Here is a 50,780-nt window from a genome sequence, read left to right as displayed (position 1 = left end):
AGCGGCGCGCGCCTCGAAGGCCGCCGGGCTCGGCGTGCTGATGGGCGCGCCCAACGTCATGCGCGGCGCCTCGCATTCCGGCAATGTCTCGGCCCGTACGCTGGCCAGCGACGGCCTGCTCGATATCTTGTCCTCCGACTACATCCCGTTCAGCCTGATCCAGTCGGCCTTTTTCCTCGGTGACATGGTCGAAGGCATTTCGCTGCCGCAGGCGGTGGCGATGGTTTCGAAGAACCCGGCCCAGGCCGTCGGCCTTGACGATCGCGGCGTCATCGAACAGGGTCGTCGCGCCGATCTGGTGCGCGTGCGCGTCGACGACCATGTGCCTGTGGTGCGCACCGTCTGGCGGCAGGGACGCCGGGTCGCATGATGGTGTCGGCCTTGATCGAGCGCGAACTGTCGGCCGAGACGTTTCCGATCCGCCATGGCGTCTTTGTCGCCGTCGTCGGTCCGAGCGGCGCGGGCAAGGACACGGTGATCGGCTACGCCAAGGCTCTTTTCGCCGATGAGAGCCGGCTGGAGTTCGTGCGCCGCGTCATCACGCGGCCGAGCGACGCGGCGAGCGAGGACCACGACACGCTGGCCGACGCCGCCTTCGCCGAGGCCGAGGCCGACGGCGCCTTCGCCCTTTCCTGGGAAGCGCACGGCCTGCGCTACGGCCTGCCCGCCGATGTCGACTGGTCCGTCTCCAATGGCCATGTCGCCGTGGCCAACGTGTCGCGCGCGGTCATCCCCGCCTTGCGCGAGCGCTATGCCAACCTGGCCGTCGTCGAGATCACCGCGTCGCCCGAGGTGCTGGCCGAACGGCTGGCGATGCGCGGCCGCGAGTCGCGCGGCGAAGTGCTGGCCCGCCTGGCGCGCAGCGCCAATGTCACCTTGTCCGGCCCCGGCGTCACGTCGATCGACAATAGCGGCCCGCGCGAGGCCGCCGGCGAGCGTTTCGCCGACCTGCTGCGCAAGGCCATGGCCTTCTCCGACATGTCGGGTCTGATCTAGAGCAATTCCAGGAAAAGTGTGAAACGGTTTCCCCGGGAGAAACGCGTAGCGTTTCCCCTGGGGAATTGCGAAAAAATAAAGAGTTAGGGCCTATCGCCCGCAGTCGCGTCACTTGTTGAAGTTGGTGATGAACTGCTTGAACTGCTGCGTGGGCGGCCTGGCGAACATTTCCTTCGGCTCGCCCAGCGAATCCACCTCGCCCTTGTGAAGGAACATCACCTTGCTCGACACGTCGCGGGCAAAGCCCATTTCATGGGTCACGACCAGCATGGTGCGCCCTTCTTCCGCGAGCGAGCGCATGACCCGAAGCACCTCGCCGACCAGTTCGGGATCGAGCGCGGATGTCGGCTCGTCGAACAGCATCACCTTGGGATTCATCGCCAAGGCCCGCGCGATTGCCGCGCGCTGCTGCTGGCCGCCCGACATGTGGGGCGGATAATAGTTGCGGCGCTCCCATATGCCGACGCGCTTCAGCAGCGCTTCCGCCTGTTCCAGGCATTCGGCGCGCGGGCGCTTCTGCACATGCACCGGCGCGGCGACGAGGTTTTCCAGCACGGTCATGTGCGACCAGAGATTGAAGCTCTGGAAAACCATGGCGAGGTCGGCGCGAATCCGTTCCACCTGGCGGATATCGGCCGGCGTCTGATGACCGCCCTGGCCCTGCTTCATCCGGATGAGTTCGCCGCCTACCCGCACTTCGCCGGAATCAGGGGTCTCCAGCAGATTGATACAGCGCAGCAACGTGCTCTTTCCGGATCCCGAGGAGCCGAGGATCGAGATGACATCGCCCTTGTGGGCTTCGAGCGAAATGCCCTTGAGCACCTCGTGGTCGCCGAAGCACTTGCGCATATCCTTGACGCTGATGGCCGCCATCGCGTCGGGGGACGGTTCCGCATTGGCGGCAGCGGCGGGACTTGCCGACATCACAACACCTCCGGGACGGGCTTGATCTGCTGCGACCGGTCTGGGGCCGGTCGCAGATGCGGCGAAAGCGCGTATTCGACCCAGGCGAACAGCCGGGCGATCGACAGGTTGAGCAGCAGGTAGATTACGCCTGCGCAAGTGAGCACCTCGATCGGCCGGAACGTGTCGTGCTGGATTTTCTGCGCCGTTCCCATCATCTCCATGATCGTGACCACGGAAGCGAGCGCCGTCGCCTTCGTCATCAGGATGATCTCGGTCGAATAGGCCGGCAGCGCCAGCCGCAAGGCGATCGGCAGCGTAACAATGCGGAAGCGGGTGAAGGCCGACATGCCGAAAGCCTTGGCCGCCTCGATCTGGCCGACAGGCACCGCCCGCAGCGCGCCGCGGAAAATCTCGCTTTCATAGGCGGCCGTGTTCAAGGCCATCGCGACGATGGTGCAATACATCGGGTCGCGCAGGATCGGCCACAGGATCGGGCTGTGGCGCACAAAATCGAACTGGGAAAGCCCGAAATAGATCAGATAGAGCTGCACCAGGAGCGGCGAGCCGCGGAAGATGAAGACATAGGCGCGGGTGAAATATTCGCCCGATTTGTAGCCCGACGCCCGCAGCCAGGTCAGGCCGGTGGCGATGACGAGGCCGAAGGCAATGCCGAAGAACCAGATCTCGAGCGTGAGCGGCAGTGCTTTCAGCACGCTCCACATCGTTGAAAGATAGAAATCAAAATCCACCGCGACCTCTCATTTCGGCCGTGTGAAGCTGCGTGACGTATAGCGCTCGGCCCGGTCGAAGATCGGTGTCGAGATGGAGGTCATCACCAGGTAAAGGATGCCGGCAACGGTGTAGAAGAGCAGCGAATGATGCGTCGAACGGGCGGCCTTGTTCGCGGTCAGCATCAGCTCGGCGACGCCGGTGACCGAGATGAGGGCGGAATCCTTGATGGTCAGCTGCCACACATTGCCCAGCCCCGGCACTGCCAGACGCAGCACCTGCGGCATGATCACCAGGCGGAACCGCAGCCAGGCCGACATGCCGTAGGCACGGGCGGCCTCCAGTTCGCCGCGATGGATCGCCAGAAACGAGCCGCGGAAAACCTCGGCCTGATACGCGCCCGAAATGATGCCGACCGCCAGGACACCGCCCAGGAAGCTCGGCATGTTCACAATGTCGGTCGGCCCTATCGATCCCGTGGACCTCGCCACGCCTGTCAGCACCTGCGTGCCGCCATAGTAAAACAGGTAGATGATCAGAAGTTCTGGCTCGCCGCGGAACACGGTGGTGTAGCTTTCGCCGAGAAATCTCAGCCTGGCGCGATGTGAAAGCTTGGCCGCCGCCACCAGCGATCCCAGCACCGCGCCGATCACCATCGAGACCGAGGTCACCGCCAGGGTCCAGCCGATGCCCCAGAGCAACTGCACACCCCAGCCGGCGGCCAACAGATCGTAGGCCGTCGACATCTGTTCCAGCAGGCTATTGAGAAACTCCACGCACGTCTCCCTCCGGGCGCCGAGATATGCTCCGACTACACCTCAATGCAGGACGGGAGCAGCCTTGGCTGCTCCCGTTGCGACATCATTTGGTGATGTCGATCTTGAACCACTGCATGCTGTATTTCGACACCGAGCCGTCGTCGAGGGCGGCCTTCAGGGCCTTGTTGTAGATGTCCTGCAGATCCTTGTCGGTCTTGCGGAAGGCAGCGCCGATGCCCGGTCCCAGGATCGGGCCGCCCTTGAACTGCGGTCCGACGAACTCCAGGTCCTTGGCGTCGGGCTTCGCCAATGTGCCGAGGAAGTAGGTGGTGTCGGCGAAGGCCACGTCGATGCGGCCCGCCATCAGGTCGAGGTCATGCTCGTCCGTGGTCTTGTATTCATGGACGTTGGCGACGTCCTTGAGATACTTGTCGGCGAAAGTCGCTTCCGTGGTCGAAACCTGCAGGCCGACATTCTTGCCGGTGAGTTCCTTGCGCAACGTGTCGAGCGCCGCCTTGGATTCGGCGTCGTCCTTGGAAAGATCGATCATCTTGCCGCTGTTGGAGAGTTTCGCCAGCGGGCCGTTCTTGTCGGCGAGGAAGGCCACCGGGGAAGAGGCATAGGGGATCGAGAAGTCGATGGTCTTCAGGCGCTCCTCGGTGATCGACATGCCATCCATGACGATGTCGAACTTGCCCGCGGTCAGGCCGGGGATGACGCCGTCCCAGTCCTGCGCGACGATGTTGCATTCGAGCTTCGCGCGGCCGCAGACATCGTTCAGTATGTCGACTTCGAATCCGACGATCTTGCCGCTGGCATCCGTCTGGTTCCAGGGGGCATAGGAGCCCTCCATCGCCACGGTGACGGTCTTCCAGTCTTTGGCCATCGCCGGGGTCGAACAGGCCAGCGCCAGCGCGGCGAGCGCCATCCAACGTGATGATTTCACGGTATTCCCTCCCATTTTCTGCTCTTGAAGCATGTGATGCCAATTGCTTAGCCCAGCCCCTATTTTCCGACAAGGGCTGTTAGCCGCCGCCCGTGCGCTTCAACTTTTTGTGAAAAAGTCGCCGAGATGCCGGGCATGCCGGCGCCGATGGGGAATGTCGCTGCTCTCCTCCGGATAGTTGGAATGATCGCCTTCTCGCCAGAGCGCCGCTGTCACATCCTTGTAATAGACATTTCGAATGCTGGCTTCGGTTGTAATTGCTACAGGCGAATGGGCCGGCCTCATGACAGACGATACCTCGCAAGACGCCACGATGACGGTCGATGCCCGTGTCCAGGCGGCGCTTGAAAGCCTGCCTCCGGCCGAGCAACGCATGGCGCGTTTCTTCGTCGACCAGAAGCAATCCGTCCTCCTGGGCTCGGCCGCCGAGATCGCCCAGCTGGCCGGCACCAGCGACGCGACGGTGGTGCGGACGGCACGTTCGCTCGGTTTCGACAGTCTTTCGGCCTTGCGCCAGATGCTGCTCTCGGACCTGACCGGCGCGCCGTCTCCCGGCAGGCGGCTGGCGCGCACGCTGGAGGAGACAGGCGAGGGCAGCGCCGGCGCGCTGCGGCATGTGATCGACCTGCATGAGAGCGTGCTCGATGTGCTCAAGCGTCCGGAGATGGCAGCCGCGTTCGAGCGCAGCATCGACATTCTGGCGCGGGCCAATCGCCGCCATGTCTTCGGTATCGGTCCATCGGGCGCCATGGCCGACTACGCCAGTTTGCAATTCAACCGGATCGGGTTGCCAACCAGCGCGCTGTCGGTATCGGGAATTGCGCTCGCGGACCGCTTGCTGTGGCTCGGCAAGGGCGACGCGGTGTTGATGATGGCCTATGCACCACTCTACCGCGAGGTCGAGATCGTCCTCGAACAGGCCATGCAGCTCGACGTCCCGGTCGTGCTGATCAGCGACAATCTGGCGCCGCTTGTTTCAGGCAAGGTGGCCGAGACGCTGCCCATTCCGCGCGGCAAGGCCGATCACCTGGCAATGCATGGCGGCACGATCGTCCTCCTCGAGGCGATGATCATCGGGCTGGCGAAGCGAGCCAGCGAAGCCGCCTTGGACAGCCTCGAACGGTTGAGCTCGCTGCGCGGCTCGATCGACAAGGCGTGGATGAAGCGGGGCGTTAAAAAGAACAAATCAAAATACATCGGAAGATGACACAAAACATTCAAGAAATATAGGTATGATATAATGGGAATTACTTTGCCCATGGAAATCTACCGGAGAGAAACATGAGAACCCGCACGACATTCTGCTTCGCAATAAGCTTGAGCACGCTCGCCTTGACGATGCCTGCCTCGGCATCCGACCTGGTGCTTTACGACGCACTCGATTTCGCCGGCCCGGTGGCCAAGGCCTTCCAGGCCAAGACAGGCCTCACCGTCGACGTCGTCGAGCCCGGCAGCACCGGCGAGACGCTGGGCAAGATCGCCGCCGAAGGCAACAATCCGCAATTCGACATCGTCTGGCTCGACGGCTCGGCCGTGATGGAGCGCATGGCGGCGGACCACGTGCTGCAGGCCATTCCCGCCGCCGCCTACGACAAGGTGGCATTCACCGATCTCGGCAAGTCGCTGATCCCGCAAAGCCACGCTTTCCTGCCAACCGGCACCAGCACCACCGCGATCGAGGTCAACACCAAGAAAGTGCCTGCCGACAAGATGCCCAAGTCCTGGGCCGATCTTCAGTCCTTCGCCGGCAGTGTCGCCGCCAAGGATCCGAATCTGTCGGGGCCTGCCTATCAATGGCTCGCCGGCTTCTTCCAGACCAATGGCCTCGACACCGGCAAGACGTTGCTTTCCAAGACGCTGACCAACAAGTCCCTGTCGGGCCTGTCGAGCGGTGGCAAGGTGAACAAGGCGGTGTTGACCGGCGATGCCTCGGTCGGCATCAACCAGGACAGCGCCATCTTCTCGAAGATCGCGGCCGGCGAGCCCGTCGTCGCGGTCTATCCGAGCGAGGGTTCCGTGTCGCTGCCGCAAGGTCTCGGCATCAGCGCCAAGACGCAGCACATGGACGCGGCACAGAAATTCATCGACTTCGTTACCAGCGCCGAGGGCCAGGCCGCCATGCAGAATGGCGATGACACCGACTTCTTCTACATCCCGATCATCAAGGGCATCAACGCCAAGCCAGGCCGCGAAACCAACATCGCCTACACGCATCTCGACGATGCCGTGGCCTCCGCCCACGAGACCGAGTGGAAGCAGTGGTACAAGGACAATTTCGTCCAGTGACCGGGCTGTCCGAACTCAGGCTGTCCCGGCCATGACGATCTTCCCGCCCACCGGCGCCGCGGCTGTTGCCCGCGGCGCCAGCATCGCAACATCGCTGCAACGGGGGCTGCCGGCGCTCGTTCGCGGCAGCGGGCCGATTGCCATCTATGCGGTGTTTGCCCTGCTGATCGGATTGCCGCTTGCCCTGGTGCTGGTCCAGGCGGTTGTGCCCGACCTCTTCTCGGCGCGGGATGCCGGCAGCGCCTTGAGCCTCGAACCTCTGGCGCGCGTTTTCAATTCGCCCCGTGTCGCTGCCTCGGTCCTGCATTCGCTCGAACTCGGCATGCTCGTCGCCTGCACCACGACGGTGGTGGGCGGCGCCTTCGCCATCCTTGTCCAGCGTTGCGACATCCCGTTTCGGGCCGCCATTTCGACGGTACCGTGGCTCGTCTTCCTGACGCCGTCCTACCTGAAGGCGCTAGCCTGGGTGCTGCTGATGTCGTCCGGCGGCTACCTGGCGCAGTTCGGGCTGTTGCCTTCCTGGCTCGGGACATCGTTCTTCGGCCTGGGCGGGCTGGTGTTCGTACACACGCTCAGCCTTTTTCCACTGGCAAGCTTCATCATCGGCAGCGCTCTGGCCGGACTTGGCAGTGAACTGGAAGATGCCGCGCGGCTGTCAGGTGCGGCACCATTCAGGATCTGGCTGCGCATCAACGGCCCGCTGCTGGCGCCGGCCATCGCTCTCAGCTTCATCGCTACTTTCGCCGAGGTGCTGTCGGATTTCGGCCTGGCCTCGACCATCGCCAGAATGTCCGACTTCGGTGTCTTGACCTACGGCATCTATGCCGCGGCAAGCGACTATCCCGTCGACTTCCCCGCCGCAGGTGCCCAGGCGCTCGTGTTGCTCAGCCTCGTCCTGCTCGTCGTCGTGGCGGACCGGCTGTTGCGGCGCCGCGCCGACCCGCGACTGATCTCCGGCCGCGCCAGGCCGGCGCGGCTCTACAATCCCGGCAGCTGGCGCTGGCCGGCCATGGCGTCGGCGCTTGCCACCGCCTTCCTGGCGCTTGTCTTGCCGCTCGCCGCGATCGTCGCGCGCGCGCTGACGCAGACATTGGGCAACGGGCTGGTCTGGAGCAATTTCACCTCGGCCAATGTAACGGCGGTGCTCGGCGCCAACACCGCGGCCAATGAGGGCCTGCTGCGCAGCCTGTTCTATGCGGGACTGACGGCGCTGATCACCAGCGCGCTGGCGCTGCTCCTGTCGGCGCGGCTCGACCGCGCCAGCCCCGTGCTGCGAACCGCCGTCATCGGCCTGTCGCTGGGCGCGGTGGCGATACCGGGCATCGTGCTCGGCTTCGGCTATATCCTGGTCTGGAACCGGTTGCCGGGTTTCCGCGACTGGCCGTTCCCCCATTATGGCGACGGCTCGCTGCTGGTCATGGGCTATGTCGCGGCGGCCCTTCCCTACTGCCTGGTGGTAATCCTTTCGGCGATCGGCCAGCTGGCGCCCAGCCTGACGGACGCGGCGCGCCTGCACGGCGTGGGCACGCTGCGGCGATTGCTGGCGATCACCTTGCCGCTGGTGCTGCTCAGCGTGGTGACGGCTTTCCTGCTGACGTTCATCCGCACCGTGTTCGAACTGCCCATGTCGCAGATGCTCATCCCGCAGAGCGGCCCGCCGGCGCCGACGCTGATCCTGAAGCTTTTCAGCCATGACCGCGACGGGCTGGCGTCGGCGATAGCGCTGACCGCGATGGCCGCCGCTGCTATCGGCGCCGCCCTGGTCTGGTATCCGCTGCAACGGCTCGTCAGACCGCGTCGAAGCTCCGTGGCCGTCGATACGCATGGCAATCAGAGTGTCCGGACAGGAGCCCAGCCATGACCGCTTCACTACATTGCGCCGGCATCCGTAAATCGCTCGGCGGGCGCCCCGTCCTGACCGACCTCGATTTGAGGATCGAAGCCGGCGAAGTGGTGTCCCTGCTCGGCGCCAGCGGGTCGGGCAAGACCACGCTGCTGCGCATCATCGCCGGGCTGGTCGAGCCCGAGAAGGGATCGATCACCCTGGACGGGCGCGTGGTGTGGAGCGAGACGGCGGTTGTTCCTCCCGAAAAGCGGCGCATCGGTATGGTCTTCCAGGACTATGCGCTGTGGCCGCACATGACGGTCGCCAACAATCTGGCCTTCGGCCTGCGTTCACAGCGGCTTTCGGATCGCGACATAGCCCAGCGCCTCGACCATGCGCTCGATGTCACCCGCCTGTCCCCCTATCGCGATCGCTATCCCACGGAATTGTCCGGCGGCCAGCAGCAGCGTGTCGCCATCGCGCGTTGCCTCGCGGCGCGCCCGGCGCTGATGCTGTTCGACGAGCCGCTGAGCAATCTCGACGCGGCATTGCGCGAGGACATGCGCATCGAGATGATGGAGCTGGTGCGCCGCGAAGCCATCACCGTCGTCTATGTGACGCATGACCAGGCCGAGGCGATGGCGGTCTCCGACCGCATCGCCATCATGCGGGCGGGCGAGATCGTCCAGTTCGACACGCCGCGCGCCATCTATGAGGCGCCGGCCGATTCCTTCGTGGCCAGCTTCATCGGCGGCTTCTCGATCGTTCGCGGGCAGGTCCGCGACGAACGGTTCCGGATCGCCGAGGACGATGCCGAGAGCGTGCGCACGCCGGGCGCGCGGTCCGGCGCCGGCATGCTGGTCATCCGGCCGGAGGATGCGCGCCCCGCCGAGGCCTATCCCGACAGCCGCCTGCAGGGCCGGGTCCTGTCGAGCGCCTTTCAGGGCCGATGCTGGCGGCTCGCGGTCGATCTCGGGCCGCAGCGCGTGCGGCTCGACTGGCCGGAGGCGCCGCCGGTTGGCGCCTCGCTTGCCTTTTCGCTGCCGCCGGAACGCTGCGTGGTGCTCAACGCTTGATGAGTCCGAGCCCGGATCGCGGATGGAAATGATCGCTCAAAGAGATCATGGTCGAACGAGACAATACAGGAAGCCTTCATGCAGACACTGACACCCATTCTTTCGACGGTCACGGCGGCGTTTCTGGCCTCCTTCGTCGAGGTCGTCGAAGCCTTCACCATCGTGCTCGCGGTCGGCGTGACCCGCAGCTGGCGCCCGGCCCTGACGGGTGCGGCGCTCGCGCTGGCGGTGCTGGCGGCCCTGGTGCTGGCATTCGGGCCGCTGCTGGCGCTCATTCCGATCACGACGCTGCAGTTCGTCGTCGGCGTGCTGCTCATCCTGTTCGGCATGCGCTGGCTGCGCAAGGCCATCCTGCGCAGCGTCGGCGTCATCGCCCTGCATGACGAGGATGCCGCCTTCTCCAAGGAAACGGCCGCCCTGCATCAGCAAGCCAACGACCGCCGCGCCAATTATCTTGCCGGACTGGCCTCCTTCAAGGCGGTGCTGCTCGAGGGCGTCGAGGTGGTTTTCATCGTGATCGCGGTCGGCGCCGCGCACGAGCAGACGTTTTACGCCAGCATGGGCGCGCTGGCGGCCTTCGTCCTGGTGATGCTTGTCGGCTTCGCCGTCCACCGGCCGCTGGCGCGGGTGCCGGAGAACGCGCTCAAATTCGTGGTCGGACTGATGCTGACCAGCTTCGGCATCTTCTGGACCGGCGAAGGCATCGGCGCGGAGTGGCCCGGCGCCGATCTCGCTTTGCTCGCCATCTTCGCCATCGTCTCGCTCGCTGCCTTTGCCATGGTGCGCTGGCTGCGCGGCGCCTATCCAAGACCCGCCGGAGGGCTCGCCCGATGACCGTCATTCGTCTCATCGTCAAGGAATTCTTCGGCATGTTCGTCGATGACGGCAATCTGGCGCTGCTGGCGCTGGTGCTGGTGGCGGCCGTCGCGGCGGCTGTGAAACTGCTGGCGTTGCCGCCGCTGCTCGGCGGCGCGCTGCTGCTGGTCGGCTGCCTTGCCATCCTGCTGCAAAGCGTACGTCGCGCCGCGAGCCAGACGCGCCGGTAACAGCAAAGAGCACGCGGCCCTGCGGCCTCGGCCGCAGTTTCTATGATCCGCAACAGGTTCTCGAAAGGCCGGACCTCTGGGGCTCGGCGGAATTCGGCAGCGCCATGAATGTCCGCGCCGTCGGCCGCCGCGCCCCGCTTGACGCCGGGAACAAAATCAAAACCAATGGTACCGGTATCAGTTGATCAAGCATCCCTATCCGAGTGTTAATGGACAGGCCAAGAATATTATAATAGCATACCATTATAACTCGCGAAGAGGACGCGGTTTCCCCGGTTTTCAAGGGATGCCGGCGAGCGGGAGGTCAGTTTCAAATCGTCGGGCGGCGAGTGCGCCCCGCACCGCCGATACAGACGCAAGGCGCCAGAAATGCATGGGAGGAAAACATGCGGACTTTCCTGAGAGGGGCCGGCGCCTTGCTGGCCGGCATTGTGCTGGCGTTTTCGGTGCTGGCACCGTCCACCGCCTCGGCGCAGTCGGTCGAGGATATCATCGCGCGCGGCAAGCTGGTCGTCGCCATCGACACCACGACCCCGCCCTACGGCTTTCTCGACGCCAATCTGAAACCGACCGGCTTCGACATCGAGGTCGCCAACAAGATGGGCGAGGCGCTGGGCGTGCCGGTCGAGTTCGTCACCGTCACCTCTCCCGGCCGCATTCCGGCGCTGCTGACCAAGCAGGTCGACGCGGTGATCTCCATCTTTTCGATCACGCCGGCCAGAGCCATCCAGATCGATTATTCGATTCCCTATGCCGGCCAGTCGGCTGTGGTGATCGCGCCGAAGAGCGCCAGCATAAAGGGTGTCGCCGACCTCGTCGGCAAGAAGGTCGGCCTGACGCGCGGCACCGGCGAGGACGGATTGCTGACCAAGGCCGCCGAGACCAATCCCGGCATCGAGATCCTGCGCTTCGACGACTATTCCTCGCTGCTTCAGGCGATGGTGTCTGGCCAGATCGACGCCATGGGCGGCGGCGACTATGGCGAGATCTATTTGAAGAAGGCCCAGAACGGCGACGCCTTCGAGCAGAAATACGTGCTGAAGACCTTCTACTTCGGCATCGGCGTGGCCAAGGGCAACGACAATCTGCGCCAGTGGATCAACACCTGGCTGTTCACGATGAAGACAGACGGCACGCTGGACGCGCTGTCGATGAAATACCGCAACCAGCCGCTGCCCGTGCTGCCGGTGTTCTGATTGCCTCGTCTTCGGCGGGGCCGCGTGAGAGCGGCCCCATTTCCCTGACCTCGTGACGGGATATCAATGCAAACCGCCCTGCAATTCGGCCCGGTGCTGGTGCATCTCGACCTGCTGCTGCGCGGGCTGGAAAAGACCATCCAGCTGGCGGCGCTGTCGATCCTGTTCGGCACCCTCATAGGCATATTCGGCGCGGTCGGGCGCAGTTACGGGCCGCGCGTCCTGTCCTGGCCGATCGCCTGGTATGTCGAGCTGATCCGCAACACGCCGCTGCTGATCCAGCTCTATTTCGTCTTCTTCTCGCTGCCGCTGTTCGGCTTCAAACTGTCGAGCAGCACGGCGGCAATCGTCGCGCTGTCGATCCATCTCGGCGCCTATGCCACGGAGATCCTGCGCGCCGGTATCGAGGCCATCCCGAAGGGCAGATCGAGGCTGCCAAATCGTTGGGGCTCAGCCGCTACCGGATCATCCGCCACGTCGTGCTGGTGCCGGCGGCGCGTGCTGTTTACCCGTCGCTCTCGGCGCAATTCATCCTGCAGATCATGGGAACCTCGATCGTCGGCGCCATCGCCGCGGAAGAGCTGACGGCGGTCGCCAACAACCTCGTCATGCAGACCTTCCGCAGCTTCGAGGTCTACATCGTCATCGCGGTCATTTATTTCGCCGTGGTGCAGGCGGCGAGCCTGCTTTTCGCCGGGGTGGGCAGACTGTTGTTCCGGTGGAAGGTCTGAGGCCATGAGTCTGCGCGATTTCGGCCCCAATGAATTGATGTTCCTGCTTCTGGCAACGCGCTGGACGATCCTGCTGGCGCTGGTCGGCTTCGCCGGTGGCGGCCTGATCGGTCTGCTCATTGCGGCGGTCAGGGTGGCCCCGGCGCGGCCGCTGCGCTGGCTTGCCGCCGGTTACATCCAGTTCTTCATGGGCACGCCGATCCTGATCCAGCTGTTCATGGCCTATTACGGCTCGTCCCTGCTGGGCTACCGGCCAGACCCGTGGGTGGCCGCGGCCGTCACTTTCTCGCTCAATGGCGGCGCCTTCTTCGGCGAAATCTTTCGCGGCGCCATCGAGGCGATCCCGCGAGGACAATGGGAAGCGGCGACAGCACTGGGCTTCCGCTTCGTCAGGACGCTGCGGCTGGTGATCATTCCCCAGGCTGTGCGGCTGATGCTGCCGCCGACGGTCGGCTTCATGGTGCAGATCGTGAAGACGACGTCGATCGCCTCATTGATCGGGCTGACCGAGCTTGCGCGCGCCGCGACGCAGGTCAACACCGTGACCTTCCAGCCGGTCATGGTGTTCGGTACGGTGTCGATTATCTACTTCGCCTTGTGCTGGCCATTGTCGCTCTATGCCGGCTATCTCGAGCGTCGTTTCGCGACCGGAACGACACGGAAAGTCGAAACGCCTTTGGTCATGTCGGCGGTATGAGCGAGGACGTCATCCCTTGAACGCCGGCAGCGTCAGGCCCTTGACGCCGACGTCGAGCGCAAACAGGCCGCCCGGATTCTTCTGGCCGGCGAAATGACTGGCTGGGCGCTTCAGCACCGCCGAAGTGACGTAGAGAATGTCGAGATCCTTGCCGCCGAATTCGCAGCAGGTCGGCAGGTCGGTGGGCAAGAGCACGGTCTGCATCAGCCTCCCCTGGGGGTCGTAGCGGCAGACCTTGCTGGTCACCGGGATGGTGACCCAGTAGCAACCTTCGGCATCGACGGTGGCGCCATCGGCGACGCCGCCGGTCACCGTCATGTCGATGAAGGTGCGGCGGTTCTCGATATCGCCGGTGGCGGGGTCGAAATCATAGGCCCACACCGCGCCGGCATGGCTGTCGGAAAAATACATGGTCTTCGAATCCGGGCTCCAGGCGAGCCCGTTGGAGCAGCCGATGCCATCGATCATCTTGTGCACGGAAAGATCGGGATCGAGGCGATAGAGCGCGCCGATGAACTCGATCGGTTGGCCCGGCACCTCAAACATCGAGCCCGACCAGAAGCGGCCCTGGCGGTCCGGCTTGCCGTCGTTGAAGCGGGTTTTCGGCATATGCGCTTCCGGATCGACGATCGCCTCGAAGGCGCCCGTCGCGGGATCGAAGAAATGAAAGCCGTCGGTCATGGTCAGCACCAGGCCGCCCTTCTCGCGCAGGCCGAGGCAACCGAGATATTCCGGCGCCTCGAAAACGTCGTCCCTGCCGGTCGCGGGGTCGTAGCGATGGATCAGCTTCTTCCAGATGTCGATCCACCAGAGCACCCCGGCCTTGGGGTCCCATAGCGTGCCTTCGCCAAGTTCGGCGCCGGCATCGACGACACAGGTGATCTCGACCATTTCCCCTCCATTCAATTCCGGCGCAGCCGGCCGCCAAGGCCGGCGAAGGCCTCGCTGCCGATCGAGACGGTGAGCAGGATCACCGCGCCGTAGACGATGAGCAACGCGCCGCTCGACAGGTTGAGCGCCGGCAGCAGCCCGGTCAGGATGGTCAGCACCATGGCGCCGGCGACGGTGCCGAGATAGTGGCCGCTGCCGCCCAGGATCGAGGCGCCGCCAATGGCAACGGCGGCGATCGACGTGAACAGATAGGCGTCGCCCATGCCGAGATAGGCCTGGCCGGAATAGCCGGTCAGAAGCATGCCGGCGAAAGCGGCGGTGAGGCCTGAGGCGACATAGGTGAGAATGGTGGTGCGCGCGGTTGGCACGCCGGAAAACTCGGCGACGGTGGCGCTGGTGCCGAGCGCATAGAGATGGCGGCCGAACGCCGCCTTGGAGAGCAGCAATGTCGCAACCAGCGTCAGCGCCAGCCAGATCAGCGCGATGACCGGGAAGCCACCGATGCGGCCAACGGACAGGAACTGGATCAGGGCCGGGGCGGACGGCGTCGGCGAGCCGCCGGTCAGCACCAGGATGAGACCTTGCAGGATGACGTTGGTTGCCAGCGTCATGATGATCGGCGGCACGCCGAAGCGGGCGACGCCGACACCGTTGATCAGGCCGATGAAGGCGCCGCCTGCCAGCAGCAGGGGCGTCACCCACACCAGCGGCACATCCTGACCGCCGCACAGCAGCGCCATGATGATCGCCGCCGAATTCAGCACCCATGGCACGGAGAGATCGATGCCGCCGCCGATGATGACGAATGTCTGGCCGAGCGCGACGATGCCGACGAAGGCTGCCAGCACTACGGTTGAGCGCATGTTGGAGACGGACAGGAAGCCCGGCGAGAACAGCGCGGTGACCAGGAGGAGCACGACCATGCCGGCATAGGCGAGCACGATGAGGCGATTGCGGGCGAGGAAGGCGCTCATTGAACCCGGCTCCTCGCGGCCTTCTCGGCAATGGAACTGGCCAGCACCGAAAGCAGCAGGATGACGCCTGACGCGACGGGCTGCCAGTAGCTGGACACGTGAAGGACGAAGACGAGGTTGCCGATCAGCGTCAGCACGAAGGCGCCGATCAGTGTTCCGGCGAGATGGCCACGGCCGCCGAACAGGCTGACGCCGCCAATTACCGCCGCCGCCACCGAAGGTAGGATGTAGTCCTTGCCGATGGTCGGCGAACCGGCGCCGGTCTGGGTCACCAGGAACAGCGCCGCGCCTGCCGCGAACAGGCCAGAGAGCCCATAAGTGACGAGATTGACGCGGGTGATCGAGACGCCCGACAGGAAAGCGGACTTCTCGTTCGACCCCGAAGCCTGGATGGTGATGCCTGTCCCCGTCGCGCGAAACCACCACCAGAACACGAGCAGCGCGAGCAGCATCCAGACCGGGCTGGTCAGGCCGAAAAGCTGTGCGGAGGCAAAGCCCACCCACCAGGACGGCACGCTGCCGCCATCGGTCGGCAGGATGATCATGGCGATGCCGTTCAATATCGACCAAGTGGCGAGCGTGACCAGGAAGGGCTGCAGCCTGAGCAGGGAGATCAGCAGCCCGTTCAACGCGCCGATGCCGAAGCCGAGCGCCAGGATGGCCAGCGCCCAAAATGCCGTCGTCGAGGGGTCATCGGTGAAGCGCGTTGCCGCGATCACCGTGCCGAGGCTGATCATGCCGCCGATCGACAGGTCGATGCCGCCGCGCAACAGAACGATGGTCTGGCCAGTCGCGGCCAGCATCAGCGTCATCGCCGCCGCCGTGTCGAGATTGATTTCGTCGAGCGTGAAGACGCCGGATTGCAGGCTGCCATAGATGGCGACGATCAGGGCCAGCATCAGGCAAGCGACAAGGAACGGCGCGCGGTCGAGCGCACGGCCACGCCAGTCGATGCCAGGATTTACCGACTTCATTTCGGCCGGCCTTTGCGCCATCTCGGCGGTTTGCTCAACAGTCATCACCATGCCTCAAGCAGCCCTGGTTTCAAGCATGGCGGCGCGCAGAATTTCCTCCTCCGAAATATGGTCGCCTTCCAGCGTCGCGGCGATGCGGCCATTGCGCATCACCATCACCCGGTCGGCGACATGGACGAGCTCGGGCATGTCGCTGGAATGGAACAGGATCGCATAGCCCTTGGCCGCAAGGTCGCGCATCAGCTGGAAGATCTCGCCCTTGGTGCCGACATCGACGCCGCGCGTCGGATCGTAGAGCAGCAAGATGCGCGCCTGCGTCAGCAGCATCTTGCCGAAGATCACCTTCTGCTGGTTGCCGCCCGAGAGCGTGCCCGCGAGCTGTTCGGGCGTGCCCGCCTTGATGCGGAGGAAGTCGACCATTTCCTTGACCAACTCAGCTTCCTTTTGCCGGCTTAGCAAGCCGTTTTCGGTAAAGCGTTTGATCACCGACAGCGTCAGGTTCTCGCGCACGCTCTTGGTCAGCAGAAGACCCTGGCCGCGCCGGTCCTCCGGCACAAGAGCGATACCGTCCCTGCCAGTGAGCGCCTGACGCGGATTGGCGATCGAGACCGGCTTGCCCCACAGTTCGACCGCGCCGGTCGCCCTTGTCGCCCCGAACAGCGCCTGGAACAATTCGCGCTGGCCGTGCCCCTGCAGGCCGCCGACGCCGAGCACCTCGCCTTCACGCAAGGCAAACTCGACACCGGACAGCCGGCTGCCGCTCGAAATCCCCTGCACCTTCAACGCAACGCGGTCGGTCGCGGTCGGTATGCGCTCGGGATAGAGACGGTCGAGATGCCGGCCGATCATCTGGGCGACGATCTCGTTGTCGGACACGGCGTTGGCCTCATGCGCCGCGACGGTGGCGCCATTGCGGAAGATGGTCAACCGGTCGGCGATGGCGCGGACCTCCGCCATGCGGTGCGATATGAAGATCACCAGCCTGCCTTCCGCGGCAAGCTGGCGTGTAAGCTTCAGCAGCCATTCTGCCTCGCGCGCGGGCAGCGCCGAGGTCGCCTCGTCGAGGATGATGATGCGGGGGTCCTTGGCCAGGCCCTTGGCGATCTCGACGATCTGCCGCTCGGCCAGCGTCAGCCGGCGCAACTCCCGATCCGGGCGAAGTGTGGGAAAACTGTATTTTTCGAGCAGCGCCAGCGTCTTGCGCCGCATCTCCCCGCGATTGACGGTGCGCAGCAGTGTCCTCGGTTCGTGGCGGAACCAGATGTTTTGTTCGACGCTGAGGTCGGGGATCAGCGACAGTTCCTGGAAGACCGCGGCGATGCCCCGCGCCTGCGCGGCATCCGGATTGGCGGGACGATAGTCCTGCCCATCGATGAGGATCGAGCCGCCATCATGCCTGACCGCGCCCGACAGGATCTGGATGAAGGTGCTTTTTCCCGCGCCGTTCTCGCCGAGCAGCGCGTGCACCTCGCCGGCGCGGGCGCTGAATGTCGCATCGCTCAGCGCGACGATGCCGCCATAGCGTTTGGTCAGGCCGTTGACGGTGACGAGATCCATGGATGCGCCTTCGAAAAGCTCTCCCGGCATCTTGCGATGCCGGGAGACAGGGTCGTGGTATCGGATGTTACTTCGAGCCGGCGGCTTCCGCAGCGGTGATCTCGACCCAGTCGGGCGTGATCGGCAGCGTCAGGCCCGGCGCCTGGTCGGGGAAGGCGTTTTCGCCGACCGCGATCTTGATCATCTTGGTGCCGGGATAGAGCTTGGACTCGAAGGGGTCGGTGGTGACGAAGTCGCCCTTGACCGACACGGAACGTTCGGCCGGCTTCTTGCCGGTGTCGAGAATCTCGACGGCAAGCTTGATCGCCTCGGACGAGAGATAGGCCGGGTTGGAGCCGAGAATGCACTTGGCGCCCTGCGTCTGGGCGCAGGTGACGGCGGCGACATTGTAGGAGAAACCGACGACCGGAACGATCGGGCGGCCGGCATCCTTCAGCGCCTGGATGGCGCCCGAGCCATAGCCTTGCGTCATGATGCCGTCGATCTTCGGGTTGGCGGCAAGCAGCGCGGCGACACCGGACTGCTCCGGCCCGAGCGCATAATTGCCGTTGTAGTAGCCGACGATCTTGATGTCGGGATATTTCGCCAGAACCTTCTCATACCCGCCCTGCAACTGCGCCGAGATGGGCGCACCGGCAAGGCCGCGATCGAGAATGATGTTGCCCTTGCCGCCCAGCTGTACGGCCATCCATTCGGCCATGACCGAGGGTATGCGGTCCCAGTCGGAAGCGACGGCGAGCGCGCAAGGCTCGGTCACCACCTGGTCGAAGGAGATGACGACGATGCCGGCGTCACAGGCCTTCTTGATGGTCGGATTCAACGCCGAATCGGAGCCGGCGTCGACGAGGATGGCGTCCGGCTTCTGGCGGATGATGTTGTTCAGCGAATTGATCTGCGCCTGGACGGTGTTTTCGACATTCTCGATCTTGAGATCGACGCGTCCCTTGAGCGGGCCTTTGTTGACCGAGACCGTGGCGACGCGCTCCATCTGCTGGCGCCAGTCGTTGCCGACGAAATTGTTCGAGAGATAGATGGTGTAGGGCTTCTTGTCCTCGGCATGACCGGACTGCATGCCTGTCGCCATCATGGTGGCGGCAAGCGCGGCAAGGCCGATGTTACGGCTCAATGATTTCATGTTTTTTCCTCCCATTCTTCGTTTTGAAACTCTGACGCCAAGCGGCGTCCGCATTGACAAGGCTCAGCTTCCGGAAGCCTCCTTCGGCGTGATCTCCACCCAGGTCGGGGACACCGGCAAGGACAAGCCCGGCGCCAGGTCGGGAAACACGGTCTTGCCGAGTTCGATCTTCACCGCCGACGAGTTCGGCGCGTATTTGGCGTCCACCATATCCGTGGTCAGGCCGGGCGAGTTGAACAGGACCGTCGTGTTCTCAGGCTTCTTGCCGGTATCGAGAATGTCGACGGCGAGCTTGATCGCCTCGGCCGACAGCGAGGGCGGATTGGCGCCGAGCCAGCATTTCGCGCCCCTGGTCTCGGCGCAGGTGATGCCGGTGCCGTTGAAGGCGGCGGCAACGATCGGCACCATCGGCCGGTCGGCATTCTGCAGCGCCTTGATGGCGCCGGTGCCGTAGCCCTGCGAGAAGATGCCATCGACTTCCGGGTGCGCGGCAAGCAGGCTGGCCACGCCTTCCTGCTCGGGACCCGCGGCATAGTTGCCGTTGAAGTAGCCGACGATCTCGATGCCTGGGTACTTCTTCAACACGGCGCCGAAATTCTTCTCGAACTGTTCGGAGATCGGCGCGCCGGCAAGGCCACGGTCCATCAGCACCTTGCCCTTGCCGCCGAGAATGGAAGCCATCCACTCGGCCTGGTTGTTGGCCATGATGTCGAAATCGGAATGCAGCTTATAAGCGCATTCGGCCGACACGGTTTGGTCGAAACTGACGACGACGATGCCGGCGTCGCAGGCCTTCTTGATCGTCGGGTTGAGCGCTTCGGCCGACGAAGCGTCGATCAGGATGGCGGCCGGCTTCTGGCGGATGATGTTGTTCAGCGAATTGATCTGCGCCTGGACCGTATTCTCCGCGTTCTCGATCTTGAGATCGACGCGGCCTTTCAGCGGTCCTTTGTTGACGGCCACATTGGCGACGCGCTCCATCTGCTGGCGCCAGTCATTGCCGACGAAATTGTTCGAGAGATAGATGGTGTAGGACTTCTGGGTCGCGGTATGGCCGGGCATAGCGCCCATGGCGATGGCGACCCCGGCAAGCGCCACGAAGCAGGCGCCCAAGCTCCTCTTTCTCATGGTCTCCTCCCTGTGTTTCCTGCCTTGCCGCTGATGGACTGCGCCAGCTTGATCGGGCAAGGACAACAGATGATACCGGTACCAATTGCAGATGTCAATTTGCCGAGGCTCTCCTCGACGCCGCGCCCACGAACGGAATTCACCGGATTCCCGGACCGAAAACCCGGTTCACGGCCGGGCTACCAGCTTAGCTATCATGCTATTATAATTTTATCTGCCTGTCTATGCGGGCCGCATCAGAAAGTGGCGGTGCCGCACCGCCTCAGGACAGGTCGTTGGGCGCATCATAGGTGATGCTGAAGATGTCGGCGGGGTGGCGGGCCACGGAGAACTCGATGCTGCGCTGATCGGCCGACTGGTAGAGCATTTCCACCGTCAGCACCGGCTTGCCGAGCGCGATGCCAAGGTCGGCGGCGACCGCCTCATCAGCGATCTCGGCGCGCACCGTGACGTGCGCCACATCGAGCCGCAAGCCGAGATGCTTCTGCACCGAACGGAAGATCAGCACGTCGGAGAAATCCTCGCGCTTGAGGCGAGCGCCGATGTCGGGCGGGAAATAGGTGGTGATCTGCGCCTTGCGCTGTTCGCCGATCGACAAAACGCTGCGCAGGCAATAGCCCGCCTCGTCCTTGCCCATGCCGAAATGGCGCTGGAGCACCGGCGAAACCTCCTTGCGATAGGATTTCACCGTCAACTGCGCGTCCTTGGTGAAGGCGGCCATGTCGGCGAAGTTCTTGAACTTCCAGCTCAGATTGACCGACGGGCTGCGGGCAGCGACCACTGCCGGCTTGGCGGAGCGTTTCCGGATCAGCCCATCGGCCTCGAGGTCGCGCAACGCCTGGCGCACGGTGATGAGGCTGACACCGAAATGCTCGGCGATGGTCGCCTCCTTCGGCAATTCGCCGCCGACCGGGAAAGTGCCGTTGCCGATCGGTTCGCGCAGGATGTCGGCGAGTTGGCGATAGAGCGGCCCGTTTGCGCGGCCGAGCGTGCGCTTGGGAAGACTGTCGATGGTGGGAACGGAATGGTCCATGTGCCTCGTCGCGCCTGTGTCGAAGCTTTTATAATAGCTTCCTCGGGCCGAGGCTAGGCAAGGACGACAGCCATCAACCGTATCAGACGAAAAGCCGGAGCGGGCGCTCGATCGACGACTTCAGCCCCAAAAGCCAGGCGGCGGCGGCCGCCTCGTCCAGGCTTGCCGCATCCACCGTGAACAGGCATTCGGCACAGTCGCCGGCCGTCGCGACGCAAACGGTGAGGCGCATGGCACGGTCAGCCAGAAGCGGCATCATCACAGGCCGGATGTCGCTTGCCGCCAGCAGCCGCAGCGACAATGTCGCCGGTTTTTCGGCATCGTCGCGGCCGTCGGCCAGGGCCGCGAGCCGCGTCGCGCGCAACGAGAGCATCGGCATCTCGGGAACGGTGACGAACACAGCCTGCCGGCCGGCCAGTTCCAGGGCCACGGGTCCATTGCCGGCGCCAACGTCCGGCACCTGGGCAGATGCCCGACCGGCCGCGCGCAGCAGCACGTCCTCGATATCAAACGCATGACCCGACGTCTCGAGCGCCTTGAGCAGATCCTTCAGCGGGCCGAGCGCGATCGACGTCGCGAAGGATGCGATGCGGATAGGTGCGGTGGCCGGCGCGGGGGGAGTGACGGGCTCGGGCGAGACGGCGGCCTCCGGTACGATTGCCGGAACGGCCGCCGAAGCGAAGCCCAGCACGTCGGCGGCCAGGATGCGGCCATGCGGGCCGCTGCCGCGAAGTATCTCGAGTGGCAGCGCGCGCTCGCGCGCCAGACGGCGGGCATAGGGCGAGACAGCGAGGCGCCTCGCCTGTGCCAGGGCCGCATTCATTTCAGGAACTCCGAATTGACGCAGTTGGTGAGGCGGCCCTCGGCGAGGTAGGCGTGTACGACCTCGATCGATTTCAGCCGGAGGTCGCGCATCGACGCCGGGCTGTAGAAGGCGGCATGCGGCGTGACGATCAGACGATTGGCGATCCAGGGTTCGCGGCGGCGCCATGCCGCCAAAAGCGGATGATCGAGATCGCCCGGTTCGCTCGGCAGCACGTCGAGCCCGGCGCCCGCGACGGTGCCCTTGCGCATGGCGGCCTCCAGCGCGTCGAGGTCGACGATCGGGCCGCGCGCCGTGTTGATCAGCACAAGGCCGGGCTTAGCGGCATCGAAGGCAGCCGCGCCGAGCAGCTTTCGCGTCTCGTCGCTGAGCGGCGTGTGGACGCTGACGACATCAGCGCGGCCCATCAACTCAGCCAGCGAATGCACCCTCTCATAGCCGGTCGACAGATCGACGCCCGACAGCAGATGCGGATCGTGGAACACCACCTTCATGTCGAAGGCGGCGGCGCGGCGGGCCGTGGCAAGCCCGATGCGGCCGAGCCCGACAATGCCGAAAGTAGCGCCCTTGTGGCGGCGCACCAACGGCGCTTTGGAGAAATGCCAGCCTTCGGGACCATGGCCGGAAAGCGCCGCGCCATATGCCGAGGTGCCGCGCGTCAGCGCCAGCATCAGGCCGATCGCATGGTCGGCGACTTCGGTCGTGCCATAGTCGGGCACATTGCAGGCCGGAATCCTGCGCGCGCCCCAGCCCGCCGTGTCGATGTTGTCGAATCCGACGCCTGAGCGGACGGCAATACGGGCCTTGGGGAAGGCCGCCGGAGCGGCGGCGACATTGTGGGTCGGCGAGTAGTTTATGACGGCGTCTACCGTCTCGCAGATGGCCGGATCGAGCGTGGCCGCCCTGTCATTGGTCGATCGCGCGAGCACGAACTCGATGTCGGGATAATGCTCGCGCTCGAGTTCGGCCTCGTCGGCGGCTTGCCAGTTGGCGCACAGAATCTTCATGCCAGTCCTTCGGATCTCGTATTGGGATGCGTTACTTTTTGATGCCGCCGATGCGGCCGCCCATCGGCACCACGGCGCCAACCGGCTGATCGATTGCGCAAAGCGTTCCGCCGACCGGCGCCTCGATCTCGACGACCGCCTTGTCGGTCTCGATCTCGGCGATCAACTCGCCCTCCTTGACGGCATCGCCGACCGACTTCAGCCATTTGACGACTGTGCCTTCGCTGACGGTCAGATCGCCGAACGGCATGGTTATCGGCTCGTCGTCTCCGGCTGCGGAAATGGCCGGCGCCGGCGCCACGGGCGGTGCCTTGACCGGAGCAGGCGCCAAATTAGCCGGCGCAGCACTTTTCAGGCCGACCGTGTACCAGTGATCCGGCACCGGCGGCCGGCCCGAAATAACGTCGCGCGCGCCCTGGGCGATGCGCGCGGTATCGACCAGCATGGCGCGCTCCAGCACCGGCGCGAAGGGATGCGAGGTCGGCGCGGTGTGCAGCCTTCCAGGCGGCGCGTCGAGTTCGTCGAAGGCGAGCTCGTTGATCGCCTGCGCGATCTCGCCGCCGAGGCCGCACATGGCCCAGGCCTCGTCCACCACAAGCAGCCGATGCGTCTTGCGCACGCTGTCGACGATCGTGTCGATGTCGAGCGGCATGATGGTGCGCGGGTCGATGACCTCGGCCTCGATGCCTTCACTAGCCAGCGCTTGCGCCGCTTCGAGTGCACGCTGCACCATCTGACCGGCGGCAACGATGGTGATGTCGGCGCCGGCCCTGGCGATGCGCGCGACGCCGAAGGGAACGAAATGCTCGCCCATAGGCACCTCGCCCTTGGAGGCGAACAGCGCCTTGGGTTCCAGCATGATGACGGGGTCGCCAGCCCTGAGCGCGGTCTTCATCGGGCCCTTGGCATCGGCCGGGGTCGAGGGAACGCAGACGATCAGTCCAGGCATGTGGGCGAACACCGGATGATAGATGCCGCTGTGGTGCGGACCGGAGCTGCGCAACGCACCGGCGCCGACGCGCACCACCATCGGCGCGCTCATGACGCCGCTGGTCATGTAGCGCAGCTTGGCCGCCTGCAGGAAAATCTGCCCAGCGGTCTCGAAGGCGAAGTCGGCGAACATCAGGTCAGAGACCGTGCGCGCGCCGGTGGCCGAGGCGCCGACCGCGGCAGCGGTAAAACCCTGTTCTGAGATCGGCGTGTCGACCATGCGATCGGCGCCGAATTCCTGCCAGAGATTCTTGGTGTGGGCAAAGCTGCCGCCGCGCTCGCCAGTGCCTTCGCCGAAATAGAGGATCGCCGGATTGGCGCGCATTTCCTCAGCAATGCCGTCGCGAACCGCTTCCAGCCAGCCTTGCGTCCGGGTTTCTCCAACGGCGCGTGGCTGCAAGGCAGACGGCGGATTGATCGGATCGGCAAAGACGTGCTGTCGCACCGTCAACGGATCGGGCTCGGGCGAATTGCGGGCGAAGGTCAGCGCTTCCTGGACGACCTTCTCGATCCGCGTTTCGATGGCGGCGAGCGCATCCGCATCAGCGACGCCGTAATCCTCGATCAGCTTCTTGCGGAACATGTCGATTGGATCGCGCTTGATCCAGGCGTCGAGTTCCTCCTGCGTGCGGTAGGTGCCGATGACGGGGTCGCCCTCGTGGTGGCCAACGGTGCGGTAGGTCTTGGCCTCGATCAGGGTGGGGCCCTTGCCGGCGCGGGCGCGCTCGGTGGCTTCCTTCATGGCCAGCCAGACGGCGAACACGTCGTTGCCGTCGACCGCGACGCCGGGCATGCCATAGGAAGCCGCCTTGGTTGATATCTCGGGGTTGAGCGTGATCGACTTCAGCGGCGTCGCTGTCGCGTAGAGGTTGTTCTCGCAGATGAACACGGCGGGCGCGCGCTGCACGGCGGCGAAGTTGAGCGCCTCGTGGAAGCCGCCATGGTTGGCGGCGCCATCACCGAAGAAGGCAACGCCGATGTCGTCCTTGCCCTGCCGGCGCGCGCTCATGCCGATGCCGACGGCATGGCCAATGCCGGCGGCGACGATTCCGTTGGTGCCGAACAGGCCGACGGAGCGATCATAGAGATGCATGGTGCCGCCACGGCCGCCGCAGATGCCGTCGGCCTTGCCGAACAGCTCGGCCATGACCCGACCGGGGTCAGCCCCCTTGGCCAACGCATGGCCGTGACCGCGATGGGTCGAAGTGACCCAGTCAGTGGGTCTCAGATGCGCGCAGACGCCGACGCCGGTCGCTTCCTCGCCGATATAGAGGTGGAGAAAGCCGGGGGTTTCGCCCTTGCGGCAGGCGATCTGGGCAATGCTTTCGAAGCGGCGCAGCAGCACCATGCGTTCGAACAGGTCGAGCAGGATTTTCCGGTCGGGCAGATTTGGCGCACCGTTGAAATCCTGGCGTGCGCGCGCTGCAGACATTGCCACCAAAGCCTCCCTGAATGCGTCTGACGCCGGGCGGAGAGCGCCGGCGGCGGGCTTGTTGGCCGCCCGCTTCGACGTATCATAGATTATAATAGCATAATGTCTACTGGCTCTGAACCAGTTGGGAAAGGCGCTAGATTTTCGTGACCCGAACGGTGGCGTCGGCTCGCTGAAGCAGCTCCGGCCGCAGGCTGAGGCCAAGCCCCGGACCTTCGAGCGGCCCGACGTGGCCGTCCCTGACGGGCGGAATGTCGGCGACGATTTCGGTGTACCAGCCGGTAAAATAGGCGCGCACCGCTTCCTGGTAATTGACGTTGGGCAAGGTCGCCGACAGGGCGCAACTGGCTGCATAGACGATGGGTCCAGTGCAGTCATGCAAGGTCACGGGCAGTTCGCTGGCTTCGGCCATGTTGGCGATCTTGCGCGCCTCGGAGAGGCCGCCGCACCAGGCCAGATCGATCATGATGACGCTGGCGGCGCGCTTGTCGATCAGCTGCTTGAACATCTGTCGCGAGGCCAGTCGTTCGCTGGCGGCGACGGGTATCGAGGTGTGGCGGGCGAGTTCGGCCATGGCGTCGAGCTCGTTGTAGCGGATCGGCTCTTCCAGCCAGGCGACGTCGTAGGCCTTCAGGGCGTCGGCGATGCGCAACACCGGCGGCAAGGTCCAAAGGCCGTGCAGTTCGACCATGATCTCCATGTCGCGGCCGACCGCCTCGCGAATTTTGGCGAAAGGCTCAAGCGCCTTGTCGAGGTCGGCGAGCGAGATGCGCGTGCCGTTCGAAGCCTCGGCGGCGATATCGAACGGCCAGATCTTCATGGCGCGAATGCCCTCGGATTTAAGGCTTCTGGCGAGGTCGCCGGCATTGTAGCGCCAGGCGAGCAGGTCTTCGTAAGGTCCTTCGTTTGAATCGCCCGCCTTCAGCGACCAGTCCTCGCCGCGCTCGAAGAGCGCGTTCTTCTTGGTGGCGCGCACATGCTTGTAGCCGGCGCAGGTGTTGTAGATCGGCACCGTCTTGTGGGTGCGCCCGCCAAGCAGCCGCCAGACCGGTTCGCCAAGCGCCTGGCCATATATGTCCCACAGCGCGATGTTGACCGCGGAATTGCCCCTGACCTCGGCTCCGGAATCGCGCGCGCCGACATAGACGCTGCCGAGCGTGCGGTCGTGCAGTTCGATGTCGCGCGGATCCCTGCCGAGGAGATAGGAAGCGACATTGTCGTGGATGTAGGAAGCGACCGGCCCCGGCGCCCAGAAGGTTTCGCCCGTGCCGATGATGCCGGCATCGGTATGGACGCGCAGCCAGAACAGGAATGGGAACTCCGCCAGTTGCAGCGTTTCGAGCGCGACGACTTTCATCTCTTTCCTCCCGGCATCTCTTTGCTCCCAGCATTGGCGGATCGATGGCCGACGAACGATAGCACATCCCCGTTGACAGGCATTTATGGTACCGGTATCAATTTCGTCAAGATGGCCACCGGGAGGGTGTTCGCTTGCCTGCTGAAAATCAAACCGACGCGCTCAGGAGAGCCCTGGTCACCGGGGCAGCCGGCGGCCTTGGCCGTGAGGTCGCGATCCAGCTTGCCCGGCGCGGCTGCGCCGTCGCGGTCACCGACATCAATGGCGAGGGGCTGGCCGAGACCGTCAGGCTGATCAGCGAGACCGGCGCGCGGACCGAAAGCATCGTTGGCGACTTCACGCTCGAAGGCGCGCCGGAGGCGGCGGTCACAAAAGTGGTCGAGCGCTGGGGCGGCATCGACATCCTGGTCAACAATGCCGGCTATGGCGTCATCGAGCCGTTTCTCGACGCCACCTTCAGGGCCTGGACACGCACGCTGGCGCTCAATGTCACCGCGCTTGCCATGGCCTGCAAGGCTGCCGGGCGCATCATGCGCGACCAGCGCTCCGGCCGCATCGTCAACATCACCTCGCCGGGCTCGCGCATGGCCCTGCCCGACTACACCGCCTATACGGCGAGCAAGGCCGGCGTCGATTCCATCACCCGCGCCGCTGCCGTGGCGCTGGCGCCCTATGGCGTGCTGGTCAACAGCCTGGCGCCGGGCATGATGGACACCGAGATGCAGCGGTCGACCGAGGTCGATCTCGCCCGCGCCAATGGCCGCAACGACCTGCAGGCCTTTCTCGACGAGCGCACCCGCCGCATCCCGCTCGGCCGCCGCGCCGAAATCGCCGAGGTGGCAGAAGCAGTCGTCTGGCTCTGCCTCGACGCGCCTGATTACATGACCGCCGAACGGCTCAACATGTCGGGCGGGCTCGACAAGGACTGATCCGATGCTGCGAAATTCTCCCCCCGGCAGCGCCGATATCGGCGCGCTCGAACGCAAGGCGACAAGGCTGCGGCGCCATATGCTGACCATGGCCCGTGGGCAGGGGCAGGGCTACATCGGCCAGGGTCTCGGCATCGCCGACGCCCTGGCGGCGCTTTACTTCCACGAGTTGCGCTACGACCCGGACAATCTGGCCTGGGCCGACCGTGACCGCTTCCTGCTTTCGACCGGACACTATTCGATCGCGCTGTGGGCCGCGCTGGCCGAGGCCGGCATCATCCCTGTCAACGAGCTCATCACCTACGGCGCCGACAACAGCCGGCTCGAAATGTCCACGCTCGACACGACGCCGGGTGTCGAGGTCATCGGCGGTTCGCTCGGCCACGGGCTGGGGCAAGGTGTCGGCCAGGCGCTGGGCCTTCGCGTCGACCATTCCGATGCGCGCGTCTTCGTGGAGCTTTCCGACGGCGAGATGCAGGAAGGTTCTACCTGGGAAGCGGCGATGTCGGCCAGCCATTTCGGGCTCGACGGGCTGGTGGCGCTGATCGACTGCAACGGCATCCAGGCCGACGGGCCGGTGGTGCTCGACATGGAGCCGGTCGCCGACAAGTGGCGCGCCTTCGGCTGGCAGACCGTGGAGATCGACGGCAACGACATGACCGCGATCGTAGAAGCGCTGGCCCAGGCGCGCGAGCGCAACGGCAGGCCGAAGGCGATCGTGCTGCGCACCTTGCCCGGCAAGGGCGTGCCCCGCATCGAGACATCCGAGAAGTCGCACTTCTTCCGCATCGACATCGCGCGGTGGGACGGCATCATCGCCGAGTTCGAAAAGACCATGGGAGATGCCCGATGAGCGGCGCGGCGATGGAGGCCGGACGGACGCTGGCCATGGGCCAGGACGAGGCGGTGGGCGGCGGACGGCGCAGCATCGAGGCGCCGTTCGGCAAGGCGCTGGCGCGGCTCGGCCAGACCCGGCCCGATATTGTCGCTCTGACAGCTGATCTCGGCAAGTACACCGACATCCATCCGTTTCGCGATGCGTTTCCCGAGCGCTTCTTCAATGTCGGCATGGCGGAGCAGAATCTGGTTGCCGTCGCCGCCGGGCTGGCGCGCACCGGCAAGGTGCCGTTCGCCACGACCTACGGTGTGTTCGCGACGCGGCGCGCCTATGACTTTGTCGCCATCGCGCTTGCCCACTCAAATCTCAACGTGAAGATCGTCGCCGGCCTGCCTGGACTGACAACCGGCTATGGCGGCACGCACCAGGCGATCGAGGATCTCGCCTTGATGCGCATGATCCCGGGGCTCACCATCATCGATCCCTGCGACGCAACCGAGATCGAAGCCGCGACGGAGGCCATCGCCGAGCATCGGGGGCCGGTCTACATGCGGCTGCTGCGCGGCAGCGTGCCGGTGGTGTTCGAGCCGGGCTATCGGTTCCAGATCGGCAAGGCGCGCCGGCTGCGCGAGGGAAGCGATATCGGCATCATCGCGACCGGCTTCATGACAGAGCGGGCGCTGGACGCGGCCGACGCCTTGCAAAAGCATGGCATCTCGGTCGGCGTCCTGCACATACCGACGATCAAGCCGTTCGACGCCGAGGCCGTGGCGGAATTCGCCGCCGGGGTCAGGACCATCGTGACGGCGGAGAACCATGTCGTGGTCGGCGGCCTCGCCAGCCTTGTCGTCGAGACCTTGTTCGATGCCGGCATTACCAGGAAAGTGGCCCGGATCGGCCTGCCGGACCGCTACATCGAATGCGGCGCCGTGCCGACCTTGCAGGCGAAATACGGCCTGACGACAGACGCCATGGTCGCGACGATAAAAGGGTTGGGGTAGGACCGGCATGAAAATCACCGAGATCGAAACCTTCACCGTCGGCGCCGGCTGGAAGAACTGGCTCTTTGTCAAAGTGCACACGGACAAGGGCATCCACGGCATCGGCGAAGGCACGCTGAACGGCTTCATCAGGACGACCGAAGCCGGCGTGCATGAGTTGAAGCATCTCGCCATCGGCCAGGATCCGCGCCGCATCAACGCATTGGCCAAGCGCATGCTGGACAGCGTTTCGCTCGATGGCGGCCATATCCACCGCACCGTCATCGCCGCAATCGAGGTCGCGTGCTGGGACATTCTCGGCAAAAGCCTCGGCGCGCCTATCCATCAACTGCTCGGAGGCCAGGTGCGCGACAGCGTGCTCGGCTACGCCAATGGCTGGTACCGGACAGAGCGCACGCCCGAAGCCTTTTTGGAGGCCGCCAAGGCTGTGCTGGCCAAAGGCTTCAAGGCATTCAAGCTCGATCCGTTCGGGACCGCGCAAGGCTTCATCTCGCGCGAGGAGCTCGACCTGTCCTACGCGATCTGCCGCATGCTGCGCGATCGTTTGCCGGCGGATACGCGCATCCTGATCGACGTCCATGCCCGCTTCACCGAGATCGCGGCCCTGCAGGCGGCGCAAAAATTCGCTGATCTCGACATCTACTGGTGGGAGGAACCGACCTCGCGCGACCGGCAGGAGACGGTGCACGAAGTTGCGCATCGCTCGCCGATCCCGGTGGCGACCGGCGAGATGTACGACACGGTCGGCCAGTTCTACACGCTTGCGGCCGGCGGCGGCGTCAACATCTTCCAGCCCGAGCCGATGTCGCTCGGCGGCATCGCGCCGTCGATGCAGGTGGCCAATCTCGCCTTCGCCCATGGCAGCCACATCGCACCGCACCAGAGCGGCGGGCCGGTCGCGACGGCGGTCTGCCTGCAACTGGCGGCGGCGGTGCCGAACTTCCTCATCCAGGAGCATTTCGACGCCTTCAACGACCCATGGACCCGCGATCTGGTGACCTGGCACCCCAAGGTCAATCCGGACAACGGCCATCTGTCGCTGCCCGACGCGCCGGGCCTGGGCATCGACCTCAATGTCGAGGCGATCAGGGAGCATCCGTACGATCCCAACGCCTATCTCAACGTCCATGCGGAAGGTTGGGAAAAACGCCTCGGGCGGCGGGAACAGGCGGGGACGCACAGCCTCCCGTGAGTTCGTCATCCTAGGGCGGAGCAAGGAGCGTAGCGACGCGGCGCAGACCATAGGGTCTCCGCGACGCCGCTGCGCTGCTGCTTCGCCCTAGGATGACGAAGCTGGAGGACCCCTGACCGCAAGGAAAGTTAGGCACTCTCGCGATCGACGATCTCGAAGCCGAGGCTGGTGATGGTCGGAACCTTGGTGTTGCCGCCGAGCCTTGCCAGCAATTGCCGGACGGCGCGCCGGCCCATCTCGTAGCGGTTGACCTTCACCGTTGTCAGCGGCGGGTAGAGCTGCGCGGCGAGATCCATGTCGCCATAGCCGGCGATGGCGATCCTGCCGGGCACCGCCCAACCCCGGCGGTGGCATTCCTGCACGGCGCCCACGGCCAGCGTGTCGCTGGAAAAGAAGATGGCGTCGATGTCCTTGTGGCGCGACGTCAGCGTCACCAGCGCCTCGGCGCCGCCCTGCGCGGTGATCGGCACCTCGACCTCCATGTCGGCGTGGTTCTTGAAGCCGAGTTCGGTGAGCGCCGCATGGTAGCCGGTGCGGCGCTGCCGCAGGCGGTCATTGCCATGGATGGGCGTCGAGACGAAGCCGATGCGTTTATAGCCCTTGGCCGCCAGATGCATGGTCATGGCATAGGCCGTTTCGAAGTTGGAGACGCCGACGACCATGTCGATCGGCTTGCGGCCCTTGATCTCCGAAATCTCGACCACCGGCGCGCCGCTGCTCTTGAGGAGCGCGCGGGCGGTCTCGCTCTGCACGAAGCTCTGCAGGATCATGCCGACCGGGCGCCAGCCGAGCAGGGCCCGGATCGCCTTGTCCTCGGCCTCCTGCGTGAACTCGCCCTGCACCAGGAGCATCGAATAACCGCTCTCATGGCACTCGTCGGACATGCCCTGGACCTGTTCGGCGATGCCCGAATTGATCAGCGGCGGCACCACCGTGCCGATCATGCGGCCATTGCCGCGCATGCTGGAGGCCAGCCGGTTGGGTACGAAGCCGGCCTGCTCTATCGCCTCGAGCACCTTGGCGCGCGTTTCCGGCGATACCATGTCGGGATTGGACAGTGCGCGCGACACCGTCATCGGCGCGACGCCGACGCGCTTGGCGATCTCGCGGACACCGAGACGCTGCGGCTTTTTCCCGCCTGGATCATCCTCCCTGCCGGTCATGTCGAATGGCTCCAAACAGTGCCCTACCCGCAGCAGGCAATGTGCTGAGGATCATGCGTCAAATGCCAATTCATAGCGGTTGCGGCCGATGCTTTCCAGCGACGGCCCATGCTGTCCCCGGGAAGCGCGAACTTCATCGTTGACAAGTTATAATATTATAATCTTAATGGCGGCGAGGAGCGTGCCGGAACCGGCACGGGTGAATGGAGCCGGCCGCGAGAGCCGGCCCCGGCGCCGCCAGGGAGGTCAGGATGAACAGCGCGGCCGAAACAGGTTCGCCGATCGCGGATGCACGGTCTTTGCGGCGGCGGCTGATCAGCCTCATAGCCGTCGGCGAGGTCGGCGTGCTGGCGGCCATGGCGTTGCTGATTGCCTTCTTCTGGCTGCTCGAACCGGCCTTCCTGTCGGAGCGTAACATCCGCGCCATTCTCAACGTCGTGTCCTTCGTCGGCATCATCGCCATCGGCCAGACCATTCTGCTGGTCGCCGGCGAGTTCGACCTGTCGGTGGGCTCGGTGGCCGGCCTGTCCGCGGTGGTCGCCGCCAAGCTGATGACCGCCGCCGCGCTGCCGGTGAGCGTCGGCATTCTCGGCGGCATCGGCGTCGGCGCGCTGATCGGGTTGCTCAACGGGCTGATCGTCGTCAGGCTGGGCATTCCCGCCTTCATCCAGACGCTCGGCATGCTGTTCATCGGCCAGGGCCTGATCCAGGTGGTGACCGGCGGCTATCCGGTCTATCCCCTGCCGGAGGCGATCAACACGATCGGCGGCGCCGATCTCGTCTTCGGGCTGGGCTGGAGCTTCGCCTTTTTCATCGTCGCGGCCATCGTCGCCGACTTCGTGCTGCGGCGCACCGTGCTCGGCCGCAACATGTATGCCACGGGTGGCAACAAGGAAGTGGCGCATCTCGTCGGCATCAACACCAATGCCTACAAGATCGGCGCCTTCATCACCGTCGGCGCGCTGTCGGCGATCGCCGGCATGTTCGTCATGGCCGATCTCGGCAGCGGCGGCACCTCGATCGGCAGCGGCTGGGAACTGACCGTCATCGCCGGCGTCGTGGTCGGCGGCGTCAGCCTGTTCGGCGGCGCCGGCACGGTGGCTGGCGGCGTCGTCGGCATCCTGATGCTGAAGGTGGTGCAGAGCGGCCTCGTCGTCATCGGCGTCAACTCGAACTGGCAGCAGATCGCGGTCGGCGTGATCATGGTCATGGCGGTCGGGCTCGACATCGTGCGCCGCCGCTACTTCATCGCCGGCGCTTGAAAGCAATCGCGCCGGCAGAAGCCGGCGGACCAAGGGAGGTAAGGCATGATATCAATCTGAAGAACGGACTGATCCGCGCGACACTCGTCGCGGCGACGGTTGCCGCATCGATAGGCTCGGCGGGCGTCGCCCAGGCGGCCGACGTGCACCTGCTCTGGGTGCAGGCGATGAAGGATCATCCCGTGCACCGGCTGATGCAGGCGGGCTTCCTCAACAAGTGCAAGGAACTGGGCTATACCTGCGAGGTGGTCGGCGACCCGAGCGCGACCAACTGGGATATTCCCGCGACCCTGCCGCTGGCCGAAGCCGCTCTTGCCCGCACCAAATACGACGCCATCGGCGTCTACGGTCCCGATCCCGCAATCTATTCCTACATCTCCAAGCTGGCCAAGGAAGGCTTTCCGATCGTCACCTGGCACGTGCTGCCGCCCGAAGGCACCGTCAACGGCCTGAAGGCGGCCACCGGCGAGAACATCGCCGAGGCCGGCACCAACGCCGCGATCGCTATCGGCGACAAGCTGGGCGGCAAGGGCACCGTGGCGCTGACCCAGGGCGCATCCAACGACACCGAGAACGCCATGTCGGATGCCTTCCGCAAGACCATCGCGGCGAAGTATCCTGGCATCAAGGTGTTGGACACGCAGATGGAAGGTTTCGAACCCTCCGCCGCCGAAGCCAAGGCGGTTGCCATCCTGCAAGGCAATCCCGACGTGACCGCCGCCTTCGGCACCACCGGCAACAGCATCCAGACCTGGTCGGGAGCCGCCCGCAAGGCAGGACGTGACGTCGTCATCGTCGGCATGGACTATATCAGGCAGAATCTCGACCTGGTGAAATCGGGAGCAGCCTACGGCATCGTCGCGCAGCCGCTCTATGAGGAAAGCGCCAAGGTGGCCGAGCTTCTCGGCGATCTCGCCCAGGGCAAGACCGTGCCCTATCTCAACCCGTTGCCGGCCAAGGTGATCACTGCGGCCGACCTCGACCCCTATTACAAGATGCTGGACAGCGCCGGCCAGTAGAACATGCCGCCGGACCCGCAGCGCGGGTCCGGCGTTCCGGGAGGGTTTTCGTGTCCAACGTCTCACCACAGCCCCTGTTTTCGGCCACCGCGATCGCCAAGAATTTCGGCGGCGTGCAGGCGCTGCGCGGCGTCGATTTCGATGTCGTCGCCGGCGAGATCCACGCCCTGCTCGGCCAGAACGGCGCCGGCAAGTCGACACTGGTCAAGATCCTCAACGGCGTGCATCCGGCCGGGTCCTACACCGGCACCATCATGCTCGACGGCCAGCCGGTCAGCTTTGCCTCGCCGGCGGATGCGCGATCGAACGGTGTCGGCTACGTGCCGCAGGAAATCGAGATTCTCGAACAGCTGTCGGTGGCGGAGAATGTCTTTGCAGGACGCACCGGCCTCGGCGACGGCGTGCTGGTGCGCCAGCGCAGGCTCGAGCAGCGGGCCGGCGAGATTTTCGCCGACCTCGGCATCGACATCAACCCCAGAGCCTATGTCGCGTCGCTGACTTCGGCGCAACGGCATCTGGTGATGATCGCCCGCGCCATCGTCATGAAGCCGCGCGTGCTGATGCTGGACGAGCCGACCGCCTCGCTGTCGGGCACGGAAGTCGATGCGCTGTTTGCCGTGCTGCGCCGCCTCAAGGCACAGGGCGTGGCGATGATCTACATCACCCATCGCCTGCCGGAAGTGCTCGCCATCTGCGACCGCGCCACCGTGCTGCGCGACGGGCAGGTCGCGTTCAGGATCGCAAGAGAGGATTTCGACGCCGAAACCTTCATTTTCTCCATGTCGGGCCAGAGGCTGCAGCGGCTGTTTCCCGAGCACGCGGCACCGGTCGGCGCGCCGGCCGCGCTTGAGGTCCGCCACCTCACCGTAGCCGGCCATAGCGGCGCCGTGCATGGCGCCAATGACATCAACCTTTCGGTGGCGGCCGGCGAGATCGTCGGGCTGGCGGGGCTGCTCGGGTCCGGCCGCAGCGAAATCCTGCACGGCATCTATGGCCGGGTGCATGCCGAGGGCGAGATTCGCGTTGCCGGACAACCCACCACGATCAAGTCGCCAAGTGATGCTCGTGCCGCCGGCATCGCGCTGCTGACCGAGGACCGGAAGCGGGATGGCCTGCTGTTCAACCTGCCGGTCGGCGCCAACATCACCATCGGCAATCTCGGCCCGCTGTCACGCAACGGCGTGGTTCGGAGTGGGGTGGAAAAGAGCTCCATCCTGGCGGCCATGCGCGCGCTCAACGTCAAGGCCTCGTCGCCGCAGGCTTCCGTCACCCATCTCTCCGGCGGTAACCAGCAGAAGCTGCTGTTTGCCCGCGTGCTGATGCGGGCGCCGACCGTGCTGCTGCTCGACGAGCCGACCAAGGGTGTCGATGCCGCGACCCGCCACGAGATCTACCGGCTGGTGGTCGAGCTGGCTGACAAGGGCGTCGCGCTGCTTATCGTCGCCTCGGAGCTGGAGGAATTGATCGGCCTTTGCGACCGCTGCCTTGTGGTGGCCGATGGCCGTATCGTCGACGAATTCGGCCGTGGCGAAGGCGGGGAAGATCGCGTGCTGCGTTCGGTGACAGCGGCGCAGGCCGAGCGTCAAGCCATGGCTTCGCGGGTTTCATCATGATGTTTGCCGGCAAAAATATCTTCGTTACCGGCGCGGCGACCGGGATCGGCCGGGCGACTGCCTGTTATCTCGCGGCCGAAGGCGGGCACGTGTTCGGCGCCGGGCTCGACGGTGACGAAGGCAGGGAACTGGCAGCCAGTGATACTACGGGCCGCCTTGCCTTTCGCGAGAGCGACCTCACCCGCGAGGCGGACGTGCAGGCAGCCGTGGCGGCGGCGAAGGAGCGGCTTGGCGGGCTCGACGCGGTCGTCAACTGCGCCGGCATCTATCCGACAGGGAAACGCCTGGAGGAGGTTTCCGACGAGGAGTGGGACCGGACCATCGCCGTCAACCTGACCGCGATCTTCCGCGTCTGCCGCGCGACATTGCCGCTGCTGCGCGCGGCAGGCGGCGGCTCGATCGTCAACATCGCCTCGGTACATGCCGACGCCACGGTGCCCGGCGTGCCGGCCTATGCCGCGACCAAGGCCGCGGTCGTCGGCCTGTCACGGCAGATGGCGCTCGACTATGCCGTCGACCGCATCCGCGTCAACGCCCTGCTGGTCGGTTCGGTCGCCACGCGGATGACGCTGGACGGACTGGAAGCGGCCGGCGGCGCGGAGGCGCTGGGCTTGTCCTTCGAACCGAACCGGATCGCCCGCATCGCCAACCCTTCCGAGATCGCCACGGCCATCGGCTTCCTGATCTCGGACGCCGCGTCCTTCGTTACCGGCAGCGCCATGCAGGTGGATGGCGGCCTATTGGCACGGCTGCTTTAGGACACGCCCGGAACCAATCCCAGCTACGGCACCTGCGTGATGCTGCCGCTGCCCCTGACCTGTGAACGCCGCATGGTCGGGTGGCCGTAGAGATCGACGTCGCCGCTGCCGGAGATCGAGACATCGGCGTCGGCCTGCGCGGTCACTTCAGCGTCGCCGCTGCCGCGTATGTCGATCTGTGCGGACTGGGCGATGAGGTCCTTGAGCCGTCCCGAGCCCGAGCCCGATATCTCCAGGTCGACCGTCTGGGCCGTTCCGGCGGCGGTGACGCTGCCGCTGCCGCGGATGCTCAGCCTGAGCTTGGGTTGATTGACCTGCGAGAGCGCAAGATCGCCGCTGCCGAGCAGGTTCCAGTCCGTGATCGCCGGGCCGGACACGCTGACATCGAGTTTGGAGGCGAACCAGCCACCCTCGCAATCCAGGCTGAGCCTGCTTCCCTCCATCCGCACACGATCGGTCAGGGACGAATCGCCGCTGACGGTGACCTCGGTCTTGTCGCCGGGCTGATAGTGTACGGTAGCCGGCAAAGCGATGGTGAAGCTGCCGTCGGGGCTGAATGGCAGCTTTACCTCCTTTTGGGTGGATGTGGTCGGCCCGCAGGTAGATTGCCCGCCGATCCACGACCCTCCGGCATTGACCCAGTCCGGCCCAGCGAGGCCGATGCCCACGGCCAGAAACAGGCCGGCGCCGATCAGCCCGACCGTTGCGACGAATGCCAATTTTCCAGTCATTGTCCGTTTCCTTCGACATGAAGACAGATGAGTATGTCCGGCAACGCTCAGGCCGGGTTGCGGTCCGATTGCGTGATGCGGGAATGCAGCCGGGCATAGCGCCCGACGACCCGTACGCCAGCGCCCGAGGCCAGCAACAGCAGGGCGCCGCCGCCAAGGAACATGCTGACCAGGCCGGCGCCGATGAAGACGCGGCCCAGGGTGGCCGATGCCGTGCCGCCGGGATCGAACAGCAGCGTGGTCAGAATGATCTTGATGCCGAGCGCGCCGATGGCGACAAGCGTGATGCCAAGGCCGAGCGCAAGCACCACCGCGGTGATCAGCAGCGGCAGCAGGAAGACGATATCGACAAAGGCGAGGCCAGCCAGGGCGAAGGTCGCCGCCAGCATGTTGGAGACGCTCCAATGCGCTTCGAAACGGCGCAGGCCGGCTTCGGCGCGCAATTCCCGGGCGATCCGGGCCGGGTCGCCCAGGGCGGCCGCGACTTCCGCTTCGCTGCGGCCCGAGGCATCGGCGAAATGCGCGGCGTAGTCGCCGACGATGTCATCGATCTCTTGAGACGCCATGCCGGCAAGTTCCTGTCTCAGCGTGCGCAAGAAAGCGTCCCTGGTCATGGCAAGTCCTCCAGAAGTTTGTCGACCGCGCCCGAGAAGGCGCGCCAGTCGCGGCTGTGAGCTTCGAAGGCCTTCTGGCCGAGCGGCGTCAGCCGGTAGTATTTGCGCGGCGGGCCGCTGCTCGATTCGACGATGCGGGTGGCGACCAGCCCGTCATTCTGCATGCGGCGCATGAGGGGATAGATCGTGCCTTCCCCCATGTTCACCGCCGCGACCAGCATGCTGGCGATCTCGTAGCCATAGCTTTCTCCTCGCGACAGCACGGCCAGCACGCACAGATCAAGCGCGCCTTTTCGCAGCTGGACTTGGATCGAGTCGGTCATCAAAGGCCTCTGTTTCATGAAGTGTATATAACACGCTACCTGTTTATGCAAGGTAGTGGTTTGGCCTTGTTTCGTACGGCTAATCTGGCGCTGGCCGGCCCGGGTGAAATCACGATCAAACGGGCGCCGCCTCGCGAGCGTCGCCATTGCGGATCGAACAGAATTAGGAGGACAGTCTTGCGGCCTTACCCTGCCAGCGCGAAAGGCACGAACCACACAGTGCCGCCGGCGCTTTGGCCCGGAGCGAGCACGATCACGCCTTCCTCGGGGTCGTCCCATCGGCCACGGTTGAACGCGCCCGAGGCATTGGTCTGCGGCTCGACGCAGAAATAGGGTCTTGCCGGATCGGCATAGAGCATCAGATGGCCGAAGACTGGATCGGCCTTGATGCGCAGCCCCGCGCCGCGCGCCGGAAACCGGATGGCCGCTTCGCCGTTCCAGCCGCCATAATCATTGTTGCGCCATCCGCCCGGCAACGGCCTGCCACCGGCAAAGTCGAGCTCCTGCGGCAAGGTGATCGGATCGCCCGAAATGCCCTCCGGTTCTTCGAGATAGAAACGCCGGGCCTTGAACCGCAGCGTCACGTCCGGATCGCGGTCGAACCATGGGTGAAGGCCGAAGCCGAAGGGCAAGGTCTCCCGGCCGGTGTTGGTCAATGTCATGGTCACGCTCAACCCTTCGCCGGAAACCGCGCAGCGTTGCGTCGTGCGATAGGAATAGGGTTCGGCTCCGCCCGCGATATCCAGCGACAGCGTCGCCTCCGCGGCTCCCGCCTCGGCGACGGTCCAGGCGTTCTGCCAGCCGCTGCCATGCACGTTGAATTTTTCGGGCGGATTGTTGGGCAGCACCCGCCAGCGTTTCGCCGCGAAATCGAAACTGTTCCTGGCGATACGGTTGGCATAGGGCGTCATCGGGAACATGGCGACGCCGAGCACGTTGCCCGCTTCGCGATCGCCGTCAGATAGCTGGCGCATGAGATCGATGCCGCGCCAGCGCAGGAAACTCACGGACCCGCCGATGGCCGGCACCAGCCCAACCTCGAGCGCACCGGCCTTCAGCGTCAGGGGTTCAGAAATTGCGCCCATAGCCTGCCATCCATCCACCATCGACGCCCAACATCTGGCCTGTCGTGTAGGTGTTGAGTGGATCGCAGAAGAACAGCACGGCCGCAACCGCTTCCTCGATGCTGCCGGCGCGGCCGACGGGCGTGTGGCTGAGCATCGCCCTGTCGCCGGAGACCAGCGTTTCATCCTCGACAACGCCGACACCGACGGCATTGACCAGCACCTTGGGGCCGAACTCCATCGCCAGCGTGCGCATGCCTGCCAGGATCGCGGCGTTCTCGATGGAAAAGCGCGGATGCCGGCGCATCGGCATGCCGGCGACCGCCGAGACGAGGAAGACGATACGCCCGCCGCCGCGCTCGGCCATGGCCTTGGCCACCTTGCGGGCATCGGCATGCTGGCAGCGCGGGTCCTGCGCCGCCGTTCCCGGACGCAACGGATTGGACATCAGCAGGATGTCGGCGGTTTCAGCGTCTTCAACGATGGTGCCGCCATTGGCGCGCAGCGCGGCAAGCACGCCATCGACGACCGGATTGGCTTCGCCGTCCAGCGCGACCGCAACACCCGCAAGATCGATTTCCATGGCCCTGCTCACATCATGTATCCCGCCGTCCAGCCGCCATCGACGGCCAGAACCTGGCCGTTGACATAGCTGGCGGCCGGCGAGGCCAGAAATAGCACCGCCTCGGCGATCTCCAGTGGCTCGGCCGGCCGGCCGAGCGGCACATGGTCGAGGAATTCCTGCGTGCGGCCGGCGAACTTGCCGTCCTCGCCATAGAACAGTTTCGCCGTCAGCGCCGTCATCACCGAGCCCGGCGCGATCGCGTTGGTCAGAATGCCTCTGCCGCCGAGTTCGATCGCCATGGAGCGCGTCAGATGGATGATGCCGGCCTTGGCCGCCACAAACGGGCTTTGCAGGCGCATGGCGGCGAGACCGACGACCGAAGCGATGTTGACGATGCGCCCGCCCCGGCCGGCGGCGAGCATGGGGCCGAGCGCGGCCCGGCTCATGACGTAGAGGCCGTCGAGGTCGATGCCGGTGATGCGGTCCCATTCCTCGGCGGGAAATTCGTCCAGTGTGACGCGGTGCGCCAGCGTGTTGACGCCGGCATTGTTGACGAGAATGTCGAGGCGGCCATAACGGTCCATGATCTCGGCGATCGTTGCGTCCACCGATCCGGCGTCGCGGATGTCGGTAGCACACGCCATGGCATCGGCCAGGCCTTCGGCGACCTGTCTCGCACCATCGGCGTTTATGTCGGCGACAATCACGGCCGCGCCATTGTCGGCCAGGCGTCTGGCGATCGAACCGCCGATCGCGCCGGCGGCTCCGGTGACCAGCGCTACCTTGCCTCGCAAATCGCAGCGCATGCCCCGTCAACCTCCGCCATTAACGGTTATGCTATTATAATAATAGACCGATGCCGGCAAGCGTCACGACGGCCGCCGGAGGATTATTCCGCGGCAGCCCCGACGGCGCCCTTGCGAGCGGCATCGACCATTTGGCGGCGTGCACGGAACACGCCCCATTGCTGGTCGACCAGCACACCGATGAGGATGACGCCGCCCATCACCGCGAAGTTCAGGGAGGACGGAATGCCGAGCAGGTTGACGAGATTCTGCAATTCCTGCAGCAGCACCGTGCCGAGGATCACACCGATCAGCGAACCCTCGCCGCCGCGCAGCGAGAAGCCGCCGAGCACGGCCGCCGCGATGGCGTAGAGTTCATAGAACTGTCCGTGGCTGGCTGGCGAGATCGAGCGCGTGTACATGGCGAAGTAGATCGCCGACAACGCCGTCAGCACGCCGCAGATGACATAGGCGGCCATGACGACGCGCCCGGTGCGGATGCCGGAATATTTCGCCGCCTCCTCGTTCTTGCCGATGGCATAGAGATAGCGGCCGAACACCGATCGATGCAGCACCACCCACATGACGATGGCAATGACGATCAGCGCGATGAAGGAGTTCGGCACGCCATAGCTGCGGCCGGCGGTGAGGAATTCCAGATCGGGAAAATTCTGGCCGAAAGCAAAACCCGCCGTGCCGTCGGCGGTGTAGAAGCGGGCGACGCCACGATAGATCAGGAGGCCGCACAGCGTCACCACGAAGGGCTGCAATTTCAGCCTCGTGATCAGCCAGCCATGCACCAGGCCGATGATGGCGCCGAGGACGATGATCAGCACGAAGGCCAGCGGCCAGTCCAGTTCGCGCACGGCGATGAAATCGATGAACAGCGTGCCGAGTAACGCCACCAGCGAGCCGACCGACAGTTCGATGCCGCCGGTGATGATGACGAAGGCCTGGCCTATGGAGAGGATGCCGAACAGGCCGATCAGGTTGGACGTGTTGGCAAGATTGATCGGCAGCAGGAAGCGCGGATTGATGATGGCCACGATGGCGCCGACCACCAGGATCAGGATCAGCAGGCCGAGATCTTTCTTGCTCATCGTCTTCTCCCCAATGCCTGGCCGAGTCGATATCGCGAACCCGAGGCGAACTATTTCGGCTGCTTGCCCACCGCCAGCAGCAGCACGTTTTCCTGGCTGAACCGGTCCTTGTCGAGAATGCCCGAGATCCGGCCCTCATGCATGACGGCGATGCGGTCGGACACGCCGATCACCTCCTCCATGTCGCTGGAGATCATCAGCACGGCGACGCCGGCATCAGCCAGCGCGCGCATCAGCCCGTAGATTTCGGCCTTGGCGCCGATGTCGATACCGCGCGTCGGCTCGTCGAGGATCATTACCTTCGGGTTCATGGCCAGCCACTTGCCCAGCACCACCTTCTGCTGGTTGCCGCCCGACAGCGTCCCTGTGCGCGTCTCGACCGAAGGCGCCTTGATGCCGAGATTTTTCTTCTGCTTCTCGGCGGTCGCGGTTTCGGCACTGGCCGAGACCAGCGAGCGGGTCGCATGCGCCGGCAGGTTGGGCAGCGAGATGTTCTGCGCTATCGACAGGTCGAGCAGGATGCCGGTGAGCTTGCGGTCCTCCGGCACGAGAAAAATGCCCTGCGCGACGGCATCGGCGGCCGAGCCGAGCGCCAGCGGCTTGCCGTCGAGTTCGAGCGTGCCGCCAAGGCTGCCGTCAATGCCGAAGAACACCCGCGCCAGTTCGGTGCGGCCGGAGCCGACAAGGCCGGCGAGGCCGAGGATCTCACCGCGCCGGACTTCAAGGTCGACCGGGCGGGCGGGATAGGTCGGGGTGCGGATGGCCCTGGCGCTGAGCGCCACGGCGCCGGGCGCGCGCGCCGCTTCGGAGGCTTTCTCGCGCTCCTTCAGCATGCGGCCGATCATCAGCTTGACCATCTGGTCGTGGTTGACGTCGCGCTTGGCGAGCGTGCCGGCCAGCATGCCATCGCGCAGCACGACGACACGGTCGGCGACGCGCTCGACCTCGTGCAGGCGGTGCGAGATGAAGATGACACTGATGCCGTCGGCCTTCAGGCCCTTGATGACGTCGAGCAGCTTGTCGGTCTCGGCGATCGGCAGGCTCGATGTCGGCTCGTCGAGGATGACCAGCCGGGCCTTGATCGACAGCGCCTTGGCGATCTCGACCATCTGCTGCTGGGCAAGCGACAGGTCCGATACCTGCGTGTCGGCGGAGAAATTGGCGCCGACGCGCTTCAGGAGCGGCGCCACCATCTCGCGCAGTTTCGCGCGGTCGACGAGCCTCAGCGGCCCGGCGCGCAGCGGCTCACGGCCGAAGAAGATGTTGGCGGCGACGTCGAGGTTCTCGAACAGGTTGAGTTCCTGGTGGACGAAGGCGATGCCCGAAGCCAGGCTGCCCTCCACGCTCAACCCCTTGTGTGCGGTGCCGTCGACGGAAATGGTTCCGGTGTCCGGCGTGGTGACGCCGCCGAGGATCTTCATCAGGGTTGATTTGCCGGCGCCGTTCTCGCCGACGAGGCCGATGACCTCACCCGGCATGACGTCCATCGAAAACCCGTCCAGCGCGACAACGCCCGGATAGGTCTTGCGTACGTTCTCAAGGCTGAGAAACGGGGTGATAGCTGCGATGGATGTGTCGGAATAATTCATCATGCCTGACAGCAGCCGGTGGCCTGCAGACTGACGGGCCGGTTGCGGTCCGTCAAGAAGAGGTTGAAGCGGCGATCCACCCTCATCCTCTCCCCGAGGAGAGCGGGGAGAGGATGCGCCGGCACGCGGTCGTTTTCCTTCATGCGCCGTTTGCACGGTACAAAGGCGCCGGCGGGAGGATCATGCGTCGCGCTGGCGATTATTTCCCAGCCATGGCCTTCAGGTTGGCGGCGTAGGCGTCGACATCATCCTTGCCGATGATCTTGGTCGGGATGATGATGAGACTGTTGGCCGGGATGCCCGACTTGTCGCCCTTGAGGTAGGCGGCCATCAGCTTCATGCCCTGATAGGCCCATTCGAAGGGCTGCTGCACGACGGTGGCGGCAATGGTGCCTTCCTTGACGCCGCCCAGCGTGATCGGATCGTCATCGAAGCCGACGACGGTGATCGAGCCGAGCTTGCCGGCATCGCGCAGCGCTTCATAGATGCGCGGCGTGTTGTAGGAGTAGAAGCCGACCATGCAGGTGATGTCGGGGCTGGCGACCAGCGCGTCCTCGACATTCTTCTTAGCGCGCGCCTGGTCGATGTCGTCGCCGCGCACGTCGACCAGCTCGATCTTGCTGCCGGCCAGGCCGTCCTTCATGCCCTGGATGCGCTCCTTGGCGTTGTCCGCGCCGAGCAGGCCGACGAAGCCCAGGCACTTGCCGCCATTGGGCATAGCCTTCTTGGCGATTTCGGCCGCCTGCTTGCCGGCGTCGACATTAGACGAGCCGATATAGGCGACGCGCTTGGTCTGCGGGGCGTCCGAGTCGGTGGTGAACAGCGCCGTTTCCGAGGCGATCTTGTTCAGCCCGTCGGTCGAGGTCTTGGGATCGACGGCCGAGACCATGATGCCCTTGACGCCGGCGGTCACCAGATCGTCCATCAGCCGCTGCTGGATGGCGACCGAGGACTGCTCGGGATATTTGAGTTCCAGAGTGTAATCGGGCAGTTCGCCCTGCGCCTTCTTCACCCCGGCTTCGGCGGCCTTCCAGAAGTCGGAAGCGCCGTTGACGACGAAGGCCAGCGTCGGCTTGTCGTCGGCACGCGCGATGGCCGTCGCCGTCAGGCCGACAACCAGGGCCGCGGCGGCCACGGATGCATTGCGTATCAAGGATTTCATGTTCAACCTCCCGTTTTGGTCCAGCCGTGCGGCTGACCGGTCTTGCTCACTTAAAATCTGCTCACCCGAATTTGCCGTTTGCGGCTTGGACGCCCCTCCTCCTCAGGGGTTCCCGGCACCGAAAGAATGGCGTCTTTCCAGCCACGGCCACAGACTTTAGAGACTCATCCCTCGTTCGTAAATAGTCCGATTTGTCTGACATATCACATGTCCGAGACATAACTTCGCGGAGGCGAAATCCGCTCGCTATCAGGCTATTCAGATACACTCCCACCGCCTCCAGGTCCGAACTGGATCCGGAGGCGACGGGTTGACGTTACAGCGCATTTTTGTATTAGTAAACAGTATTAGTTTAGGCTCCTTGCCTAACAGTCCCCTGAGGTCTCGCGGCCGCCACGCGGCGAGGATCCCTCGCTGCGCGCGGCACACAACGCTTCACAATTCCCATATATTTTGACCTCCAGAGATAAGTGGGCGATGGACCGCGCGGTTGATTATAGATATTAATCGCGCGACTATCTCTATAAACTGACGCCATCGCGCCATCTTGTCGGCCCGGCAGGTCGCCGCTAGACAGGAGCCGGGATTGGGGACACGAAGCCAATGAGCGAGACCAGGGATTCGGCCATCGAGACGCCGAAGCGCCGCAAGGCGCCGGCGAAGCCGAAGGGCCGTGTCACCATGACCGATATCGCCCGGGCGGCCGGCTGCTCGCAGGCGACCGTCTCCTTCGTACTCAACAATTCGCCCGGGATAAGACTGTCGCAGCAGACGCGTGAGCGGGTGATCGAGGCGGCCCGCGCGCTCGGCTACAGCGCGCCCGCCTTCTCGGCGCTGAAGGCGCCGATTGCAACCTTCGAAGGGCCGGCCTTCGACCGGCTCGACGGCGTCATCGGCTTTGCCGTCGACCAGCTCGCCACCAGCCCGGAGGCGGTGGTGGCCATCGAGGGCGCGCGCCAGGCCTCGTGGAACGCCGGCAATGTGCTCCTGGTGGCGCAGACCATGGGCGACGCGGTGATGGAGCCGCGCGCCATACAGGCGCTCACAAGACGAGGCATCTCGGCGCTGATCTACATGACCATCTTCACCCGCGAGATCACGGCGCCCGACTTTCTCTACGGGCTCGACATCCCGGTGATCCTGCTCAACTGCTACACGGCGGATTATGCGTTTCCCGCCGTGGTGCCGTCCGAGATCGCCGGCGGCCAGAGTTCGACCCGGCACCTCATCAGCCACGGCCACCGCCGCATCGCCACCATCACCGGCGAGCCGTGGATGCAGGCCGCGCAGGATCGCCTGAAGGGCTACCGCCGCGCGCTCGCCACCGCCGACATCCCTTTCGATCCGGAACTGGTGGTCGAGGGCGACTGGTCGGCCAGCGCCGGCTATGCCGCGACCGTGAAACTCCTGGGGCTGAAGGACCGTCCGACGGCCATCTTCTGCCAGAACGACCGTACAGCGATCGGCTGCTACGAGGCGCTGAAGGAAGCCGGGCTGCACATTCCCCAGGATATCTCGGTCGTCGGCTATGACGACGAGGAAATCGCCCGCCACCTGTTCCCGCCGCTGACCACCTCGATCCTGCCGCATATGGCGATGGGCCAGTGGGCGATCGAACAGCTGGAAGCGCCGACCGCGCCCGGACGGGGACGCTACCCCATCACCAAGCTGGAGTGCCCGCTGGTGGAGCGGGAGAGCGTGCGGGCCGTGGCGGTCCTGCCCTAGTTTCGACAGCGCTTCGCTGCACGGGCCGATTGCGGATATTCCTGTCGCGAGCCGGCCAGCCGACCTTATTCAATTGGCACAGCAGCCGTGGAGGCGGCCGCCCGCCGGCCCATAGCGTACGAAATGCCGGCTAAAGAAGCCTCCGCACGCGCCATTGCACCAATGTCCGATGACACTTGTTCCAGGGCCGCGTCTTGGTTGTACAGGCCGGCCGGCAGGCATAGCCTCACACGGCCGGACGGAGTTCGCCATGAGCTCCGGGGCAGTGAGCAGCATGACGGATCGCGGCCATGCCGCTGATCGAGGAGACGAAAAATGCAGCTAGAACAACCGTTTGCCGGCATGCGTCGGCGCGACCTTCTCAAAATGATCGGCATCACGGCGGGCAGCGCCGCAATGTATCAAGCCATGACCAGCATGGGGCTGGCGGCGGAGTCCGACTACAAGGGACCGATCAAGCTCGAAGGCGATCCCAAGGGCGCCTCGGTGCTGATTCTGGGCGCCGGCCTTGCCGGCATGCTGGCAGCGCTGGAGCTGCGCCAGGCCGGCTACAAGGTGAAGATCCTCGAATACAACTCCCGCGCCGGTGGCCGCAACTGGAGCATCCGCGGCGGCGATACCGTCACCGAACTCGGTGGCTATACGCAGAAATGCGAATTCGACGAGGGGCTCTACCTCAACCCCGGCCCGTGGCGTATTCCCTTCCATCACAATGGATTGCTCGACTATTGCCGCAGGCTCGGGGTGACGCTGGAGCCGTTCCAGCAGATCAATCACAACGCACTGCTGCACTCGACCGAGGCGTTTGGCGGCAAGCCCAAGCGCGTGCGCGAGATCGAGACGGATTTCAAGGGCCACACCTCGGAGCTACTGGCCAAGGTGGCCAAGAAAGGCCAGCTGGAAGGCAACGTCTCCAAGGAGGACCAGGAGATCCTGCTCGAGGCGCTGCAGTCCTGGGGCGCGCTGGACAAGGATTACAGCTACAAATCCAGCCTCGCCACCGGTGAATTCCGCGGCTACGAGAAGGAACCCGGCGGCGGCATCGGCGCCGAGCCCGTGGCGGGACAGGTCATCAGCGCCTCCGATATCCTGAATTCGCGCCTGTGGAGCGGTCTCGCCAATTTCTCGCTCTACGAGTTCCAGACGACCATGTTCCAGCCGGTCGGCGGCATGGGCCGGATCGGCGACGCTTTCGCCAAGCAGGTCGGCGACCTCATCACCTACAATGCCAAGGTCACCAAGATCGCCCAGAACGACAAGGGCGTTACGGTAACCTATGAAGACGCCAAGAACCTCGGCACCCCGCAGGAGGCTAGCGCCGACTGGTGCGTCTGCACCATTCCACTCACCATTCTGAGCCAGATCGAAACACAGGTCAGCGGCGCCATGCAGGCGGCGATCGGAGCGGTGCCCTATGCCTCGTCGGTCAAGGTCGGCCTGCAAATGAAGCGCCGTTTCTGGGAGGAGGATGAATCGATCTTTGGCGGCGTCAGCTATACCAACCTGCCGATCTCGCAAATCTCCTACCCAAGCACCGGTTTCAACGCCGGCGGCAAGGGCGTGCTGCTCGGCTGCTACACCTGGAACGGGCCGAATTCCTACGAGTTCACCGCCATGACACCACAGCAGCGCGTGCAGAAGGCGGTGGAATACGGGGCGCAGCTGCATCCGCAGTACAACCAGGAGTTCGAAACCGGCGTCTCCTGGGCATGGCACCGCTCGCCCTTCACGCTCGGCTGCGCCGGCGACTGGACCGACGAGGCGCGCAAGGAGCACTACAACAATCTCTGCCAGATCGACGGGCGCATCGTGCTGGCGGGCGAACACGCGTCCTACATCCCTGCCTGGCAGGAAGGCGCTATCCTGTCCTCGCTCAATGCCATCGGCCGCCTGCATCAGCGCGTAATGCAGGGGTGACGGCCATGCCGACCCGCTCATTCACACCCAATCTTGCGAGGCATCCCATCATGAGCAGCTTTTTCAAAAGGCCGTCAGGCCGCATCGCCGCCGTGGCGACCGCAATGTCCGCCGCCCTGGCTTTGCCGGTCTCGGGCGCATTTGCCGATTCGGGCGGCATGACATTCAGCCAGGGCGATACGTTCACCGAGAAAGACGGAGCGGCCCTTTACGCCAATGTCTGCGCCGCCTGCCATCTGGACAAGGGCCAAGGCGCCGTTGGCGCGGGCCACTATCCGGCGCTTGCCAAGAATGCCAATCTGGAATCGGGCGGCTATCCCGTCACCCTCGTTCTGCACGGGCAGAACGGCATGCCGCCGGTCGGTCAGATGATGAGCGACGACCAGGTCGCCGCGGTGGTCAACTATGTGCGGACCCATTTTGGCAACGACTACAAGGATGCCGTGACGGCGCAGGACGTCAAGGACGCTCGATAGCTGGAACGTCGGCCAAGCGGAACGCTTGGGATGAGCCGCTAACGGATCGATCTGAAAAGCCGATTTGCGACAACGCAAACCGCGCGGCGGGCGCTGTGGCGCCCACCGCTTTTCAACCCCTCGCGAAAAGAAGGAAACCGGGTGATGAAATCAGTGATCAGGGCGGCGGCCTTTGCGGCGGGAGTGATGGCAGCGGGACACGCGCTGGCCGCCGATGTCATTCGCCACAAGATTCCAAATTCGGATTTTCCGATTTTACGCGCCGTCGAAGTGCCGGCCGACAAGACCACGGTCTATCTCAGCGGCGCCGTGCCCTCGGTCGCCGATGAAAAGGCCGACAAGGCAACAGTGGCCGCCTACGGCGATACCGAGGCCCAGACCGCATCGGTGCTGAAATCGATCGACAAGACGCTGGCAGACCTCGGCCTGAAGATGGGCGACGTCATCAAGATGCAGGTTTTCCTGGTCGGCGACCCCGCCAGGGACGGCAAGATGGATTTCGCCGGCTTCATGAAAGGCTACACGCAGTTCTTCGGCACCAAGGACCAGCCGAACCTGCCGACACGTTCGGTCGTGCAGGTCGCGGGCCTCGCCAGCCCAGGTTTCCTGGTGGAGATCGAAGTGACAGCTGTAAGGCCGTGAATCCGGGGAACCGCGTCTAGCTGCTGACCAGCAGGCCCGCCACGAACGCAGAACCGGACGCTCGCAATCCTCCGGCTGGATAAAGGCCCAGCTGGCTTTCTCCCGGCCTCGCCCTTTCGACCAGGTCGCCCTCTCGCACCGACCAGTATGCGGGAGGGCAATTGTCGTTCATACTCGCGCCATGACGCGTCCGGGCCTGCGCTGTGTGCAGCTATGTGCGGCTTTGCTGGCCGCGGACTGTCCGCGCGCCGTGGCCGACGGCGCCAGGCTGTACGAGGCCGGCGCCTACTCCTTCTCAGACGAACTCGGCGGCTTCCGCATCCTCTCGGCCACCGGCGTGGGAACCCGCGCAGATCCGATCGTGGTGACCGAGGAACTGGAGACCGCCGATCCGGTGACGCTGACCATCCGCGCGGCCAAACCCATCCAGCCCTTCGGATCGACGGGCGATTACGCGACCGGCTATATGCCCTTGAAGATCGTCGTCCTCAACAACAGCGGCGACGCCTGGATCGAATTCGAGTTCGAACTGCAATCGATCATGGGCACGCCCAGCGACTATGGCGACGGCCTGTCCTTCGACCAGGCGCAGCGCGAGGACGGCATGATCAAGTCCGACAGCTTCGCGGAGTTCAAACGCGACTTCGAGCCCTATGACAGGCTGCTGTTCAGGAAAGGCAAGGTCGACCCGCTGGAGACCGCGTCGTTCTCGTTCCTGGTGACGGACTTTTCGCCGAAGGAGCGGTTCTTTCTGGTGGAGGAGCCGCATATTCCTTCGTCCTGAGGGCTCTGCGACGCAAGGCTCCAGCCCGGACCGGCGCTACGCGCCGGCCTGCCGCGCCCTCGCCGCAACCTCCACCCACCACCGGTTGACGACTTCCGGGCTCGTCAGCTGGGTTTGCGCCGACGCCTCCATCTGTTCCCTGCGATAGTCGCTGGCGGTCGTGCCGAACCGCTGGCGGAACGCCCGGCTGAAATGCGCTTCGCTGTTGAAGCCGAGATCCGCCGCAATTCGTGACAATTTGCGCGTCTCGAGAGGATCGCTCAATGCCACCCGGACCGCCACGAGCCGGCGTTCCTGGACATAACGCATGATGCCGCCATGCGGCGCGAAAACCCGATAGAGCGAAGCGCGCGAGGTCCTGAGCTTCTCCGCCAGGAATTCCGGGGAGAGCTTGCCGATGGCGAGATTGTCACGGATTGCGGCCTCCGCCAGCGACAGCAGATCATCGTCCGCGTCCCGCGCATTCCGGGATGTGAAGTCGGGCTTGATCAGCAACCGCCGCAGGAAATCCGCGGTGTCGGAAACAGTGCCTTCAACCTCTTCCTCCGAAATCTGCGTGCTTCGCTCCTGGAGCGAGCGCATATGCGCGGCGAGGAGGTCGTTGCGCAGCGGATCGAGGCGTGGCTTCAGAGTGCCCGGCACTATGCCGCCCAGCAGCGCGCGGGGAACGATGAGAGACAGTGTGTTGGAGGCATAGGCGCGGGTACGGACCTCGTGGGCCAGATCGATCACGGCGACCCTTCCCGGGCCGATCGAGGCCTGCTCTCCCGAAATCATCCCGTTGAAGCCGCCGCTCATATAGAGGTGCAACAAGATGTGGTCCGGCGTGACGGCTATGCGCTGCGTGTCGCGCACGAACGCCTGCGGTGCGAAAGCCACTTTCGCGATGATCATGTCCCCCAGGATTGCTCCGTTGGCCGATCCGGTGGGGAGTTTTTTGCTGCGGGTCCACGGGCGCGGCTCGAAGAGAGGCGACAACACCGCGCTCCATGTGGCGAAAGCCGTTTCAGGGTCCAAGCCGGTCGTTACGTAATA

General features: G+C 64.8%; 49 protein-coding genes and 1 pseudogene. 24 read left to right on the top strand and 26 right to left on the bottom strand.

Annotated elements, in window-relative coordinates; translation table 11 throughout:
- Together J0I79_RS12120 and phnN are read left to right on the top strand one after the other, a co-directional pair.
- On the top strand, positions 1-370 hold a 370-nt coding region (locus J0I79_RS12120; protein WP_292858213.1), incomplete at its 5' end, for an amidohydrolase family protein.
- Complete coding sequence (gene phnN, locus J0I79_RS12115) at positions 367-996, top strand: phosphonate metabolism protein/1,5-bisphosphokinase (PRPP-forming) PhnN (protein ID WP_292858211.1); 630 nt, start codon at positions 367-369, stop codon at positions 994-996. The genes J0I79_RS12120 and phnN, both read left to right, overlap by 4 nt.
- Positions 997-1,104: 108 nt before the next feature.
- Here phnN and J0I79_RS12110 read toward each other — a convergent pair whose 3' ends face one another.
- From J0I79_RS12110 to J0I79_RS12095, 4 genes are all read right to left on the bottom strand, one after another.
- Complete coding sequence (locus J0I79_RS12110) at positions 1,105-1,920, bottom strand: ATP-binding cassette domain-containing protein (protein ID WP_292858209.1); 816 nt, start codon at positions 1,918-1,920, stop codon at positions 1,105-1,107.
- Positions 1,920-2,651: an ABC transporter permease subunit gene (locus J0I79_RS12105; protein ID WP_292858207.1), complete on the bottom strand. Its 732-nt coding sequence runs from the start codon at positions 2,649-2,651 to the stop codon at positions 1,920-1,922. Before J0I79_RS12105 ends, J0I79_RS12110 begins: the two co-directional genes overlap by 1 nt.
- Positions 2,652-2,660: 9 nt before the next feature.
- Complete coding sequence (locus J0I79_RS12100) at positions 2,661-3,377, bottom strand: ABC transporter permease subunit (RefSeq protein WP_292858219.1); 717 nt, start codon at positions 3,375-3,377, stop codon at positions 2,661-2,663.
- Between the two features lie 115 nt (positions 3,378-3,492).
- Positions 3,493-4,335 (bottom strand): transporter substrate-binding domain-containing protein, encoded by an 843-nt coding sequence (locus J0I79_RS12095; protein ID WP_292858205.1) that lies wholly within the window; start codon positions 4,333-4,335, stop codon positions 3,493-3,495.
- Between the two features lie 283 nt (positions 4,336-4,618).
- Here J0I79_RS12095 and J0I79_RS12090 point away from each other — a divergent pair, with 283 nt between their 5' ends.
- The 9 genes and pseudogenes from J0I79_RS12090 (at position 4,619) to J0I79_RS12045 (ending at position 13,192) form a co-directional block, all read left to right on the top strand.
- Positions 4,619-5,542: a MurR/RpiR family transcriptional regulator gene (locus tag J0I79_RS12090; RefSeq protein WP_292858203.1), complete on the top strand. Its 924-nt coding sequence runs from the start codon at positions 4,619-4,621 to the stop codon at positions 5,540-5,542.
- A 74-nt stretch (positions 5,543-5,616) separates the two neighbouring features.
- Positions 5,617-6,621 carry an extracellular solute-binding protein gene (locus J0I79_RS12085; RefSeq protein ID WP_292858201.1) on the top strand — a complete coding sequence of 335 codons (1,005 nt, stop codon included), beginning with the start codon at positions 5,617-5,619 and terminating at the stop codon, positions 6,619-6,621.
- A gap of 31 nt (positions 6,622-6,652) precedes the next feature.
- Complete coding sequence (locus tag J0I79_RS12080) at positions 6,653-8,482, top strand: iron ABC transporter permease (protein WP_292858199.1); 1,830 nt, start codon at positions 6,653-6,655, stop codon at positions 8,480-8,482.
- Positions 8,479-9,522 (top strand): ABC transporter ATP-binding protein, encoded by a 1,044-nt coding sequence (locus tag J0I79_RS12075; protein WP_292858196.1) that lies wholly within the window; start codon positions 8,479-8,481, stop codon positions 9,520-9,522. Before J0I79_RS12080 ends, J0I79_RS12075 begins: the two co-directional genes overlap by 4 nt.
- A gap of 78 nt (positions 9,523-9,600) precedes the next feature.
- Complete coding sequence (locus J0I79_RS12070; RefSeq protein WP_292858193.1) at positions 9,601-10,356, top strand: COG4280 domain-containing protein; 756 nt, start codon at positions 9,601-9,603, stop codon at positions 10,354-10,356.
- The gene (locus J0I79_RS12065) at positions 10,353-10,568 is read left to right on the top strand and encodes a hypothetical protein (protein WP_292858190.1); all 216 of its coding nucleotides are present in this window, start codon (positions 10,353-10,355) and stop codon (positions 10,566-10,568) included. The genes J0I79_RS12070 and J0I79_RS12065 overlap by 4 nt, the downstream gene beginning before the upstream one ends.
- Positions 10,569-10,954: 386 nt before the next feature.
- On the top strand, positions 10,955-11,764 hold the full coding sequence (locus J0I79_RS12060) for a transporter substrate-binding domain-containing protein (RefSeq protein WP_292858187.1): 810 nt from the start codon (positions 10,955-10,957) through the stop codon (positions 11,762-11,764).
- 66 nt (positions 11,765-11,830) lie between these two features.
- A pseudogene (locus J0I79_RS12055) lies at positions 11,831-12,495 on the top strand (amino acid ABC transporter permease).
- Between the two features lie 4 nt (positions 12,496-12,499).
- Positions 12,500-13,192 (top strand): amino acid ABC transporter permease, encoded by a 693-nt coding sequence (locus J0I79_RS12045; RefSeq protein ID WP_292858181.1) that lies wholly within the window; start codon positions 12,500-12,502, stop codon positions 13,190-13,192.
- A 9-nt stretch (positions 13,193-13,201) separates the two neighbouring features.
- Here J0I79_RS12045 and J0I79_RS12040 read toward each other — a convergent pair whose 3' ends face one another.
- The 11 genes from J0I79_RS12040 to J0I79_RS11990 all read right to left on the bottom strand — a co-directional run bounded on the left by J0I79_RS12040 (position 13,202) and on the right by J0I79_RS11990 (position 26,493).
- Positions 13,202-14,083, bottom strand: a complete 882-nt coding sequence (locus tag J0I79_RS12040; protein WP_292858178.1) for an SMP-30/gluconolactonase/LRE family protein — start codon at positions 14,081-14,083, stop codon at positions 13,202-13,204.
- Between the two features lie 11 nt (positions 14,084-14,094).
- Positions 14,095-15,057 (bottom strand): ABC transporter permease, encoded by a 963-nt coding sequence (locus J0I79_RS12035; RefSeq protein WP_292858175.1) that lies wholly within the window; start codon positions 15,055-15,057, stop codon positions 14,095-14,097.
- A complete protein-coding gene (locus J0I79_RS12030) occupies positions 15,054-16,076 on the bottom strand; it encodes an ABC transporter permease (RefSeq protein ID WP_292858172.1) in 1,023 nt (340 codons plus the stop codon). Before J0I79_RS12030 ends, J0I79_RS12035 begins: the two co-directional genes overlap by 4 nt.
- 9 nt (positions 16,077-16,085) lie before the next feature.
- The gene (locus J0I79_RS12025) at positions 16,086-17,588 is read right to left on the bottom strand and encodes a sugar ABC transporter ATP-binding protein (RefSeq protein WP_292858169.1); all 1,503 of its coding nucleotides are present in this window, start codon (positions 17,586-17,588) and stop codon (positions 16,086-16,088) included.
- Positions 17,589-17,655: 67 nt separating this feature from the next.
- Positions 17,656-18,723 carry a substrate-binding domain-containing protein gene (locus tag J0I79_RS12020; RefSeq protein ID WP_292858166.1) on the bottom strand — a complete coding sequence of 356 codons (1,068 nt, stop codon included), beginning with the start codon at positions 18,721-18,723 and terminating at the stop codon, positions 17,656-17,658.
- Between the two features lie 63 nt (positions 18,724-18,786).
- A complete protein-coding gene (locus J0I79_RS12015) occupies positions 18,787-19,851 on the bottom strand; it encodes a substrate-binding domain-containing protein (RefSeq protein ID WP_292858163.1) in 1,065 nt (354 codons plus the stop codon).
- Positions 19,852-20,113: 262 nt separating this feature from the next.
- On the bottom strand, positions 20,114-20,884 hold the full coding sequence (locus J0I79_RS12010) for a GntR family transcriptional regulator (RefSeq protein WP_292858160.1): 771 nt from the start codon (positions 20,882-20,884) through the stop codon (positions 20,114-20,116).
- A gap of 82 nt (positions 20,885-20,966) precedes the next feature.
- Positions 20,967-21,707 carry an E3 binding domain-containing protein gene (locus tag J0I79_RS12005; RefSeq protein ID WP_292858157.1) on the bottom strand — a complete coding sequence of 247 codons (741 nt, stop codon included), beginning with the start codon at positions 21,705-21,707 and terminating at the stop codon, positions 20,967-20,969.
- Positions 21,704-22,714 carry a C-terminal binding protein gene (locus J0I79_RS12000; protein WP_292858154.1) on the bottom strand — a complete coding sequence of 337 codons (1,011 nt, stop codon included), beginning with the start codon at positions 22,712-22,714 and terminating at the stop codon, positions 21,704-21,706. Before J0I79_RS12000 ends, J0I79_RS12005 begins: the two co-directional genes overlap by 4 nt.
- A gap of 31 nt (positions 22,715-22,745) precedes the next feature.
- Entirely contained in the window at positions 22,746-25,136 is a 2,391-nt protein-coding gene (locus J0I79_RS11995) for a thiamine pyrophosphate-dependent enzyme (protein WP_292858151.1), read from the bottom strand.
- A 136-nt stretch (positions 25,137-25,272) separates the two neighbouring features.
- Positions 25,273-26,493: a mandelate racemase/muconate lactonizing enzyme family protein gene (locus J0I79_RS11990; RefSeq protein WP_292858148.1), complete on the bottom strand. Its 1,221-nt coding sequence runs from the start codon at positions 26,491-26,493 to the stop codon at positions 25,273-25,275.
- A gap of 134 nt (positions 26,494-26,627) precedes the next feature.
- Between J0I79_RS11990 and J0I79_RS11985 the strand changes: the two genes are divergently transcribed.
- From J0I79_RS11985 to J0I79_RS11970, 4 genes are read left to right on the top strand one after another with little or no spacing between them, the layout of a single operon-like run.
- Positions 26,628-27,422: an SDR family oxidoreductase gene (locus tag J0I79_RS11985; RefSeq protein ID WP_292858145.1), complete on the top strand. Its 795-nt coding sequence runs from the start codon at positions 26,628-26,630 to the stop codon at positions 27,420-27,422.
- Positions 27,423-27,426: 4 nt separating this feature from the next.
- Complete coding sequence (locus tag J0I79_RS11980) at positions 27,427-28,275, top strand: transketolase (RefSeq protein WP_292858142.1); 849 nt, start codon at positions 27,427-27,429, stop codon at positions 28,273-28,275.
- A complete protein-coding gene (locus J0I79_RS11975) occupies positions 28,272-29,261 on the top strand; it encodes a transketolase C-terminal domain-containing protein (protein ID WP_292858139.1) in 990 nt (329 codons plus the stop codon). The genes J0I79_RS11980 and J0I79_RS11975 overlap by 4 nt, the downstream gene beginning before the upstream one ends.
- Positions 29,262-29,268: 7 nt before the next feature.
- Complete coding sequence (locus J0I79_RS11970; RefSeq protein ID WP_292858136.1) at positions 29,269-30,453, top strand: mandelate racemase/muconate lactonizing enzyme family protein; 1,185 nt, start codon at positions 29,269-29,271, stop codon at positions 30,451-30,453.
- A 128-nt stretch (positions 30,454-30,581) separates the two neighbouring features.
- Here J0I79_RS11970 and J0I79_RS11965 read toward each other — a convergent pair whose 3' ends face one another.
- Entirely contained in the window at positions 30,582-31,616 is a 1,035-nt protein-coding gene (locus J0I79_RS11965) for a LacI family DNA-binding transcriptional regulator (protein ID WP_292858133.1), read from the bottom strand.
- A 251-nt stretch (positions 31,617-31,867) separates the two neighbouring features.
- Here J0I79_RS11965 and J0I79_RS11960 point away from each other — a divergent pair, with 251 nt between their 5' ends.
- The 4 genes from J0I79_RS11960 to J0I79_RS11945 are packed head-to-tail and all read left to right on the top strand — an operon-like array spanning position 31,868 to position 36,268.
- A complete protein-coding gene (locus J0I79_RS11960) occupies positions 31,868-32,878 on the top strand; it encodes an ABC transporter permease (RefSeq protein ID WP_292858130.1) in 1,011 nt (336 codons plus the stop codon).
- Complete coding sequence (locus J0I79_RS11955; RefSeq protein ID WP_292858127.1) at positions 32,875-33,897, top strand: substrate-binding domain-containing protein; 1,023 nt, start codon at positions 32,875-32,877, stop codon at positions 33,895-33,897. Before J0I79_RS11960 ends, J0I79_RS11955 begins: the two co-directional genes overlap by 4 nt.
- A gap of 50 nt (positions 33,898-33,947) precedes the next feature.
- Positions 33,948-35,510 carry a sugar ABC transporter ATP-binding protein gene (locus J0I79_RS11950; RefSeq protein WP_292858124.1) on the top strand — a complete coding sequence of 521 codons (1,563 nt, stop codon included), beginning with the start codon at positions 33,948-33,950 and terminating at the stop codon, positions 35,508-35,510.
- Positions 35,507-36,268, top strand: a complete 762-nt coding sequence (locus tag J0I79_RS11945; protein ID WP_292858121.1) for an SDR family NAD(P)-dependent oxidoreductase — start codon at positions 35,507-35,509, stop codon at positions 36,266-36,268. The genes J0I79_RS11950 and J0I79_RS11945 overlap by 4 nt, the downstream gene beginning before the upstream one ends.
- 23 nt (positions 36,269-36,291) lie before the next feature.
- On the opposite strand, the gene J0I79_RS11940 is transcribed toward J0I79_RS11945, so the two are convergent.
- The 9 genes from J0I79_RS11940 to J0I79_RS11900 all read right to left on the bottom strand — a co-directional run bounded on the left by J0I79_RS11940 (position 36,292) and on the right by J0I79_RS11900 (position 44,201).
- The gene (locus tag J0I79_RS11940; RefSeq protein ID WP_292858118.1) at positions 36,292-36,999 is read right to left on the bottom strand and encodes a DUF2807 domain-containing protein; all 708 of its coding nucleotides are present in this window, start codon (positions 36,997-36,999) and stop codon (positions 36,292-36,294) included.
- A gap of 47 nt (positions 37,000-37,046) precedes the next feature.
- Complete coding sequence (locus tag J0I79_RS11935; protein WP_292858115.1) at positions 37,047-37,613, bottom strand: DUF1700 domain-containing protein; 567 nt, start codon at positions 37,611-37,613, stop codon at positions 37,047-37,049.
- Entirely contained in the window at positions 37,610-37,936 is a 327-nt protein-coding gene (locus J0I79_RS11930) for a PadR family transcriptional regulator (protein ID WP_137931498.1), read from the bottom strand. The genes J0I79_RS11935 and J0I79_RS11930 overlap by 4 nt, the downstream gene beginning before the upstream one ends.
- Positions 37,937-38,121: 185 nt before the next feature.
- On the bottom strand, positions 38,122-39,021 hold the full coding sequence (locus tag J0I79_RS11925) for an aldose 1-epimerase (protein ID WP_292858110.1): 900 nt from the start codon (positions 39,019-39,021) through the stop codon (positions 38,122-38,124).
- Positions 39,005-39,583 carry an SDR family oxidoreductase gene (locus tag J0I79_RS11920; RefSeq protein WP_292858107.1) on the bottom strand — a complete coding sequence of 193 codons (579 nt, stop codon included), beginning with the start codon at positions 39,581-39,583 and terminating at the stop codon, positions 39,005-39,007. The genes J0I79_RS11925 and J0I79_RS11920 overlap by 17 nt, the downstream gene beginning before the upstream one ends.
- Before the next feature lie 8 nt (positions 39,584-39,591).
- Positions 39,592-40,371, bottom strand: coding sequence for an SDR family NAD(P)-dependent oxidoreductase (locus tag J0I79_RS11915; RefSeq protein WP_292858104.1), 780 nt, complete (start codon positions 40,369-40,371; stop codon positions 39,592-39,594).
- A gap of 83 nt (positions 40,372-40,454) precedes the next feature.
- Positions 40,455-41,450 (bottom strand): ABC transporter permease, encoded by a 996-nt coding sequence (locus J0I79_RS11910; protein WP_292858101.1) that lies wholly within the window; start codon positions 41,448-41,450, stop codon positions 40,455-40,457.
- 50 nt (positions 41,451-41,500) lie between these two features.
- A complete protein-coding gene (locus J0I79_RS11905; RefSeq protein ID WP_292858215.1) occupies positions 41,501-43,039 on the bottom strand; it encodes a sugar ABC transporter ATP-binding protein in 1,539 nt (512 codons plus the stop codon).
- 199 nt (positions 43,040-43,238) lie between these two features.
- Positions 43,239-44,201 (bottom strand): sugar-binding protein, encoded by a 963-nt coding sequence (locus J0I79_RS11900; protein ID WP_292858098.1) that lies wholly within the window; start codon positions 44,199-44,201, stop codon positions 43,239-43,241.
- A gap of 603 nt (positions 44,202-44,804) precedes the next feature.
- Between J0I79_RS11900 and J0I79_RS11895 the strand changes: the two genes are divergently transcribed.
- From J0I79_RS11895 to J0I79_RS11875, 5 genes are all read left to right on the top strand, one after another.
- Positions 44,805-45,926, top strand: a complete 1,122-nt coding sequence (locus J0I79_RS11895; protein WP_292858095.1) for a LacI family DNA-binding transcriptional regulator — start codon at positions 44,805-44,807, stop codon at positions 45,924-45,926.
- Between the two features lie 315 nt (positions 45,927-46,241).
- Positions 46,242-47,843 (top strand): flavin monoamine oxidase family protein, encoded by a 1,602-nt coding sequence (locus tag J0I79_RS11890; RefSeq protein ID WP_292858092.1) that lies wholly within the window; start codon positions 46,242-46,244, stop codon positions 47,841-47,843.
- A gap of 50 nt (positions 47,844-47,893) precedes the next feature.
- Positions 47,894-48,319 carry a cytochrome c gene (locus J0I79_RS11885; protein WP_292858089.1) on the top strand — a complete coding sequence of 142 codons (426 nt, stop codon included), beginning with the start codon at positions 47,894-47,896 and terminating at the stop codon, positions 48,317-48,319.
- 144 nt (positions 48,320-48,463) lie between these two features.
- Positions 48,464-48,961: a RidA family protein gene (locus tag J0I79_RS11880; RefSeq protein ID WP_292858086.1), complete on the top strand. Its 498-nt coding sequence runs from the start codon at positions 48,464-48,466 to the stop codon at positions 48,959-48,961.
- Positions 48,962-49,211: 250 nt separating this feature from the next.
- Positions 49,212-49,745, top strand: a complete 534-nt coding sequence (locus J0I79_RS11875; protein ID WP_366014274.1) for a hypothetical protein — start codon at positions 49,212-49,214, stop codon at positions 49,743-49,745.
- Positions 49,746-49,781: 36 nt separating this feature from the next.
- On the opposite strand, the gene J0I79_RS11870 is transcribed toward J0I79_RS11875, so the two are convergent.
- Positions 49,782-50,780 (bottom strand): helix-turn-helix domain-containing protein (locus J0I79_RS11870; RefSeq protein WP_292858080.1); only part of this gene is annotated, 999 nt, incomplete at its 5' end.

The organism is Mesorhizobium sp., from assembly GCF_017306585.1.
Classification (GTDB): domain Bacteria; phylum Pseudomonadota; class Alphaproteobacteria; order Rhizobiales; family Rhizobiaceae; genus Mesorhizobium.
Note: the sequence above shows the minus strand (reverse complement) of the source record. Positions and strands in the feature narration are given on the sequence as shown.

What these genes read in the sequence shown, in the direction of transcription:
- J0I79_RS11940 (WP_292858118.1), bottom strand. Translation starts at nt 36,999, where the DNA reads ATGACTGGAAAATTGGCATTCGTCGCAACGGTCGGGCTGATCGGCGCC.
- J0I79_RS12010 (WP_292858160.1), bottom strand. Translation starts at nt 20,884, where the DNA reads ATGGACCATTCCGTTCCCACCATCGACAGTCTTCCCAAGCGCACGCTC.
- J0I79_RS11890 (WP_292858092.1), top strand. Translation starts at nt 46,242, where the DNA reads ATGCAGCTAGAACAACCGTTTGCCGGCATGCGTCGGCGCGACCTTCTC.
- J0I79_RS12110 (WP_292858209.1), bottom strand. Translation starts at nt 1,920, where the DNA reads ATGTCGGCAAGTCCCGCCGCTGCCGCCAATGCGGAACCGTCCCCCGAC.
- J0I79_RS11935 (WP_292858115.1), bottom strand. Translation starts at nt 37,613, where the DNA reads ATGACCAGGGACGCTTTCTTGCGCACGCTGAGACAGGAACTTGCCGGC.
- J0I79_RS12035 (WP_292858175.1), bottom strand. Translation starts at nt 15,057, where the DNA reads ATGAGCGCCTTCCTCGCCCGCAATCGCCTCATCGTGCTCGCCTATGCC.
- J0I79_RS11920 (WP_292858107.1), bottom strand. Translation starts at nt 39,583, where the DNA reads ATGGAAATCGATCTTGCGGGTGTTGCGGTCGCGCTGGACGGCGAAGCC.
- J0I79_RS12000 (WP_292858154.1), bottom strand. Translation starts at nt 22,714, where the DNA reads ATGAAGATTCTGTGCGCCAACTGGCAAGCCGCCGACGAGGCCGAACTC.
- J0I79_RS11930 (WP_137931498.1), bottom strand. Translation starts at nt 37,936, where the DNA reads ATGACCGACTCGATCCAAGTCCAGCTGCGAAAAGGCGCGCTTGATCTG.
- J0I79_RS11965 (WP_292858133.1), bottom strand. Translation starts at nt 31,616, where the DNA reads ATGACCGGCAGGGAGGATGATCCAGGCGGGAAAAAGCCGCAGCGTCTC.
- J0I79_RS12005 (WP_292858157.1), bottom strand. Translation starts at nt 21,707, where the DNA reads ATGAATGCGGCCCTGGCACAGGCGAGGCGCCTCGCTGTCTCGCCCTAT.
- J0I79_RS11980 (WP_292858142.1), top strand. Translation starts at nt 27,427, where the DNA reads ATGCTGCGAAATTCTCCCCCCGGCAGCGCCGATATCGGCGCGCTCGAA.
- J0I79_RS11970 (WP_292858136.1), top strand. Translation starts at nt 29,269, where the DNA reads ATGAAAATCACCGAGATCGAAACCTTCACCGTCGGCGCCGGCTGGAAG.
- J0I79_RS11910 (WP_292858101.1), bottom strand. Translation starts at nt 41,450, where the DNA reads ATGAGCAAGAAAGATCTCGGCCTGCTGATCCTGATCCTGGTGGTCGGC.
- J0I79_RS11895 (WP_292858095.1), top strand. Translation starts at nt 44,805, where the DNA reads ATGAGCGAGACCAGGGATTCGGCCATCGAGACGCCGAAGCGCCGCAAG.
- J0I79_RS12090 (WP_292858203.1), top strand. Translation starts at nt 4,619, where the DNA reads ATGACAGACGATACCTCGCAAGACGCCACGATGACGGTCGATGCCCGT.
- J0I79_RS12025 (WP_292858169.1), bottom strand. Translation starts at nt 17,588, where the DNA reads ATGGATCTCGTCACCGTCAACGGCCTGACCAAACGCTATGGCGGCATC.
- J0I79_RS11995 (WP_292858151.1), bottom strand. Translation starts at nt 25,136, where the DNA reads ATGTCTGCAGCGCGCGCACGCCAGGATTTCAACGGTGCGCCAAATCTG.
- phnN (WP_292858211.1), top strand. Translation starts at nt 367, where the DNA reads ATGATGGTGTCGGCCTTGATCGAGCGCGAACTGTCGGCCGAGACGTTT.
- J0I79_RS12085 (WP_292858201.1), top strand. Translation starts at nt 5,617, where the DNA reads ATGAGAACCCGCACGACATTCTGCTTCGCAATAAGCTTGAGCACGCTC.
- J0I79_RS12100 (WP_292858219.1), bottom strand. Translation starts at nt 3,377, where the DNA reads ATGTCGACGGCCTACGATCTGTTGGCCGCCGGCTGGGGTGTGCAGTTG.
- J0I79_RS12070 (WP_292858193.1), top strand. Translation starts at nt 9,601, where the DNA reads ATGCAGACACTGACACCCATTCTTTCGACGGTCACGGCGGCGTTTCTG.
- J0I79_RS11960 (WP_292858130.1), top strand. Translation starts at nt 31,868, where the DNA reads ATGAACAGCGCGGCCGAAACAGGTTCGCCGATCGCGGATGCACGGTCT.
- J0I79_RS11905 (WP_292858215.1), bottom strand. Translation starts at nt 43,039, where the DNA reads ATGAATTATTCCGACACATCCATCGCAGCTATCACCCCGTTTCTCAGC.
- J0I79_RS12020 (WP_292858166.1), bottom strand. Translation starts at nt 18,723, where the DNA reads ATGAAATCATTGAGCCGTAACATCGGCCTTGCCGCGCTTGCCGCCACC.
- J0I79_RS11990 (WP_292858148.1), bottom strand. Translation starts at nt 26,493, where the DNA reads ATGAAAGTCGTCGCGCTCGAAACGCTGCAACTGGCGGAGTTCCCATTC.
- J0I79_RS11900 (WP_292858098.1), bottom strand. Translation starts at nt 44,201, where the DNA reads ATGAAATCCTTGATACGCAATGCATCCGTGGCCGCCGCGGCCCTGGTT.
- J0I79_RS11975 (WP_292858139.1), top strand. Translation starts at nt 28,272, where the DNA reads ATGAGCGGCGCGGCGATGGAGGCCGGACGGACGCTGGCCATGGGCCAG.
- J0I79_RS12045 (WP_292858181.1), top strand. Translation starts at nt 12,500, where the DNA reads ATGAGTCTGCGCGATTTCGGCCCCAATGAATTGATGTTCCTGCTTCTG.
- J0I79_RS12040 (WP_292858178.1), bottom strand. Translation starts at nt 14,083, where the DNA reads ATGGTCGAGATCACCTGTGTCGTCGATGCCGGCGCCGAACTTGGCGAA.
- J0I79_RS12080 (WP_292858199.1), top strand. Translation starts at nt 6,653, where the DNA reads ATGACGATCTTCCCGCCCACCGGCGCCGCGGCTGTTGCCCGCGGCGCC.
- J0I79_RS11945 (WP_292858121.1), top strand. Translation starts at nt 35,507, where the DNA reads ATGATGTTTGCCGGCAAAAATATCTTCGTTACCGGCGCGGCGACCGGG.
- J0I79_RS12075 (WP_292858196.1), top strand. Translation starts at nt 8,479, where the DNA reads ATGACCGCTTCACTACATTGCGCCGGCATCCGTAAATCGCTCGGCGGG.
- J0I79_RS11885 (WP_292858089.1), top strand. Translation starts at nt 47,894, where the DNA reads ATGAGCAGCTTTTTCAAAAGGCCGTCAGGCCGCATCGCCGCCGTGGCG.
- J0I79_RS12030 (WP_292858172.1), bottom strand. Translation starts at nt 16,076, where the DNA reads ATGACTGTTGAGCAAACCGCCGAGATGGCGCAAAGGCCGGCCGAAATG.
- J0I79_RS12060 (WP_292858187.1), top strand. Translation starts at nt 10,955, where the DNA reads ATGCGGACTTTCCTGAGAGGGGCCGGCGCCTTGCTGGCCGGCATTGTG.
- J0I79_RS12065 (WP_292858190.1), top strand. Translation starts at nt 10,353, where the DNA reads ATGACCGTCATTCGTCTCATCGTCAAGGAATTCTTCGGCATGTTCGTC.
- J0I79_RS11925 (WP_292858110.1), bottom strand. Translation starts at nt 39,021, where the DNA reads ATGGGCGCAATTTCTGAACCCCTGACGCTGAAGGCCGGTGCGCTCGAG.
- J0I79_RS11915 (WP_292858104.1), bottom strand. Translation starts at nt 40,371, where the DNA reads ATGCGCTGCGATTTGCGAGGCAAGGTAGCGCTGGTCACCGGAGCCGCC.
- J0I79_RS12015 (WP_292858163.1), bottom strand. Translation starts at nt 19,851, where the DNA reads ATGAGAAAGAGGAGCTTGGGCGCCTGCTTCGTGGCGCTTGCCGGGGTC.
- J0I79_RS11880 (WP_292858086.1), top strand. Translation starts at nt 48,464, where the DNA reads ATGAAATCAGTGATCAGGGCGGCGGCCTTTGCGGCGGGAGTGATGGCA.